Origin of the sequence: Pseudonocardia sp. (genome assembly GCF_025465255.1) — a bacterium.
Taxonomy (GTDB): domain Bacteria; phylum Actinomycetota; class Actinomycetes; order Mycobacteriales; family Pseudonocardiaceae; genus Pseudonocardia.
On sequence record NZ_JAODNI010000075.1, the window covers coordinates 1 to 57671 of the forward strand.

At 72.8% G+C, this 57671-nt stretch carries 53 protein-coding genes and 1 pseudogene (1 of these 54 running past the window's edge); 18 read left to right on the forward strand and 36 right to left on the reverse strand.

The features are described from left to right. From JWP64_RS07625 to JWP64_RS07645, 5 genes and pseudogenes are all read left to right on the forward strand, one after another. Positions 1–212: pseudogene (locus JWP64_RS07625) on the forward strand (DUF917 family protein); the annotation flags it as partial. Between the two features lie 297 nt (positions 213–509). Further along, complete coding sequence (locus JWP64_RS07630; RefSeq protein WP_297493889.1) at positions 510–1172, forward strand: helix-turn-helix domain-containing protein; 663 nt, start codon at positions 510–512, stop codon at positions 1170–1172. Positions 1173–1266: 94 nt separating this feature from the next. Next, the gene (locus JWP64_RS07635; RefSeq protein ID WP_297494020.1) at positions 1267–2439 is read left to right on the forward strand and encodes a cytochrome P450; all 1173 of its coding nucleotides are present in this window, start codon (positions 1267–1269) and stop codon (positions 2437–2439) included. Positions 2440–2480: 41 nt separating this feature from the next. After that, on the forward strand, positions 2481–2681 hold the full coding sequence (locus JWP64_RS07640; RefSeq protein ID WP_297493891.1) for a ferredoxin: 201 nt from the start codon (positions 2481–2483) through the stop codon (positions 2679–2681). Between the two features lie 115 nt (positions 2682–2796). After that, on the forward strand, positions 2797–3297 hold the full coding sequence (locus JWP64_RS07645) for a hemerythrin domain-containing protein (protein ID WP_297493893.1): 501 nt from the start codon (positions 2797–2799) through the stop codon (positions 3295–3297). A gap of 380 nt (positions 3298–3677) precedes the next feature. Here the strand turns inward: JWP64_RS07645 and JWP64_RS07650 are convergent, their stop codons facing one another. The 12 genes from JWP64_RS07650 to JWP64_RS07705 all read right to left on the reverse strand — a co-directional run bounded on the left by JWP64_RS07650 (position 3678) and on the right by JWP64_RS07705 (position 18863). Then, a complete protein-coding gene (locus JWP64_RS07650) occupies positions 3678–4532 on the reverse strand; it encodes a fumarylacetoacetate hydrolase family protein (protein ID WP_297493894.1) in 855 nt (284 codons plus the stop codon). A 55-nt stretch (positions 4533–4587) separates the two neighbouring features. Beyond that, on the reverse strand, positions 4588–5028 hold the full coding sequence (locus tag JWP64_RS07655; protein WP_297493896.1) for a RidA family protein: 441 nt from the start codon (positions 5026–5028) through the stop codon (positions 4588–4590). Next, entirely contained in the window at positions 5025–6248 is a 1224-nt protein-coding gene (locus JWP64_RS07660; RefSeq protein WP_297493898.1) for a VWA domain-containing protein, read from the reverse strand. The genes JWP64_RS07655 and JWP64_RS07660 overlap by 4 nt, the downstream gene beginning before the upstream one ends. Continuing rightward, positions 6245–7120, reverse strand: a complete 876-nt coding sequence (locus JWP64_RS07665) for a MoxR family ATPase (protein ID WP_366889556.1) — start codon at positions 7118–7120, stop codon at positions 6245–6247. Before JWP64_RS07665 ends, JWP64_RS07660 begins: the two co-directional genes overlap by 4 nt. 25 nt (positions 7121–7145) lie before the next feature. After that, entirely contained in the window at positions 7146–7718 is a 573-nt protein-coding gene (locus JWP64_RS07670) for a (2Fe-2S)-binding protein (protein WP_297493902.1), read from the reverse strand. After that, a complete protein-coding gene (locus tag JWP64_RS07675; protein ID WP_297493904.1) occupies positions 7718–8575 on the reverse strand; it encodes an FAD binding domain-containing protein in 858 nt (285 codons plus the stop codon). Before JWP64_RS07675 ends, JWP64_RS07670 begins: the two co-directional genes overlap by 1 nt. Next, a complete protein-coding gene (locus tag JWP64_RS07680; RefSeq protein WP_297493906.1) occupies positions 8576–11095 on the reverse strand; it encodes a xanthine dehydrogenase family protein molybdopterin-binding subunit in 2520 nt (839 codons plus the stop codon). It abuts the gene before it with no gap. Positions 11096–11126: 31 nt separating this feature from the next. Then, on the reverse strand, positions 11127–11528 hold the full coding sequence (locus tag JWP64_RS07685) for a hypothetical protein (protein ID WP_297493908.1): 402 nt from the start codon (positions 11526–11528) through the stop codon (positions 11127–11129). A 13-nt stretch (positions 11529–11541) separates the two neighbouring features. Then, the gene (locus JWP64_RS07690; RefSeq protein WP_297493909.1) at positions 11542–12672 is read right to left on the reverse strand and encodes an NAD(P)/FAD-dependent oxidoreductase; all 1131 of its coding nucleotides are present in this window, start codon (positions 12670–12672) and stop codon (positions 11542–11544) included. Positions 12673–12713: 41 nt separating this feature from the next. Beyond that, positions 12714–14108, reverse strand: a complete 1395-nt coding sequence (locus tag JWP64_RS07695) for an amino acid permease (protein WP_297493911.1) — start codon at positions 14106–14108, stop codon at positions 12714–12716. A gap of 77 nt (positions 14109–14185) precedes the next feature. Beyond that, entirely contained in the window at positions 14186–15613 is a 1428-nt protein-coding gene (locus tag JWP64_RS07700) for an amidohydrolase family protein (protein WP_297493913.1), read from the reverse strand. 199 nt (positions 15614–15812) lie between these two features. Then, on the reverse strand, positions 15813–18863 hold the full coding sequence (locus JWP64_RS07705; protein WP_297493915.1) for a BTAD domain-containing putative transcriptional regulator: 3051 nt from the start codon (positions 18861–18863) through the stop codon (positions 15813–15815). Between the two features lie 162 nt (positions 18864–19025). Between JWP64_RS07705 and JWP64_RS07710 the strand changes: the two genes are divergently transcribed. From JWP64_RS07710 to JWP64_RS07735, 6 genes are all read left to right on the forward strand, one after another. Beyond that, entirely contained in the window at positions 19026–19760 is a 735-nt protein-coding gene (locus JWP64_RS07710; RefSeq protein ID WP_297493917.1) for an alpha/beta fold hydrolase, read from the forward strand. Between the two features lie 180 nt (positions 19761–19940). Continuing rightward, positions 19941–21359 (forward strand): DUF1116 domain-containing protein, encoded by a 1419-nt coding sequence (locus JWP64_RS07715; protein ID WP_297493918.1) that lies wholly within the window; start codon positions 19941–19943, stop codon positions 21357–21359. A 27-nt stretch (positions 21360–21386) separates the two neighbouring features. Further along, complete coding sequence (locus JWP64_RS07720; RefSeq protein ID WP_297493920.1) at positions 21387–22100, forward strand: DUF2877 domain-containing protein; 714 nt, start codon at positions 21387–21389, stop codon at positions 22098–22100. A 14-nt stretch (positions 22101–22114) separates the two neighbouring features. Then, entirely contained in the window at positions 22115–22783 is a 669-nt protein-coding gene (nthB, locus tag JWP64_RS07725) for a nitrile hydratase subunit beta (protein ID WP_297493922.1), read from the forward strand. Further along, on the forward strand, positions 22780–23391 hold the full coding sequence (gene nthA / locus JWP64_RS07730; protein WP_297493924.1) for a nitrile hydratase subunit alpha: 612 nt from the start codon (positions 22780–22782) through the stop codon (positions 23389–23391). The genes nthB and nthA overlap by 4 nt, the downstream gene beginning before the upstream one ends. Beyond that, on the forward strand, positions 23388–23771 hold the full coding sequence (locus JWP64_RS07735; RefSeq protein WP_297493926.1) for a nitrile hydratase accessory protein: 384 nt from the start codon (positions 23388–23390) through the stop codon (positions 23769–23771). The genes nthA and JWP64_RS07735 overlap by 4 nt, the downstream gene beginning before the upstream one ends. A 75-nt stretch (positions 23772–23846) precedes the next feature. Here the strand turns inward: JWP64_RS07735 and JWP64_RS07740 are convergent, their stop codons facing one another. The 3 genes from JWP64_RS07740 to JWP64_RS07750 are packed head-to-tail and all read right to left on the reverse strand — an operon-like array spanning position 23847 to position 27594. Further along, the gene (locus JWP64_RS07740) at positions 23847–25034 is read right to left on the reverse strand and encodes an MSMEG_0565 family glycosyltransferase (RefSeq protein WP_297493928.1); all 1188 of its coding nucleotides are present in this window, start codon (positions 25032–25034) and stop codon (positions 23847–23849) included. After that, positions 25031–26575 (reverse strand): protein FdrA, encoded by a 1545-nt coding sequence (locus JWP64_RS07745; protein WP_297493930.1) that lies wholly within the window; start codon positions 26573–26575, stop codon positions 25031–25033. Before JWP64_RS07745 ends, JWP64_RS07740 begins: the two co-directional genes overlap by 4 nt. Continuing rightward, positions 26572–27594 carry a carbamate kinase gene (locus JWP64_RS07750; protein WP_297493932.1) on the reverse strand — a complete coding sequence of 341 codons (1023 nt, stop codon included), beginning with the start codon at positions 27592–27594 and terminating at the stop codon, positions 26572–26574. The genes JWP64_RS07745 and JWP64_RS07750 overlap by 4 nt, the downstream gene beginning before the upstream one ends. Positions 27595–27719: 125 nt before the next feature. Between JWP64_RS07750 and JWP64_RS07755 the strand changes: the two genes are divergently transcribed. Then, a complete protein-coding gene (locus tag JWP64_RS07755; protein WP_297493934.1) occupies positions 27720–30929 on the forward strand; it encodes an AAA family ATPase in 3210 nt (1069 codons plus the stop codon). A gap of 12 nt (positions 30930–30941) precedes the next feature. On the opposite strand, the gene JWP64_RS07760 is transcribed toward JWP64_RS07755, so the two are convergent. The 4 genes from JWP64_RS07760 to JWP64_RS07775 all read right to left on the reverse strand — a co-directional run bounded on the left by JWP64_RS07760 (position 30942) and on the right by JWP64_RS07775 (position 33994). Further along, positions 30942–31742 (reverse strand): MSMEG_0567/Sll0786 family nitrogen starvation N-acetyltransferase, encoded by an 801-nt coding sequence (locus JWP64_RS07760; protein ID WP_297493936.1) that lies wholly within the window; start codon positions 31740–31742, stop codon positions 30942–30944. A gap of 80 nt (positions 31743–31822) precedes the next feature. Beyond that, complete coding sequence (locus JWP64_RS07765) at positions 31823–32308, reverse strand: MSMEG_0572/Sll0783 family nitrogen starvation response protein (RefSeq protein ID WP_297493938.1); 486 nt, start codon at positions 32306–32308, stop codon at positions 31823–31825. A gap of 38 nt (positions 32309–32346) precedes the next feature. Next, a complete protein-coding gene (locus JWP64_RS07770; protein ID WP_297493941.1) occupies positions 32347–32619 on the reverse strand; it encodes a hypothetical protein in 273 nt (90 codons plus the stop codon). Positions 32620–32623: 4 nt separating this feature from the next. Beyond that, positions 32624–33994, reverse strand: a complete 1371-nt coding sequence (locus tag JWP64_RS07775; RefSeq protein ID WP_297493943.1) for an FAD-dependent oxidoreductase — start codon at positions 33992–33994, stop codon at positions 32624–32626. Between the two features lie 165 nt (positions 33995–34159). Between JWP64_RS07775 and JWP64_RS07780 the strand changes: the two genes are divergently transcribed. Next, positions 34160–34723: a helix-turn-helix domain-containing protein gene (locus JWP64_RS07780; protein WP_297493945.1), complete on the forward strand. Its 564-nt coding sequence runs from the start codon at positions 34160–34162 to the stop codon at positions 34721–34723. Here JWP64_RS07780 and argH read toward each other — a convergent pair. The 6 genes from argH to JWP64_RS07810 are packed head-to-tail and all read right to left on the reverse strand — an operon-like array spanning position 34704 to position 40695. Continuing rightward, positions 34704–36251: an argininosuccinate lyase gene (argH, locus tag JWP64_RS07785; protein ID WP_297493948.1), complete on the reverse strand. Its 1548-nt coding sequence runs from the start codon at positions 36249–36251 to the stop codon at positions 34704–34706. The genes JWP64_RS07780 and argH overlap by 20 nt on opposite strands. Beyond that, the gene (locus JWP64_RS07790; protein ID WP_297493950.1) at positions 36248–37243 is read right to left on the reverse strand and encodes a pyridoxal-phosphate dependent enzyme; all 996 of its coding nucleotides are present in this window, start codon (positions 37241–37243) and stop codon (positions 36248–36250) included. Before JWP64_RS07790 ends, argH begins: the two co-directional genes overlap by 4 nt. Further along, a complete protein-coding gene (locus tag JWP64_RS07795; RefSeq protein WP_297493952.1) occupies positions 37240–38598 on the reverse strand; it encodes an adenylosuccinate lyase family protein in 1359 nt (452 codons plus the stop codon). Before JWP64_RS07795 ends, JWP64_RS07790 begins: the two co-directional genes overlap by 4 nt. After that, on the reverse strand, positions 38583–39509 hold the full coding sequence (locus JWP64_RS07800; RefSeq protein WP_297493954.1) for a hypothetical protein: 927 nt from the start codon (positions 39507–39509) through the stop codon (positions 38583–38585). The genes JWP64_RS07795 and JWP64_RS07800 overlap by 16 nt, the downstream gene beginning before the upstream one ends. Then, entirely contained in the window at positions 39509–40288 is a 780-nt protein-coding gene (locus JWP64_RS07805; RefSeq protein WP_297493955.1) for a phosphosulfolactate synthase, read from the reverse strand. The genes JWP64_RS07800 and JWP64_RS07805 overlap by 1 nt, the downstream gene beginning before the upstream one ends. A 56-nt stretch (positions 40289–40344) precedes the next feature. Then, entirely contained in the window at positions 40345–40695 is a 351-nt protein-coding gene (locus JWP64_RS07810; RefSeq protein WP_297493957.1) for a hypothetical protein, read from the reverse strand. Between the two features lie 98 nt (positions 40696–40793). Here JWP64_RS07810 and JWP64_RS07815 point away from each other — a divergent pair, with 98 nt between their 5' ends. Continuing rightward, complete coding sequence (locus JWP64_RS07815; RefSeq protein WP_297493959.1) at positions 40794–41204, forward strand: OsmC family protein; 411 nt, start codon at positions 40794–40796, stop codon at positions 41202–41204. On the opposite strand, the gene larC is transcribed toward JWP64_RS07815, so the two are convergent. Genes larC through larE form a run of 3 tightly spaced genes read right to left on the reverse strand, consistent with a single transcriptional unit; the run spans position 41160 to position 43887 of the window. Continuing rightward, the gene (gene larC, locus JWP64_RS07820) at positions 41160–42347 is read right to left on the reverse strand and encodes a nickel pincer cofactor biosynthesis protein LarC (RefSeq protein ID WP_297493961.1); all 1188 of its coding nucleotides are present in this window, start codon (positions 42345–42347) and stop codon (positions 41160–41162) included. The genes JWP64_RS07815 and larC overlap by 45 nt on opposite strands. Continuing rightward, entirely contained in the window at positions 42344–43033 is a 690-nt protein-coding gene (larB, locus tag JWP64_RS07825) for a nickel pincer cofactor biosynthesis protein LarB (RefSeq protein WP_297493963.1), read from the reverse strand. The genes larC and larB overlap by 4 nt, the downstream gene beginning before the upstream one ends. After that, positions 43030–43887, reverse strand: coding sequence for an ATP-dependent sacrificial sulfur transferase LarE (gene larE, locus JWP64_RS07830; RefSeq protein WP_297493965.1), 858 nt, complete (start codon positions 43885–43887; stop codon positions 43030–43032). The genes larB and larE overlap by 4 nt, the downstream gene beginning before the upstream one ends. A gap of 477 nt (positions 43888–44364) precedes the next feature. Here larE and JWP64_RS07835 point away from each other — a divergent pair, with 477 nt between their 5' ends. From JWP64_RS07835 to JWP64_RS07845, 3 genes are all read left to right on the forward strand, one after another. Beyond that, positions 44365–44865, forward strand: coding sequence for an alpha/beta fold hydrolase (locus tag JWP64_RS07835; RefSeq protein ID WP_366889566.1), 501 nt, complete (start codon positions 44365–44367; stop codon positions 44863–44865). 203 nt (positions 44866–45068) lie between these two features. Beyond that, a complete protein-coding gene (locus tag JWP64_RS07840) occupies positions 45069–45806 on the forward strand; it encodes a GntR family transcriptional regulator (protein ID WP_297493967.1) in 738 nt (245 codons plus the stop codon). A 187-nt stretch (positions 45807–45993) separates the two neighbouring features. Beyond that, positions 45994–47391 (forward strand): FAD-linked oxidase C-terminal domain-containing protein, encoded by a 1398-nt coding sequence (locus JWP64_RS07845; RefSeq protein WP_297493969.1) that lies wholly within the window; start codon positions 45994–45996, stop codon positions 47389–47391. Between the two features lie 64 nt (positions 47392–47455). Here JWP64_RS07845 and JWP64_RS07850 read toward each other — a convergent pair whose 3' ends face one another. From JWP64_RS07850 to JWP64_RS07865, 4 genes are all read right to left on the reverse strand, one after another. Next, positions 47456–48895: an Nramp family divalent metal transporter gene (locus JWP64_RS07850; RefSeq protein ID WP_297493971.1), complete on the reverse strand. Its 1440-nt coding sequence runs from the start codon at positions 48893–48895 to the stop codon at positions 47456–47458. A gap of 71 nt (positions 48896–48966) precedes the next feature. Further along, positions 48967–49932 carry a sugar kinase gene (locus JWP64_RS07855; RefSeq protein WP_297493973.1) on the reverse strand — a complete coding sequence of 322 codons (966 nt, stop codon included), beginning with the start codon at positions 49930–49932 and terminating at the stop codon, positions 48967–48969. Continuing rightward, positions 49929–50555, reverse strand: coding sequence for a bifunctional 4-hydroxy-2-oxoglutarate aldolase/2-dehydro-3-deoxy-phosphogluconate aldolase (locus tag JWP64_RS07860; RefSeq protein WP_297493975.1), 627 nt, complete (start codon positions 50553–50555; stop codon positions 49929–49931). Before JWP64_RS07860 ends, JWP64_RS07855 begins: the two co-directional genes overlap by 4 nt. A gap of 38 nt (positions 50556–50593) precedes the next feature. After that, entirely contained in the window at positions 50594–51406 is an 813-nt protein-coding gene (locus tag JWP64_RS07865) for an IclR family transcriptional regulator (RefSeq protein WP_297493977.1), read from the reverse strand. Between the two features lie 155 nt (positions 51407–51561). Between JWP64_RS07865 and JWP64_RS07870 the strand changes: the two genes are divergently transcribed. Continuing rightward, positions 51562–51990 (forward strand): LysR family transcriptional regulator substrate-binding protein, encoded by a 429-nt coding sequence (locus tag JWP64_RS07870; RefSeq protein WP_297493979.1) that lies wholly within the window; start codon positions 51562–51564, stop codon positions 51988–51990. Positions 51991–52015: 25 nt separating this feature from the next. Here the strand turns inward: JWP64_RS07870 and JWP64_RS07875 are convergent, their stop codons facing one another. The 4 genes in view from JWP64_RS07875 to pdxA are tightly spaced (at most 47 nt apart) and all read right to left on the reverse strand, a layout consistent with a single transcriptional unit that may run on beyond the window. Next, positions 52016–53812, reverse strand: coding sequence for an IlvD/Edd family dehydratase (locus tag JWP64_RS07875; protein WP_297493981.1), 1797 nt, complete (start codon positions 53810–53812; stop codon positions 52016–52018). A 47-nt stretch (positions 53813–53859) separates the two neighbouring features. Beyond that, positions 53860–55389 (reverse strand): UxaA family hydrolase, encoded by a 1530-nt coding sequence (locus JWP64_RS07880; protein ID WP_297493983.1) that lies wholly within the window; start codon positions 55387–55389, stop codon positions 53860–53862. Positions 55390–55435: 46 nt separating this feature from the next. After that, positions 55436–56758, reverse strand: a complete 1323-nt coding sequence (locus tag JWP64_RS07885; RefSeq protein WP_297493985.1) for a hypothetical protein — start codon at positions 56756–56758, stop codon at positions 55436–55438. Positions 56759–56771: 13 nt separating this feature from the next. Continuing rightward, positions 56772–57671, reverse strand: the 3' portion of a protein-coding gene (gene pdxA / locus JWP64_RS07890) for a 4-hydroxythreonine-4-phosphate dehydrogenase PdxA (protein ID WP_297493987.1). Its footprint extends 102 nt past the window's final position; the window shows 900 of its 1002 coding nt (coding positions 103–1002); its start codon lies off the right edge, out of view; its stop codon occupies positions 56772–56774.

The window sequence follows — 57671 nt, forward strand, 5'->3', positions numbered from 1 at the left end:
CCTCGGTCCCGGACCTGATCATGGTCCTGGACTCCGAGACCGGCCAGCCCATCACCACCGAGGACCTCCGCTACGGCTTCCGGGTCACGGTGGCCGCCGCACCGTGCGATCCGCGGTGGCGGACCCCCGCCGGGCTCGAGATCGTCGGGCCGCGCTACTTCGGGTACGACTTCGACTTCGTCCCGATCGAGGAGCGGTTCCCCGTACGGTGACCGCACCGCCGTGATCCCCGCCCGCCTCCGCGGGTGCCTCGAGCGCCTTCGCACCGGGGATCGGGTACTGCAGGGGCCATCCCCGTCGACTCGGCTCACGACATCCTCCTGAACGTTGATCTCCGTCGGAAGCGCACAGTTAAATCAATCGATTGACTCAAGTGGGGGTGGGCCGGTTTACTGTCCGCCGCAGGGACGGCTCGACGCAGGAGGACCATGAGGCGACCGGAGGGATCCGATCCGGCGTTCGCGTCGTCGAACGCGCCCGACGTCCCGGGGGGCCGGGGCGGAAGCTCCGTGCGGCTCACGCGGAAGCAGGCGACACAGGAGCTCATCCTCGACACGGCCGAGCGGCTCTTCGCCGAGCACGGCATGTTCGCCGTGTCGAACCGACAGATCGGCGAGGCGGCAGGCCAGGGCAACACCGCGGTCGTCGGTTACCACTTCGGCTCCAAGGCGGACCTCGTGCGTGCCTTGGTGCGCAGGCACACCGCGGAGGTCGAGCGGGGCCGCGAGGCGATGCTGGCGGAGGTCGGCGGCTCCGCCGAGGTCCGCGACTGGGTCGCCTGTCTCGTCCGCCCGACCACTGATCACCTTGCGGCACTGGGCACACCGACCTGGTTCGCCCGGTTCGGCGCGCAGGTGATGACGGACCCGGGCCTGCGGGAGATCATGGTGTCGGAGTCCCTCGCGTCGCCGTCCCTGCAGCAGACCCTCGACGGGCTCAACCGCTGCCTGCCCTCCCTGCCGCTGGACGTCCACCTCGAACGCGGTGACATCGGCCGCCACCTCATCGTGCACATGTGCGCCGAACGCGAGCGCGCCCTCGCCAGGGATGCGCCGACTCCCCGCGCGACCTGGCAGGAGGCCGCCTCGGGACTGATCGACGCCCTCGTGGGCATGTGGCTGGCCCCCGTGTCCCCGGTCGAGGGGTCCCGCACCGCGGAGGAACCGGCCTGACCCGCCCGACCCGATCCCGACGACGAAGGATTACCCCTTGACCACCACCGTGGACCGGACCGGACACGACCCCGCCGACGTCTCGTCCTACCCGATGTCCAGGAACGGGAAGTGCCCGTTCGACCCGCCCCCGGAGCTCTACGCCCACCAGGAGCAGGGCCCGCTCGCCAAGGTGCGCATCTGGGACGGCAGCACGCCCTGGCTGGTGACCCGCTACGCCGACCAGCGGGCGCTGCTGGCCGACCCCCGGGTCAGCGCCGACGTCGCCCGTCCCGGCTACCCCAGCCCCGCCCCGATCCCCAAGGGGGGTTCGGCGATCAGCTTCATCCTGATGGACGACCCCGAGCACGCCCGCCTGCGCCGGATGGTCACCGCGCCCTTCGCGATCAGGCGCGTCGAGGCGATGCGCCCGACCGTCCAGAAGATCGTCGACGACCTGATCGACGACATGCTGGCCGGACCGAGACCGGTCGACCTCGTCGAGGCCTTCGCGCTGCCCGTGCCCTCCCTGGTCATCTGCGCCCTGCTCGGCGTGCCCTACACCGACCACGACTTCTTCCAGGCCAACAGCAAGATCATCATCAAGCGCGACGCCCGCCCCGAGGACCGCCAGGCCGCCCTCGGCAGGCTGGTCGGCTACCTCGACCAGCTCGTCGGCACCAAGATGACCGAGCCCGGAGACGACCTGCTCTCCCGGTTGGCCGCACGCGTCGGGTCCGGCGAGCTGTCCAGGATGGACGCCGCGCAGATGGGCGTGCTGCTGTTGATCGCGGGCCACGAGACCACCGCCAACATGATCGCGCTCGGCACGCTTGCCCTGCTCGAACATCCCGACCAGCTCACCCGGCTCCGCGCGGCCGACGACCGCGCACTCGTCTCCGGCGCCGTCGAGGAGCTGCTGCGCTACCTGCACATCACGCACAACGGGCGACGCCGTGTGGCGCTGGAGGACATCGAGCTCGACGGCCAGGTCATCCGGGCCGGCGACGGCATCGTGTTCCCGAACGACATCGGCAACCGTGACCCCGAGGCGTTCCCCCACCCGGACACGCTCGACATCGGACGCGACGCCCGCCACCACATCGCCTTCGGCTTCGGCGTTCACCAGTGCCTGGGCCAGTCCCTGGCGCGGATGGAACTCCAGGTCGTCTACGGCACGCTCTACCGGCGGATCCCCACCCTGGCGCTCGCCGCCCCGCTGGAGGAGATCCCGTTCAAGCACGACGGATCCGTCTACGGCGTGCACGAACTCCCGGTCACCTGGTGACCGCAGCACACCGACCAGCACACCCGATCACGGAGGAACTCATGAAGGTCACCCTCGACCAGGACAGGTGCGTCGGCTCAGGCCAGTGCGTCGTCGCTGCTCCGGACGTGTTCCACCAGCGGGAGGAGGACGGAATCGCGGTGCTCCTGGAGGAGAGCCCGGCGGCCGAGCTCGCCGCCGACGTCCAGCACGCCGCGACGGTCTGCCCGGCGTTGGCCATCGCCGTGGAAGGACACCGCTGACTGTCATCCTGCCGAGGGAGGGCGTGATCCGACACCCGTTCGGATGCTCATGCGATTAGCTATCCCCTGGGATGGGCATGCTCCCGGTGACCACAGGCCACCTCGAGGGAGACCAATGTCCACCGACGCGATCGTGCTGCTCAAGGATGATCACAAGCAGATCCGCAAGCTCTTCCGCGACTTCGAGAATGCCGGCGAGAACGCGCTGAAGACGAAGGGCCGCCTCGTCGAGGCGATCATCGAATCCCTCACGGTGCACACCTACCTCGAGAACGAGTGCATGTACCCGGAGGTCAGGAAGAGGGTCCCGGAGTTGGAGGACGACGTGCTCGAGTCCTACGAGGAGCACCACGTCGCCGACGTCCTGTGTGTCGAGCTCGCCGCGATGAAGCCCGACGACGAGCGCTTCGACGCCAAGACCACGGTGCTGATCGAGAACGTCAGCCATCACATCGAGGAGGAGGAGGACGAGTGGTTCCCGCAGGTACGGGAAGCCCTCGGACGCAAGGAGCTCCAGGAGATCGGCGCCCGGATGCTGGAGATGCGCAAGGACGCGCCGCGCCGGCCCTCGCAGCCGAGCGCGCTCAAGAAGACCGTCGACGCGGTCCTCGCCTGACCACACCCCCGGACAACGCGAGCTGACGACCTGGCGGAGCTGGTGGTCCTGGCCACGACGGCGGGCCCGGCACGAGATCGTCCACGCCGCGCGGCCGGACACCTGCTGGCCTCCCTCTCGCCGACCTGCTCAGCCAGGCGTACGGAGATCCTGCTCCGCCGCTGCGCGCTGTCCCGCCCGGACGCGGGCGGGATGGCGATCGCGATCGACAGGGCGCGCCGCGCATTCGGCTGGGCTCCGAAGCGCTCGCGGCGGGACCCCCTGCCCGCCTGAGGTTCCACGATCTCCGCCGGCCCCTCGAGCACGGCGATGATCTCCCCGTCGAGGTTGTGCAGCGCGACTGCGCCCGGCCTCGGAAGCATCGCCCCACGGCCCCCCGGTCAGGGCGCCACGAAGCGGTGGCGCATCTCGCCGATCCCGGTGCACCAGGTGACGAGCTCGTCGCCGGCCTGCAGGAACCGGGGCGGCGTCCTCCCCATCCCGACCCCGTCCGGGGTGCCGGTGAAGATGGCGTCGCCGGGCAGGAGCGTGACGATCGCCGAGAGCTTCGCGATCAGCGTCGGGATCGGGAAGATCATGTCCCGGGTCCGGCCCTTCTGCACGCTCTCCCCGTTGACCAGGCAGCCGAGCTCCAGGTCGAAGGGGTCCAGGCCGGCGGCGCGAAGCTCGTCGAGCGTCACCAGGCTCGGCCCGACGGGGGAGAACCCGGGGTAGGACTTGCCCAGCCCGAACTGCGCGGGCGGGGCGGCGAACTGGGTGACCCGGTCGGAGATGTCCTGGCCCAGGCTCAGCCCCGCGATGTGGTCCCACGCGTCGGCCTCGGCGATGTCGTGGCCGCCGACGCCGACGACGGCGACCAGCTCGACCTCCCAGTCCACGTCGCCCGGCGAGAGCGTGATGTCCCCGCGAGGACCGGTGAAGCTGGACGCGTACTTGGTGAAGACGAGCGGCTCGGTGGGCAGGTCGAAGCCGGACTCGTCGGCGTGGTCGCGGTAGTTCAGGCCGATCGCGAACACCTGGGGCGGCCGCGGCACCACCGCGTCGAACTCCTCGTCGGCGACCGGGACGGCACTGTCGAGCGGCGCCGTCGCGGCCCACTCGCCGAACTCCGCCCAGCGGGCGTAGACCGCCTGCGGGTCGGGACCGAACCGGCCGCCGCTGGCCGCCTCCACGTCGACGGCCTTCCCGTCGGGGGCCAGCAGGACGAGCCGGCCGGCGGCATTGGCGATACGCAAGGTGTTTCCTCCGTGACGAAAGGGACTTCTCGGACGATCGCGGGTGTCGCGATCACTACCCGAGATCGTGACGCGGTTCGCCTGCCGGTATCCCGACCACCGCTTCGATCTCCACCAGGAGTCCGGGCACGACGAGCGCCCCCACCTGGATCAGCGTGCTCGCGGGGCGCGCCGGACCGAAGAACTCCTTGCGCACCTCGTTCACGGCGTGCCGGTCCGCGGCGTCGAGCAGGAAGACGGTCACCTTCAACACGTCGGCGAACGACGCCCCGGCCTGGGCGAAGACTGCGCCCAGGAGCTCGTGGACCCGGCGGGCCTGGGCCGCGACGTCACCGGGGCCGACGATCTCGCCGTTCTCGTCCAGGGCGACCATCCCGGAGACGAAGAGCAGGTCCCCGAAGCGGACGGCGTCGGTGTAGTGGGACAGCGCGGGCGGCATCCCGGGGAGGCTGAGCTCCTCGCGGAGGGGTCGGGCGGAGCTGGCGGAGCTGGTCATGCGGGGATCCTCCGAGGGGTCGGGGTGCGTTCGAGATGGTCGATCAGGGCCCGCAGCGCAGGCGGTCCGGAGAGGTCGAGGTGGTCGTCGACCAGGGGCAGCGCCGCGCGGAGGCCGCGGACCTCGGGCGCGTATCCGGTCGCCGCGGCGTGCGGGTCGCACCAGACGACCCGGGAGACCGCGCGCCGGAGCCTGCGCATCTGGGCGACGAGGAGCTCGGGCTCGTCGACGTCCCACCCGTCACTGAGCACGAGGGCGACGGTGTCCCGGGTCAGCCGCGGCTCCACGGCGTCGAGGAACCGGCGCAGGCAGTGGCCGATCCGGGTGCCGCCGGCCAGCGCGCTGTCCTGGGCCCGGAGCCAGCGCAGCGCGGCGCTCCGGGGCAGGCCGCGGAACACGTCGCCCACGAGTGTCAGCTCGACGTTGAAGACGCCGATCTCCACCACCTTCGCGTGCCGGGCCAGAGCGTGGGCGAAGGTCAGGAACAGCGGCGTCACGTGCGCCATCGACGAGCTGACGTCGCACAGCACGACCAGCCGGGCCCGTCGCGGCGTCGGCGCCGACCGCAGCAGGACGAGCAGCTCGGCGCCCGTCCGGAGGTTGTGCCGCAGGCTCGACCGCAGGTCGACGAGGTCGCCGGCGGCCGCGGTGCGGCGGCGCCGGCCGGGCGCGCGGGCCAGGGCCGCCGCGAACCGCCGGGCGAGGGCGTCGACCTGCCGGCCGTCGATCTCGTCGACCGGCACCGGGCCGCCGTGGTGCCGTCCGTACGACGCGCGCGGGGTGGGGCGGTCCCGGGCGCGCGGCGCTGCCTCGTCGAGGCCGGATCCGTCCCGGCTCGCGTCCGCAGTGGTGCCGTCGGCGGCGGGCGCCGGTGACGCGTCGGCAGCGGTGACCGGCGGCTGGACCTCGGCCGCGTTCCAGAACACCGGGAAGACCAGGTCGAACAGGCGGCGACCGGGCCGGTCCGAGGCGAGGGTGCAGCCCAGGGCGTCCCGGACGTCCGCGGCCCGGTCGAGCGGCACGACGCCGAGGGCCCGCACGGCGCGGGCGACCGCACCGCCGGGAACGGTCGCCCCGCAGTCGCGGAGCAGGCCGGCGAAGACCGCGACGTCCTGGGCGGGACGACCGGTGCGCCGCGCCCGGGCCTCCCGGGCCCGCGCGAGGTGTGCGGTGCGGACGCCACCGCGGTCGACGGGGCGCCGGAGATCACCGGCGCTCATGCGACGCCCGCCTCGCGGAGCACCCGCCGCCCGTCGGACCCCCGGAAGCGTTCGAGGTCGTCGCCGTCCTTGAGCAGGCAGCCCAGCGTCTCGTCGACCAGCCCGTCGTCCAGCACGCCGCCGACGAGGGTCAGCGCGCGGATCCAGTCGACGGTCTCGGAGATGCCGGGTGCCTTGCGGTACTCCCCCGCCCGCAGGCGCCCGACCAGCTCGCACGCCCGGCGGACGAGGTCCTCCGCCGAGCCGGGCAGCCGCGCCTCGACGATCTCGATCTCCCGCTGCAGGTCGGGATAGGGCAGCCAGTGGTAGAGGCATCGACGGCGGAGCGCGTCGGACAGCGGGCGGGTGCGGTTCGCGGTCAGGACGATCCGAGGCCTGCGCGTCGCGGTGATCGTCCCCAGCTCGGGCACGGTGACCTGGAACTGGGCCAGCAGCTCGAGCAGCAGGGCCTCGAACTCCTCGTCGGCACGGTCGAGCTCGTCGACGAGGAGCACGACCGGCCGGTCGTCGTCGGTGGGACTGATCGCCTCCAGCAGCGGCCGGCGCAGCAGGAACTCCTCGGAGAAGATCGTCCGCTGCAGCTCCTCCCCCACCGTGCCACGCGCCTCGGCCACCCGGATCGCGAGCAGCTGGCGCGCGTAGTCCCACTCGTAGAGGGCGTGGTGCGCTGCCAGGCCCTCGTAGCACTGGAGCCGGACGAGCCGGGCGCCCGTGGCCTCCGCGAGGGCTTCGGCCACGGACGTCTTGCCCACCCCTGGCTCGCCCTCCAGCAGCACCGGGAGCTCCAGGGCGCCCGCCAGGTGGAGCACCATCCCGAGCGGCCGGTCGGCGACGTAGCCGGTCGCCGCCAGCGCCGACACGAGTTCCGCCACGGGATCGGCACCGCCCGGCCCCGGATCAGTCATCGGTCGTGGTCGCCCCGGCACCCCGCATCACCTCGGCGGCCTCCATCGCGGCGTCGACGATGTGCTGGTAACCGGTGCACCGGCAGAGGTTGCCCGCGATCGCCTTCCGGACGTCGTCCCGGCACGGCGCCGGGTTCTCCTCCAGGTAGTCCTTGAGCACCATGACCATCCCGGGCGTGCAGAAGCCGCACTGCAGCGCGTGGCACCGGTGGAAGGCCGCCTGCAACGGGTGGAGGTCCTCGACGCTGCTGCGGATCGCGTCGAGCGGCTCGTACACGCCGGCGAGGGTCTGCGTCGTCACCTGCTGCACGGGCCCCAGCTTCTGCGGCGACAGCCCCTCGATCGTGGTGACCTCGGCGCCGTTCACCTGCACGGCGAGGACGTTGCAGGACTTGACGACATCCCCGTCGACCTCGATCGCACAGCACCCGCAACGCGCCTCCATGCAGCCGTTGTGGGTGCCGGTGAGGCCGGCGGTGTCCCGCACGAACTCCAGCAGCAGGGTCCGCTCGTCGATCTCGGCGGTGACCTCGCGGCCGTTGACGGTCAGCGTGACCTTCTGCATCAGACAGTCCTCACGTCGGACAGGGCCCGGTCGACCGCGCGGCGGACGAGCGAGCGGATCAGCTCGTGTCGGTACCGGACCGCTTCGCCGCCGGTGGTGCCGCCCGGCAGCACCTCGTCGGCAGCCCGCGTCCCGACCTCGGCGGCGGACGCGCCCTCGGCCAGCAGGGCAGCCGCGACCGGGGCGGTGACGGGGACGGGTGTCGCGCCGCCGACGGCCAGCCGGGTCTCGGCCACCGTGCCGTCCGGCCCCTGCCGCAGCGCGCAGGTGACCGAGACGATCGCGGCGTCGAACACGCGGTGGCGGAACTTCTCGAACGCCACCGTGTCCCAGGCTGCGAGCGGGGGCAGGACGACGGCGGTGAGGATCTCGTCCGGGCCGAGCGCTGTCACCCCCGCGCCCTCGGCGAAGTCCTCGGCGGCCACGGCCCGGTCCCCGGACGCGCCGCTGACCCGCAGCCCCGCGCCCACCCCGATCGCGAACGCCGGCATGTCGTACCGCGGGTCCGCGGTGCAGAGGGCCCCACCGATCGTGCCCCGGTTCCGCACGGGGCGGTCCGCGAGATCACCGGCGACCTCGGCCAGTACCCCGTGCCAGCCCGCCAGCGATGCCCGGGCCAGCACCGCGTACGTGGTGGCCGCACCGACGACCAGGGAGCCGTCGTCGGCGGTCCGGACGCCGGTGAGCTCGTCGATCCCGGACAGTGACACCAGGTGGGTCGGCCGCGCGCTGCGGTCCTTGAGCGCCAGCAGCAGGCTCTGCCCGCCGGCGATCGCCCGCGCGTCCGGGGCGTGCTCGCGGAGCATCGCGACGGCGCCCGCCGTGGTGTCCGGCGCGAGCCAGGTGAAAGGCTTCATCTAGTCCGTGTCCTCCTCTGCGTCCCAGTCGAAGTCGAAGTCGAAGTCCCCGCCGTCGGCGGCGGTGGGCCTCGGCCACTCCTCGGGCGTGCGGGGCCCCGTGAAGTCCGGCATGTCGTCCGGGTAGCGGATCGTGGCGACGCCTCGCCGCTCCTTCTCACGCAGGGCGATCAGCATGCGCTGCGGCGTGATCGGCAGGATGGTGAACCGGACGCCGGTCGCGTTGAACACGGCGTTGCCGATCGCGGCCGGAACGGGTCCGGTCCCGGACTCCCCGGCGCCCTTCTGTCCGCCCGGGATGGTCGTCGACGGCGCGGGGATCTCGTAGATCTTCGTCAGCTCTGGGACGTCCGGTGCCGTCACCGCGAGGTAGTCCTTGAACGAGGCGTTGAGCTGGTGGCCGTCCTCGTCATAGACGTAGTCCTCGCTCAGCGCCATCCCGAGCCCCATCAGGAACCCGCCCTGGTGCTGTCCCTCGACGATCAGCGGGTTGATCACGGTGCCCGTGTCGTGGACCATCGCGTAGTCCACGACGGTGATCTGTCCGGTGTCCGGGTCGACCCGGACGTGCGCGGCGTGCGCGGCTCCGGAGTAGGTCACGCTGAGGTTGCCCGAGCCGTTCGACGCCTCCCGCTCGGTCGGGGTGTCGTACGTCGCGACCGTCTCGAGGGTCGGCTCGAAGCCCGGCGGGAGCTGATGGGTGCGGTAGGCCGCGGTCGCGGCGATGATCTCGAGGTGGATGCCGCTGTCCGGCAGTCCCTTGACGTACACGCGGTCGTTCCCGGCGTCGAGGTCCTCGGGGCCGACCTCCAGCACGTGTGCGGCGATCGCGAGGACCTTGTCCCGCAGGCGTTCGGTCGCGAGCCGGCAGGCGGTGCCGAGGACCGCGGCGCCGCGGCTGGCGTAGGTGCCGAGCCCGAACGGGGCGGTCATGCTGTCCGGCGGCGCCAGGCTGATCTTCTCGATGCCGACGCCGAGCCCGTCGGCGACGATCTGGGACAGCATCGTTGCGTGGCTCTGCCCGTGCGAGACGTCGCTGGAGTAGATCGTGACCGTGCCGTCGGTCTCCAGCCGCAGCCGCACGGCGGACAGGTCGGTGTCCAGCGAGGGGTGCCGGCAGCTCGTGTACTTCATGGACACGGCCAGCCCGAGACCCTCGTACGGCACCGGCGCGGCCCGCTTGGCAGTCCAGCCGATCGCGTCCGCGCTGGCCAGCAGGCACTGCTTGATCGACGTCGAGTCGATGATGTGCCCCATCGGGGTCCGGAACGGGAACTCCTCCGGATCGACGACGTTGCGGGCTCGGACGGCGAGCGGGTCGAGCCCGAGCTCCCGCGCGGCCATGTCGACGAGCTGCTCCTTGGCCCAGATGACCTGCGGGATCCCGAAGCCGCGCAACGGGCCGCCGGGCGCGGTGGTCGTGTGCACGATGTCGGAGTCGACGTGGATGTTCGGGATCGGGTACGGCAACATGCCGACGTTGGTGCCGATGTGCACCACCTGGTTGCCCCACACCGACATCGCGCCGGTGTTGTGCACGACGTAGTCCCGGTACCCGGTGATGTCGCCGTCGGCGGTCATGGCGAGCTCGGCGTAGCGGACCTGGGCGTTGCGGGTGGTGCCGACGCGGAAGATCTCCCCGCGGCCGAGCACCAGCTTCACCGGCCGGCCGAGGCGCATCGAGAACAGCGAGGCGATGACCTCGTGCCCGAAGATCTGCGCCTTCGAGCCGAAGCCCGCACCGACCTCCGGGACGATCACCCGGACCTTGGTGCGCGGGATCTGCAGCACGTCCGCGAGCACGTCGCGCACCATGTAGATCGACTGGGTGGACGAGTAGAGCGTCAGGACGCCGGTGAAGGAGTCGTAGCTGGCCACACAGCCGTGCGGGTCGAGCGCGGCGCCGGCCTGCTTGTTCGTGGCGAAGCGCTGCCGGACGACGACGGCCGCCTCCCGCTCGGCGGCCTCGAAGTCGCCGATGCGGACCTTGTAGCGGTCGAAGATGTTGCCGTCCCCGAACTCGTAGACGATCCCCTCCTGGACGAGCGGGGAGTCCGGGCGCAGCGCGACCTCCGGATCGACCACGGCCGGGAGCGGCTCCAGGTCGACGGCGACGGCCTCGCACCCGTCCAGGGCCTGGTATGCGGTCTCGGCGACGACCGCCGCGAGCTCCTGGCCCTCGTAGAGCACCTTGTCGGTGGCGAACGGGAAGTGGTCGCCGACCAGGAGGTCCTGCATGAGGTCGCCCCAGGGCTTGACCTTGCCGACGAGCTCCGCGCCCGCCAGCACGTCGAGCACGCCGGGCAGTTCGCGCGCCGGCTCGGTGTCGACGGAGCGGACCCGGGCGTGCGCGAGGCTGCTTCGCAGGACCTTCGCGTGGACCATCCCGGGGAGCGCGATGTCGTCGATGAACCGCGCGGTGCCGGTGAGCAGCGCAAGGTCCTCCTTGCGCGGCACCGACGTCCCGACGAGGCGTCTCGGCGCGGTGCCGGTCGTGGAACGGGGTGGTGCTTCGGTCACTGTCGTGCCTCCTGGAAGGGCGAGGACATGATCACCAGGTCAGGAACGAGATCGCGGCGAGGAGCCTGCGTCGTTCCACCTCGTTGCCGCGGATCTTGATCCGGCCCGAGATCGACTCGATGGCCGACGTGGTCTCGTCGTAGTAGATGCGCTGCATCGTGTCCGCGAGCATCACCGTGAGGATCCGCGGCCGCTCGGGCAGGCCGATGGAGACCTTCTGCACCACCCCGTCGTCGATCAGCACGGTGAAGTCCTGTTTGAGGTCGGGCATCCGGACGACGAGCGGCCAGTTCCGCCACTGCGCGACGGCGGCGACGGTGTCCTTGTTCCCGTTCCACTTCTTCGCGTAGTACTCGTCGAGCACGTCGCGCATGTAGTCCGGCGTGATCGCCTCTGGGCGCGGAAGGTACTGCGTATTTGCGGGGTCGGTCATCGAAACCTCCTGCTCAGCGGGCGCCGACGGGCCGGTGCCGCGCCGCTCTGTTCAGCTGCCGGTCGACCCACGGGATCCGGGTGACCGCCTCCAGGACCTGGCTGCGCCGGTGGGCGAAACGGTCGGGCCAGGCGCTGGCGGCCCGGCCGTAGAGGTCGGTCCAGCGCTGGATGTGGTCGGTGAGCGGCCGCTCCTTGCGCTCCCATCTGGTCAGGGCAGTGGCCACGTCGGACTCGCGCTCCAGATACTCGGCGAGCGCGAGGGTGTTCTGGAACGTCAGGTTGGCACCCTGCCCGAGGTTCGGCGGCTGCCCGTGTGCGGCGTCACCGACGACCGCGGCCACGCCGCTCGACCACGCCCGGGTGGTGACCCGCATGGCGCGGTCCCAGCGCCCGGTGTCCTCGATCCGCTCGACGATGCCGCCGAGGGTCGGGAACGACTCGAGCCATGTCTCCTTGTCGACCGGCACCCGGCGGCCCGCCTCGTCGTCGACCGGGCAGCACAGGCAGACGTAGTTGACGTCGTCGGTGCAGGGGTCGTAGAGGAGCCGCCGGGACCCGCTCCAGTACTCCGTGATCTCGGTGGCCGGGTCGCCGTCCCGCCGCGGGATCAGCAGCCGGGTGTATCCCTCGTCGAGGTAGTCGACCCGGCGGGTCAGCAGGAGGGTCTCCCTCAGCCGGGAGAAGACGCCGTCGGCCGCGACGACCAGATCGGCCTTCCGGACGGTGCCGTCCTCGAGCTCGAGCTCGCCGTGCTTCGTCGCCCCGACGGCGGTGGAGCTCAGCTCGATGTCGACCTCGAGCTCCTCCACGCGGGCGATGAGCGCGTCGTAGAGGTCCGCGCGCGGCGGGAGCATCAGCCGGTCCCCGGATCCGAAGGAGCGGTGCATCAGTGGCCGCCCCTCCGGATCCCGTGCGACCAGGGTCTCGATCCGCTTGGCCCGCTTGGTCGCCGCCTGCTCGACACCCAGCGCGTCGAGCGAGCGGAGGCCGTTCTCCCACAACCAGATACCGGCGCCGAACATGCGCAGGCTGTCCGAACGCTCATGGACGCGAACGCTCCATCCGTGCTGTGCGAGCGCGATCGCCGCTGCCAACCCGCCGAGTCCGGCGCCGGCGATCTCCGCGTGCCTGGGCTTGCCCATGGGCGGTCCTTTCGAGGTCGTACCGAGGAAGGTGTCCGGTTCTAGAGACGAGCCGCCGAGGTGCGCCGGCGAAGGATCTGCTCGCGGTAGAAGGCGCCCCGCTTGGTCCGCGGGACGACGAACATGTCGTAGACGACGACGATCACGACGAGAGCGACCCAGGTGAGCGCGGCCGTCCAGTCCGTCATCGCGATCGCGACGCCGATGACCGCGGTGAAGACCAGCAGGAACACCGCCAGCGGGGTGCCGAACCTCGACACGATCGGCCGGTCGAGGTCCTTGCGCCGCTTCATCAGCAGGTAGAGGAGCGCGACGACGAAGTAGAGGGTGGTCGACCAGGTCGACAGGACGTGCGAGACGAAGGCGAAGTCCGACCAGTACGCGCCGATCAGGGCGAACAGGCCCAGGATGACGATCGCGACCCACGGCACCGAGCGGCGCGAGTAGCGGCCGACGGCGCGGGGCAGCGCGCCCTGCTGGCTGTACAGGGCGAGGATCTTGCCCATGCCCATGAAGTAGACGGACAGCGTGGTGTAGGTGGCGATGAGCATGGCGAACAGCGCCAGGTAGAAGAGCGGGTTCTGACCGAACTTCGCCTCGACGACGCCGATGGTGGGGACCGGCATCACGAGCAGCGCGGCGACCGGCAGGCTGCCCAGCACGCCGAGGGCCAGCGGGATCTGCCGGATCCAGAGCTGCCAGGCCGCCGACATCAGCCCGACGTCTCGGGAGCGCCCGAAGTCCTTCCACTCGTCCACGAGGACCTGCTGGACCTCCATGATCCCGGCCATGATCCCCAGCCAGAGGCCGGTGACGGTGAAGAACGTCATGAAGGTGACCGGCGTGGGCGACGGCCAGTTCAGGTCCCACGCCTCCGTGTTCGCGATGAGCGCGATCACGGCGACGGCCAGCACGATGTCCGCGGCGAGGGTGATCACGACCAGGACCGACTGCACCTTGCCGGTGATCTGGTGGCCTAGCAGGTTCAGCGCGATGACCGGCACGAGCACGACGTAGGGCCAGACCGCGGCCGGCACGGCCGGGAACAACAGCGCCAGCAGCTCGTCGGCGATGAGCAGCTCGAGCCACATGAACGCGCCGTACACCGGTGCGTAGAGGATCAGGTAGCTGGTGCCGAGCGGGAACACCCCTGCTTCGCGGGCGTAGGACTGCAGCGAGCCGGGTTCGGGCACCGCGGTGATCATCTCGCGGTAGAGCCACCACGCGGTGTGGATGACGATGGCCCCGCCGACGAACCCGAGGATCGACCACAGGATCCCGTAGGACGCCGCGATGAAGACGATCCAGGCCCAGCCGGCCGTGAAGAGCATCTCGCCGGTGCCGATGGCCGAGACGTCGAACCAGGACAAGGGCTTCTCGTCGACGAGCTCGATGTCGTCGAGATCGTCCTCGGACAGGTCGTCACTGGTGGACATTGGGCGTGCCTCTCTCGTGCGTCTTACGACAGGGGGGACGAGCGGGGTACGGACGCGCTCCGGCGGAACGCGGCGGATCAGAAGGTGCCCGCGGAACGTTCCCGCCGGCGCATGTCGGAGACGAGGTCCTGGGCCTGCTCCGGCTCGAAGTCGAACGGGTCGCCCGGCGGCAGGTCCCGCGGGTCGGCGCCGTGCACGACGTCGTAGGTGAGGTCGGTGACCGAGTAGCCGATGCCCCGCTCGTGCGGCCACGAGCGGGCGATCGCCTCCTCGTCGAACTCGACGACGGCGCCGCCGGAGACGACCGTCTCGATGGCGTCGCGGCGCTGCAGGACGGTGATGTCCGCGACGGGGTCGCCGTTCACGACGATCAGATCGGCGATCATCCCGGGCGCGACGGTTCCGATCCTCCCGTCGAGCCCGAGCATGCGGGCCCCGTTGGCGGTCCCGGCCTGGATGGCCTCCAGCGAGGTGAGCCCGGCGTAGGTCATGAGCAGGTCGAGCTCGCGGGCGTGCCACACGCCATAGGGAGTGAGCGAGAACCCGCTGTCGGTACCGAGGACCATCGGCACACCGGCGGCGTGCGCGCGGTGCAGCGTGTCCGCGGACCTCTCGAGCATCCGTTTCATCCCGTCCCGGAGAGGGACGGGCGAGCCCACGAGGTGCCCCCAGTCGCCGGCGTTGGCGAGCAGCAGCAGGGTGGGGACCAGCGGGATCCCCGACTCCGCGAGGTGGGCGACCGTCTCGTCGCTCATGATGTTGCCGTGCATGATCCAGTCCACCCCGGCCGTGACCGCGGCGTCGACCTCCGCGGAGCCGCGGGCGTGGATGGTGATCTTCTTACCGAGCTGGTGCGCCAGATCGGCCAGCACGGTCATCTCGTGGGTGGTGAACGCCTGGAAGTCGCCGTAGGGGCTGTCCGCCAGCTTGATCAGGTCCACCCCGTTCTTCACCTGGTGGCGGACCTCGTCGATCATGTCGTCGAGCCGGTTGTGGACGATGCCGATGGAGCCCTCGGGAACACCGACGGAGTCGGGGTACCAGTCGGTGAGGCCGTTGCTCGTGGAGAGGTAGCGCCCGGCGGAGGTCATCCGCGGGCCCTGGACGATGCCGTCAGCGATCGCGTCGCGCAGGGCGACGCCGATGTAGTAGCTGCCGCCCGGCTGGGAGATGCCGGTGACGCCGGAGCGCAGCACCTTCTGGGCGTGGAACGCCGCCTTGAGGGTGCGGGCCTCGGGGCTCGTGTAGAGGTCGATCTCCTCCTCTGAGCGCGACTCCCCGTAGGTCATGTGGCAGTGGGCGTCGATCAGTCCGGGCATCACGGTGCGTCCGGTTGCGTCGAGCTCGCGCAGCGTCTCCCCCCGCGGCACCAGATCACGGGTGACGTGGTTGCCGACGGCGTGGATCAGTCCGTCGCGGACGAGCACCGACGCGCCCATCACGGGCGGGTTGCCCGCGCCGTCGACGACGGTGCCGCCTTCGATCAGCAACCAGTTGGACGGCATACGCGGTGCTCCTCGGTGCGGCCCGCGGCCCGGATGGCCGCAGGTGGTGCCGAGAACGGTGGCCTGCGAGGCCGAATGGCGGAAGAGAGGGCGTGAACGCTTCCGAAACGGGAAGCGAAATCCGCGCCGGGATGAGCAGGGAAAAGCTGTTTCGGGCCGGTTGCGGAAACGTGTCCGCGCTTGCCGAAACGCGGCCGCGTCACCGTCGCAGGTCCCTGAGCAGCCCACACGTCGTGGCCGACGGCTCGGCGCCGAACTCGCGCAGCGCCCGTTCACAGGACCGGTAGGCGGCGAGCACCCGATCGGAGTCGCCCCGGGCGTGAGCGAGGCGCATCTGCAGCCGCCAGGCCGCCTCCCGGGCCGGATCGGCTCGCAGCACCGCGGACAGGAGTTCCTCCGCGCGCCTCAGCGCCCCGGTCGCGAACGCGGCCTCGGCCGCCTCGTACCGGACGTCCTTCAGGATCTCCACGAGCTGCAGGCGGCGCTCGTCGGCCCAGGCCGAGCGGATCCCGGGCAGGTACTCGCCGCGGTCGGCGATCTCCAGCGCGTCAAGGAGCAGGCGCAGCCGGTCCTCGCCCCGCAGCGACGTCGCCTGCCCGAGCAGCGCGACCACCCTCTTCGACTCGCTGGTGACGCGCACCTTCGGCGCGAGCCGCACCAGCCCGGGCCCGGGCTCGGTCTCGAGCACGTCCGGCGCCGCCTTGCGCAGGTGCAGGATCGCCTGCCGCAGGTACGACGACGCGGAGTCGTCCCGGCGGCCCTCGAAGAGGGCGTCGAGCAGACGGGGCCGCGTGACGTGGTCCCGCTCGGGCCGGTTGGCGAGGAACGCCAGCAGCTCGACGCTCTTGGCGAGCCGCGGCTTCGTCTCCCGGCCGTTGAGGGTGACGGCGGTGCGCCCGAACTCGGTGACGTGCACCGCGGCACCGATCACGTCGCCCAGCCCGCCGACCCTGCTGATCAGCGAGCGGCCGAGCTCGTGCCAGGGTGAGTCGGCGGTGACCTCCAGGTCGAGGCGCCGCGCCAGCACGTCGGGGAACTCGGCGAGCGCCTGGAGCAGGAAGTGGGGCGAGCCCTGGCCCCGCGCCGCCTCCAGCGCGAGGTCCGCGGCGGCGTCGGCGGCGTCCTCCTCGCCGGTGCGCCACTCGGCCTCCGACAGGTAGACCGCCGCCGAAGGCAGGTGGAGCAGCCGGCCTCCGTGCCGCATACCGGAGACCGCCCGCCGCAGTCGTTCCACCGCGCCGGCGGGGTCGCCCTCGGCGAGGTGGACCAGGCCGTCGAGCATCGCGAGGTTCTCCGCCACCAGCGCGTAGGCCCGGCCCAGCGGATGCGCGGCGACGGAGCGGAGCGCGCGGCGTGCGGCCGTCGTGTCCTTGCGGAGGCGCACCTCGAACTCCGCCTCGATGAGCCTGCTGTAGACGTCGAACAGCGCCGAGCCCGTCGCGGCGATCTGCGCCCGCCCCTCGCGCAGCAGGCGCCACGCCGCGTCGGGCTCGCCGATCTCGCTCATCAACCGGGGCCCGACGAGCGCCTGCAGCCAGACGCTGTGGTCGGCCCCGTCGCCGTCGACCAGCCGGTGGTACAGCTCGAACGCCTCGGCGGTGCGCCCGGTCGCGAGCAGCCCGCTGACCATCCACGACTCGGCGGCCCGGACGGCCCAGGGCGAGGACGGTCGCGTGGTCATCTCGCCGAGCCGGCCGAGGTCGAAGTGCGCGCGCATGACGAGGGCGTCCATCGGTCCCCCGGTGAGGGTGCCGAGCGCGGGGTCCACGTCGTCGGCGGCGCTCCGCTCGGTGTCCACCAGCAGCATCGCGTAGCGAGCGGCGTCGAGGTCCGGTCCCGGCAGGCCGGAGTCCACCACGGCCTGCATGTCCGCCGGACGGCCGGCGTGCAGGTAGCACCAGGCCATCAGGCCCGCGGCCCGGCCCGAGGTCTTGGCCAGCTCGTCGCGGTGGCCCGCGTCGTGCAGCCGGTCCGCGAGCCGCACGCCGGCGGCGAAGTCCTCGCGGACCACCGCCAGCATCAGCTCCGCCCCCGCCAGCTCCACGTGGTGTTCGCGGCGGACCGGCGCCAGGCGGGCGAGCCAGCGCTCGGCCATCGCGAAGTCCGTCCGCTCGATGATGCGCTCGAGCACGGGCTGCACGACCCCCATCGCCTCGTCGAGGCACTCGGCGGCGAGGAACTCCTCGACGGCCTCCTCGTCGTGCCCGGCGGCGAGCTGCAGCCTCGCGTGCACCTGCCGGAGCCGGCGTACCTCCGCGTCGCCCCGGCGGGAGAGCCTGCGCAGCAGGAACTCGCGGAACCGGGGATGGCAGCGCATCCGGGTGCCGCCGCCGTCCCAGCTCACCGGCAACCGCATTCCCCGCAACGAGTGCATGCGGGACGAGGCCGCGGAGAGTCCCAGTGCCTCCGCCGCCGGCGCGGTCACCTCCTGCAGCACGGCGGTCGTGACGAGGAAGTCCCGGTCCGCCTCGCCGAGCTGGTCGAGGATCTGCGTGGCGAGGTAGCCGTGCAGCGGATCGGCCTCGCCACCGAGCCCGATCACGTGGTCCGTCGAGCGCCAGGCCTCGAAGAGGACGCCCGTGAGCCATCCGCCGGTCTCGATGAGCGCCTCGACCGGATCGACGTCCGAACGCCCGGTGCGGGCGAGCGCGTCGGTGGCCTCCTGGACGGTCAGTGCCAGGTCCTCCTCCCCGACCGCGGCCGCCCACGGGCCGAACCCGAAACCGGTGCCGAACGACAGCTCGACCCTGCTGAGCAGCACCAGCCGGGCGGACGCGGGCAGGTACCGGGCGAAGGAGCCCACCACGGCCAGCGCCGCCGGGGACTCCGCGAGCCGCTCGGCGTCGTCGAGGACCACGAGGACGTCGCTGCCCTCCACCGCCTCGGCGAGCAGCCCCGCCACCTCCGGATGGGCGAGGTTCGCGGCCAGCGCGCCGCCGGCCACGCCGCGCACCGCGGGGACCTGCCGGGCGAGAGCGGCTTCCAGGTAGACGAGGAGCCGACCGGTCGCGACGTCCGTGGTGTCGAGGTCCAGCCACACCAGGGGGCGGTCGAGACGCTCGGCGGTCTGCAGCACCGCGGTGGTCTTCCCGGCCCCGGCCGAGGCGTAGACGAAGACGGTGCGGTGCTGCTCGACGAGCCGGGCAAGCAACGCCTCGACCCGAGGCCTACGCGTCACCGTGCCGTCGAGAGGGGGTGGGGTGATCTTGCGCTGAATGATCCAGTCAGGGTTCGCCGGCCTCTCGGTCACCCGCCGCTCCCCTCGTTTCGCCACCGTTCACGCAGTCTGCCGTCGGCGTGCGTCGACCGGGTTACGTTTCACCTCCCCGAGACGACGGAGGCGCATGTGCCCAGCACGACGGTTGGCGCAGTATCTGTTCACCACGAGGAAAGCGGAAGTGGCCCCGCCGTCGTGTGGATCCCCGGGACCGGTCTGCACGGGACCAGTTGGGCGCCGCAGACCGGGCATTTCGTCGGCCGCTACCGCTGCCTGACCGTCGACCTCCGTGGCGCGGGCAGCACCGGCCCGCTCGACGCGCTGACCGTGGCCGATCTCGCCGCGGACGTCGCAGGCTGGATGGACGCCGCGGACGTCGGTCCGGCTGTGGTCGTGGGGCTCAGCCTCGGGTCCGCGGTGGCGCAGGAACTCGCGCTCGCCCGACCCGACCTGGTCCGCGCTCTCGGCCTCGTCGCCACCTGGTCCTCGACCGCCCGGGAGCACCACATCCGGCGGCACTTCGAGTCCCGTCTCTACGCGCTGGAGAAGGGACCACTGGACGTCTTCGCCCAGTTCGCGTTCTGGATGTCGGCCCCGGCCGTCGTCGATCGGGAACCCGACCTGCAGGCACGGGTGGAGGCGCTGCTGGCCGAGCACACCTCGCGGAACCCCGAGGGGACCGCCGCGCACTTCCGCGCCGACCTCGCCCACGAGACCCGCGACCGGCTCGGCACCCTGACCTGCCCGACCCTGGTCGTGCACGGGGACCAGGACCTCATCACGCTGCCCTGGTACAACCGTGACGTGGCCGCGGCGATCCCCGGCGCCCGGCTGGAGACGATCGCCGACGCCGGGCACCTCTCGTGGTTGGAACGGCCCGCAGAGCTGAACGCCCTGCTGGAGCCGTTCATCGTCGAACATTCGGCATGACGACGCGTTCCCGACGATCACGTCGAACAGGTACGCGGCGATCGGCTCGGGCATCGGGGGCGCCGGCCCCGCGCCGGGAGCAGGCATCGCGCAACTCGTGCGCCGCGCCGGGCGTGACTCGGACCGCCGTATCGGATAGTGTTTCGTAATTCATTATCCGATACGACGGAGGTCGACGGAATGCCCCGACTGGTCCTGCCGGAGACGGTGGAGGTCGTCAACGTCGGCCTCCCCATGTTCGCCGACGCCGTGCGAACGCAGGGCCGCCCCGTGCAGCAGGTCGACTGGCGGATCCCCGCGAACGGCGACCCGGCCGCGATCCGCGCCCTGACCGTCCTCCACGCCGACGCCGCCGCCGGGATCGACGAGGCCAACGCCGAGGTGGTGCGGCGGCTCGACGAGGGGGTCCCCAGGCTCGTCGGGGTGTCGACCGTAGGCGAGGCGGTCCCCGGGTACGAGGACCGCACGATCCTGCACTGCGGGCCGCCGCTGCCCTACCCCGAGGTGTGCGACCCGCTGCGGCGCTCGATGCGCGCGGCGGTCGTCGCCGAAGGATGGGCCGCGGACGTCGCGGCCGCCGAGCGGCTCCTACGCTCCGGCGAGGTTCGGCTGGACGCGGCCAACCACCACGACACCGTGGTACCGATGGCCAGCGCGGTGGGGCCTTCCCAGCCGGTGATCGTCGTGGAGAACGCCGAGGGCGGCACCCGCGCCTACTCCTCGCTCAACCAGGGCCCGGGCGAGGTGGCCTGGTTCGGCCGCGACACCGACGCCGCGATCACCCGGCTGCGCTTCCTCGCGGACACCGCGGGTCCGGCCGTGGCGTCGATCCTGGAGGCGGCCGGCCCCCTCGACATCCTCGCCGTCGCTGCGCAGGGCATCACCATGGGCGACGACCTGCACATGCGCACGCAGGCCGCCACGAACCTGCTGACCCGCACCTGGCTGCCGCACATCGCCGCCCTGCCCGACGCCGCCCGGGTCCCGTTCGCGCAGTACCTGGCGGGCAACCACCTCTTCTTCCTCAACCTCGCGATGGCCGCGGCGAAGTCCCTGCAGCTGCATGCCGAGCAGGTCGAGGGCTCGAGCATCGTCACCACGATGTCCCGCAACGGCACCACTTTCGGGATCAAGTTGGCCGGCGCGCCGGACTGGTACCTCACCGAGGCGCCGCCCATCGGCGAGGCGCTCTACTACTCCGGTTTCGGACCGGAGACCAGTGCGCGCGACATCGGCGACAGCGCGGTGCTGGAGCTGACCGGGATGGGCGGACCGGCCGCGGGTGGTTCCGCGGCCGTCGCCGCCTTCCTCGGCGGGACGATGGCGGACGCCGCCGCCGCGACCGAGGGTTTCCGCGCGGTCTGCGCCGGGACGAGCAGCCGGTTCACACTGCCGCCCATGGGGTTCGCGGGCACGCCGTTGGGGGTCGACGTCCGGAAGGTCGTGGAGCTCGGCATCACCCCGAAGGTGACCACCGGGATCCTGCACGTCGACGCGGGCACCGGGCAGGTGGGCGCCGGCGTCGCGACCGCACCGATCGAGTGCTTCAGCGACGCCCTCGTGGCCCTCGCCGGGCGGATCCGCCCGTCGGCCCGCTGAGCCGCCGGGATCCGGGGAGCCGGGCCGGTGCGCACTGTGGACGTCGGCCTCGGCGCCCGGCAGGTGTTGGCCACCCCGGGCGTCGGACGGGTCGTGGGCGTGCACCGGAAGGCGCTCTACCTGGAGTTCCCGGCCGGTCTGTGCGCGGTGACGTCGCGTGCGGCCCCGCCCGGGCCGCTCCACCTCCGCTGCACCGTCCTCCCACCGGCCCGGTGCGGTCACCCCGTCCGCAGCGACGGCCGGGTGCTCCGGGGCGAGACCTGGGCGCTGGGCCTGGCCGCACCCGGCTGGACCGGGCGGCTTCCACCGCCGGCCGCGCTGGGCGAGGTCTCCACGCCGCGGGAGATCGCCGCGGTCGTGCCTGTGCTCGGCGGCCGGGGCCCCGGCCTGACCCCCGAGGGCGACGACCTGTTGGCGGGCCTGATCCTCGTCGCGCGAGCGGGCGGCGGCCCCGCCGTCGAGGCGGAGCTCCTCGCGCTCGCCCGCTCGGTGCCCACCAATACGATCGCCTCGGCGTTCCTGCTCTGGGCCGCACGGGGCCAGTGCATCGGACCGGCGCACGACGTCCTCGGCGACCTCGCCGGAACCCGGCAGGACCCGGGTTCGGCGTCCCGGCTGGCCGCCGTCGGCAGCAGCTCGGGCGCCGCACTGCTCACCGGCCTGCGCCTCGCGGCGTCTGCAGGAGCAGACGGCCTCTCGCGCATTCTTAGTACTATCAGATACGATCGTCTCCTATCATAAATGGGGGTGGTGGCGTGGACGGGATCGCCGATCTGGGCGGCGAGGACGGCTGGGGTCCGGTGAGCCGGCCGGCGCCGGACGAGCCCGTGTTCGCCGAGTCGTGGGAGGGGCGCGCGTTCGCCCTGACCCTGCTCACGATGGGGCGGGTGTCCGGCCGGAACCTCGACGCGTTCCGGCACGCGCTCGAACGACTCGACCGGCCCGCCTACCTCGACGACGGCTACTACGGCCGCTGGCTCAACGCCGCCGAGCTGATGCTGACCGACAGCGCGATCCTGGCCCCGGGCGCCGTGGACGCCCGCGCGCGACGCCTGCGGGGCGAGGACGTGAGCGAGCCCGAGACCCCCGAGCCCGCCAAGCCGGACTACTCCCCGACCGCCGCAGGCTCGCTGCGCACCGTCGAGGAGGCGCCGGCCTTCGCCGTCGGGGACGTCGTCCGCGCCAAGGACGTCTCGCCCGCCGGGCACACCAAGCTGCCCCGCTACGTGCGGGGGCACTCCGGGGTCGTCGAGATCATCCAGCCGGCGCACCTGCTGCCGGACACCCATGCCCACTTCCTGGGCGAGAACCCCCAACACGTCTACTCCGTGCGCTTCGACTCCCACGAGCTGTGGGGCGCGGACGCCGAGACCTTCGGCCTGACCATCGAACTGTTCGAGAGCTACCTGGAGCCCGCCCCGTGACCACCTCCGGATCCGACGTCGAGACCGCCCCGCGCCCGTCGCCCTCGCTGCGCACCGAGGCACTCGAGCAGCTGCTCACCGAGCGGGGGCTGGTGGACCCGTCCGTCATGGACAAGTTCATCGCCAACTACGAGACGAACGTGGGCCCGCTCAACGGCGCGAAGGTCGTCGCCAAGGCGTGGACCGATCCCGAGTACCGGAAGCGCCTGCTCGACGAGGGCACGAGCGCGATCAAGGAGCTCGGGTTCGCCGGCCCCCAGGGCGAGCACATCGTGGTCGTCGAGAACACGCCCACCCTCCACAACGTCACCGTGTGCACGCTGTGCTCGTGCTACCCGTGGCCGGTGCTGGGACTGCCGCCGTCGTGGTACAAGGATCCGGCCTACCGGGCCCGGGTCGTGCGTGAGCCGCGCGCCGTCCTCGCCGAGATGGGTCTCGACCTGGCGGACGACGTCGAGATCGTCGTCCGGGACTCGAGCAGCGAGGTCCGCTGGCTCGTGCTGCCCGAGCGCCCGGCGGGCACGGAGGACCTGACCGAGGAGGAACTGGTCCCGCTGATCACGCGGGACGCGCTGGTGGGGGTGGCGAAGGTGCAGGCGCCGGCATGACGACGACCGCACCGCTGGCGATCGACGGCCCGGCCGCGCCGCCCCGGTCCAACGGCGAGCTGGTCTTCGCGGAGCCGTGGGAGGGCCGCGCCTTCGGCATGGCCGTCTCCCTGCACGACGCCGGGGCGTTCGCCTGGGAGCGGTTCCAGGCAGCACTGATCCGACGCATCGCGGCCTGGGAGGCAGGCCATCCCGAGGGCGAGTGCTGGAGCTATTACACGCAGTGGCTCGCCGCCCTGGAGGACGTCCTGACCGCGGACGGCACCGTCGCGGAGGGGGAGGTCGCCGCCCGCGCCCACGCGCTGGCCGAGCGGCCCGCGGGGTACGACCACGAGGACCACGACGACCACGCGGGGCACGGGCACGGCCACGGACACTGATCCGCCTCGACGAGAAGGCCGCCGGTGGGTTCCCACCGGCGGCCTTCTCCGTTGCTCAGAACGTCGTCAGGGGATTCAGAGGGCCGGCGCCGTTCGCCGCACTCCCGCGTAGACCGCCTGGTGCCGGGCGGCGCTGGCCTCCCATGTGTAGCGCGGCAGGATCTCGCGGCCGCCCGCCACGAGCCGCGCCCGCAGCGGCTCGTCGGTGACCATCCGTCGCATCGCGGCCGCCAGGGCCACCTCGTCGGCCACTGCCGGGAGCAGCGCGCTCCGCCCGTCCGTCAGGTACTCCCGGAACACGGGGAGGTCCGAGGCCACGACGGGCAGACCGACGGCGAGCGCCTCCAGCACGACGAGGCCCCAGCCCTCCTTCACGGAGGGGAACGACAGCGCGTCCGCGGCGTGGTACCAGCCGGCCAGCTCGGCGTCGCTCACCGTGCCGAGCTGGACGACGTCCTCGCCCAGGGTCAGCCCCAGGCCCGGCAGCGCGGCCAGCGCCGCGTCCCGGTAGGCGGTGTAGTCCTGAAAGGAGTGCCCGCCGACGATCGCGAGCACCGGGTCGAGCCCCTCGGCCTTGAGCCTGCCCAACGCCCGGAAGGCGTGCAGCGTGCCCTTGCGCGGCTCGATCCCGCCGACGGCGAGCAGCACGAACCGCCCGCGTGCAGCGTCCGGCCCGGCCCCGATCCGCTCCCGCAGCGCGAGCCGCGCCGCTTCGGCGGGGGCGGGGAACCGGGTGAGATCGACGCCGTTGGGGACCACCTCGGCGGTACGGCCGTACTCGTCGCGCAGGATCCCGCGCCACTGCTCGCTCACCACGAGCACGACGTCCGGTTCGCGGATGGCGGCGCGCTGACAGTCGACCAGTGCGCGGGTCGTGAAGTCGTCGACGTGGTGGACGGTGCGCACCACCGTCACCGGGCGGCCCGCGTCGCGGACCCGGGCCGCGGCACGGGCGGCGATGCAGTCCTGGGCGTGCAGCACGTCCACCCGCCCGGGCAGCTCCGCCAGCCCGGCCTCGAGCGTGTCGATCGCGGCGAAGACCCGCTCGTCGAGCGTGGTGCCGGTCTTCGTCGGCCCCGGGAGGACGGTGTGCGGCACGTCCGTCGGCCGGAACAGGGCCGCCGACGGATCGCCGAGCGCGACGAGGTGTACCGGATGTCCCTGCCGGTGCAGCGCCTCGGCCAGGCCGAGGGTGTGCACGAACCCGCCGCGCGGCTTCGTCGAGTGCGTGACGAGAACGACCCGCGCGGCGTCGGGAGTCACAGCGACACCGAGGTCAGCTCGGGCTTCCGCAGCGCGATCGCCGCTGCGGCCAACGAGGCCCGCGCCGCCGTCTCGGTGACGACGCAGCCCGCGTCGGCGAAGCCGCGCCGCTGCCGCTCGTACCCCTGCGGATCCCCGTCGGTGCCGAGGACGTAGACCACCACCGCCGGACCGCCGTCCTCGGTGATCGCGGCGCAGACCGGGGCCAGCTCGGAGGAGGGGTCCGCGTGGGCACCGTGCCCCAGCACCACGTCGAGGACGATCACGGCGACCGACGGGTCCGCGGCCTGCTCGCGGAGCAGCTCGATCCGGGCCTCTGCGTCGATCATCGGGTGCGGTCGGCCATTCGTGTACTCCTCCTCCCCCAGGTCGAGGCAGGTGTGCGCGCCGTCCGGGGCGGGCAGGCCCAGCCCGGAGCGGAGCGGGGTGTTGGAGTGCACCGGGCCGAGCACGTCCGCGAGCACGACCAGGGACTCGTAGCAGAGCGTCCCGCCGGAGAAGAGGCCGCGGACGAGCGTGCGTTCCGGCCCCAGGGATCCGGCGGCGTCGCGCACCAGGGCCGCGAGGCCCGCGGCCGGGTCCGGCGCCTGCTTCCCCATCGCGGCGACGGCGGCCACCGCCCCGGCCTCCAGGGTCCGCGTCACCACGACCCCGTCCGGGGCCACGAAGTCCTCCGCCACCCCGATCAGCGCGGCGACCAGCGGCTTACCGGCGGCCGCCTCGACGACCGCGCGGGCCACGTCGGCGTCCGGTGGCTTGGAGACCAGCAGGATCACGTCCGTGTCGGCGTCCTCGACGAGCCCGCGTACCGCGGAGCGGGCCATCCGGCCGCCGACGGCGGCGGTCAGGTCGCGGCCGCCGAGCCCGATCACGTGGGAGACGCCGACGCCCCACCGGTCGAGCAGCGCAGCCGCCTCCTGGGCCCCGGTACCGGCCGCCGCGACGACGGCGACCCGCCCGCGGCCGACGACGTTCGCGAAGCCCAGGCAGGTGTGTCCCAGCATCGCCGTCCCGGCACCCGGGCCCATCACCAGCCGGCCGAGCCGGTTCGCCCGGTCCTTCAGCTCGATCTCGGTCTGCACCGACACGTTGTCGCTGAACAGCAGCACGTCCAGACCGGCGCTCAGTGCCTTGTGCGCCTCGAGGCCGGCATGGTCGCCGGGGACGGAGATCACGGCGACGTTCGACCCAGGCTGCCTGGCGACGGCCTCGCCGAGGGTGCGCGGCGAGCGCTCGCGGGCGTCCTCGCCGCCGGCCCCGTCGCCGCGGCCGGTGAACATCGCCTGCTCGCCCGCCTCGCGCGCGGCGTCCGCGGACTCCGCGGACTCCGCCCGCACGGCCACGAACAGGTCGTTCGGACCCGCCCCGTCGACCTCGGCGAGAGCGAAGCCCTGGGCCCCGAGCTCCTCGAGGTTGGCCGGCGTCGCCATCGCCGCGGCGGCCCAGTCCACGCCGTCCGAGGCCCGCAGCGCGCGGGTCCCGGAGAGCTGGACGACGGAGTCGACGTAGGTGTCGGGATACAGCCGAAGAGAGTGGATCACGAGACGGCTCCTGACCGGTTGACGGCCGCGGACTGCCGCGGCGACGACGAGACACCTGCTTCGCACGGCACGGCCGGCGAGCGGCGGAGCCGGGTCCCCGCCGGCGCGCTGCCGCCCGCGAGGGACGTCACCATCAGTTCGACGTCCGTGATCACGGCGGTGGAGCCGCCGTCGCGGACGAACCGGACCGCCGACCGGACCTTCGGCCCCATGCTCCCCGCGGGGAACTGGCCGTCGTCCGCGTAGGCCTGCATTTCGTCCGCGGTGACGTCGCCGAGCGGCCGCGCGGACGGGGTGCCGTAGTCGACCATCACCTGGGCGATGTCGGTGACCAGGACGAGTGCGTCCGCGCCGAGCGAGGTCGCGAGCCGCTGGGCGGCGAGATCCTTGTCGATGACCGCGTCGACCCCGCACAGTGCGGGGCCGTCCTCGACCACGGGCACCCCGCCGCCCCCGGCAGCGATCACGATCGCGCCGCCGTCGACGAGCGAGCGGATCGACTCCAGCTCGACGATCCGGCCGGGTTCCGGGGACGGCACGAGACGCCGGAACCCGCGGCCGGAGTCCTCACCGACGTGCCAGCCGCGCTCGTCGGCGAGCTGTCGCGCCACCGACTCCTCGAGGAAGGGTCCGATCGGCTTGCAGGGATCGATGAACGCGGGATCGGCGCGGTCCACCACGACGTGCGTCACGACGGACACGACCGCCGGCAGCCGACCTCGGCCCGCCTCGTGCATCGCCAGGACCAGCAGGCAGCCGAGCTGGCCCTCCGTCATCGCGTTGAGCCAGAACAACGGGAGCTCGGGCACCCGGCCCGCCCCCTCCTCCTGCTGGATCGCGAGGTTCCCGACCTGGGGGCCGTTCCCGTGGACGAGCACGACGCCCCAGCCCGCATCGCGCAGCCGGCAGACGGCGGCCGCCATGGCGCGGGCGTTCGACATCTGCTCCAGGTGGGTCCCGGCCTGGCCGTTGCGGATGAGTGCGTTGCCACCGAGGGCGACGACGGCGGTCCTGGTCACGGACACCTACCTCCGGGAAAATTCATGATGCGATACAAGAATTAACTATAGTAGACAACCATGGACCTCGACGACAGTGCCGGGACCACCTCACGGGAGCACCCCGACCGGCTAGAGTCCGGCAGGTGAGAACGGCCCTGCGGGTACGTCTGCTCGGCCCCCTCGACGTGGAGGGCCCCCTGCTCGCCCCGGTGCCACCGGGCAAGGCGCAGCGTGTCCTCGCCGTGCTCGCCGAGCGGTGCGGAGAGTTCGTCCCCACCGCTGACCTGGTCGACGCCCTCTGGGAGGTCGATCCCCCCGAGGGCGCCGCCCGGAATGTCGCCGCGCTCGTCAGCCGGTTGCGCCGGGCTCTGGGCCGGGATGCCATCGATGGTTCCGCCGCGGGCTACAGGCTGGTGCCCGAGCTCGTCGACGTCGACGTGCGGGAGGCGGTCGATCTCCTCGAGACCGCCGAGTTCGAGCTCGCCCGCGGCCACTTCGGCATCGCGTCCGCCGGGGCCGAACAGGCCGCGAAGCTGCTGGACGCGGGCACCCCGCTCGCCGGCGAGCGCGACGACACCTGGGTCCGGGGCCTGCGGGACTCCGTCGACCGGTACCTGCGGCGCGCGCGGATCTGCTGGAGCTCCGCCGCGCTGGAGCTGCGCGCGGACGACATCGCCGCCGAGGTCGCCGCCGCGGCGCTGCGGGAGGACCCGCTCGACGAGGAGGCCTGCCGGCTCGCGATGCTCGGCCACCAGCGGGCCGGCCGTTCCGCGGCTGCGCTCGTGGTCTACCGGACGCTGAGGACGGCGCTCGCCGAGCATCTCGGCAGCGACCCGTCGCCCCGCACCCAGTCCGTGTTCCTGTCCGTGATGCGCGCGGAGACCGCGGCACCCGCCGCGGAGCGGCTGCCCAGTGGCGCCGTCACCACCGCCGAGACCGAGGCCGGGACCGCCCCGGGCGCACCGCTCGTCGGCCGGGAGACCGAGCTGGCCACCCTGCGCGGCCGGTGGGCCGCGGCGGTCGCGGGCACGCCCTCGATGACCGTGATCACCGGCGAGATCGGCATGGGCCGCACCACCCTCGTCGACGCGTTCGCCGCCGAACCGCGCCGGACCGGCGGGCTCGTCGTCCGGGTGGGGTGCTTCGAAGCCGAGCGCACGCTGTACCTGCAGCCGCTGGTCGAGGCCGTCCGTTCGGTCGTCGACCGGCTCGCGGCGACGAACGTGCGCGAGCTGGCCGGCACCCGGCTCGGCACGCTCACCGCGTTGCTGCCGGAACTGGGGGACGTGGTCGGCCCGGTCGCGTACGAACCGGCGGGGCCGGAGCTCGAGCACCGGCGCAGCCTCGACGCGCTCGGCGGGTTCCTGGTCCGGCTGAGCGGCCGTCGCCCGCTGCTGCTGGTGATCGAGGACCTCGAGCACGCCGGCCAGCAGACGATCGAGGGCCTGCACCTGCTCGCCGGTCATTGGCAGGGCAGCCGGATCATGGTGCTGCTCACCGAACGCAGTTCGGAGGACCCGCTGGTCACGGCGCCGCTGCGGGACAGCGTCGAGTGGCTCGCACTGGGTCCCTTGGGTCCGGACGCCGTGGCCGAGCTCGTCGACCGGGCCGGTACCGGCCAGGACCCGGAACAGCTGTACGCCTGGACGGGAGGGTCCCCGCTCTTCCTGACCGAGCTGCTCCGGCACCCGGGCCTGGGCGGCGGGGGCGATCATCCCGCGGTCCCGCCGTCGCTGCGCGAGGCCGTGGCGGAGCGGATCGCGCACGCCGGTCCGGAGGTCTCGCTCCTGCTGGGCCACGGCGCCGTCCTCGGGACCACGTTCGCCCTGGAGGACGTGTCCGCGCTCAGCGGGATCGGGGTGGAGGAGGCCGAGGAGGGCGCCAGCCGGGCGCTGCGGGCGGGGCTGCTCGGCGCGCAGGGGGAGTACTTCCGCTTCGCGAACGACATCGTCCGCCAGGTCGCCTACGAGGCCGTTCCGGAGCCGGTACGGATCAGCAGACACCGCCGGATCGCCGCGCTCTGGGAGGGACGGCCGGAGGCGGCCGCCCGACATCTCGTGTCCGCGGGGGACATGCGCGGCGCGGCGGCGGCCTGGCTGGCCGCCGCCGACGCCGCCCATCTCGCGTTCGCGCACACGGACGCCGTGCACGTGCTCGGCCTCGCCGTCGAGACGGCCCGGGCCGGCCGGGACGAGCAGCAGATCGCCACCGCGCTGTTGCGCCGCGGCCAGGCGTTCTCGGACCTGGGCCGCTACGACGAGGCCCGGGCGGACCACGAGGCGACGCTCACCCTCGCTCGGGACGTCGGGGACTTCGAACTGGAGGCGCGGGCCCTGGAGCAGCTGGGCTGGACCGCGCTCTACGCGCGGGACGCGCTCGTCGCCGTGGATTTCGCCGAGCAGGCCACCGAGCTCGCGGAGTCCGCCGCCGCGGCGCCCGGTGCGCTGCCCACCGCCACCCTGCTGCTGGGCCGGGTCCGGCACTGGGACGGGGACTACGCGGGCGCGGGCCACGCCTACGAACGAGTCCTGTCCACCGATCCCGGGGACACGACGACCGCACTCGCACTCGCCTACCGCGGCGCGCTGCTGCAGCACCAGGACCGGTTCGCGGAGGCCCGCAGCCTGCTCGCCCGGGCGGTGGTGCTGTGCCGGCGCACCGCCGAGTTCCGGCCGCTGCTGCAGACCCTGTTCTTCACCGCCCTCGCCCGCGGGGACTCCGGGGACCTCGCCGGGGCGTTGCGCGCTCTCGACGCCGCTCGCCGGCTGATCGACGCGGAGAAGATCGAGTTCTACCGTGCCGGGATCGAGACCACGACGTCCTGGCTGTGGCAGGAGCTCGGCCAGGTGCACCGGGCCCGGGAGCACGCGGAGCGGGGCGTGGAGCTGGCTCGCAAGGGCGGTGGAGCGCTGGAACTGGAACAGGAGCTGCACGCGCAGCTCGCGCTGGCGGACTGCGACCTCATGCTGGGCCGCCCGGACGACGCGGCGGCGGCCGTCGAGGAGGCGGCCCCGATGCTGGACCAGTCGCTGCCCTTCCGGCCGCGGGCCGCGATGCGGCTGCTGGAGATGCGGGCACGCTGGGAGCCGGACGTGGCGGAGGCACTGCTGGACGAGGCGCGCCGGTTCTCCTCCCCGAAATACCAGGCTCTGGCGTTGAGCCACCTCGGTCGCCCCGAGGAGGCGGCCCGGATGGCCGCGTCGATCGGGTCGGACCTCGTGGTGGCGCAGGTGGGTACGCACGCCGACCGGCGCCGGGCCCTGAACCGGATGGCGGCGTCCCTGCCCGCCGAGATCCGGGAGGGGTTCGTCGCGAACGGACGGCTGGCCGTCCGGCTCGACCCGGGCCACTGAGCCGGCGGCGGCTCAGGCTCCGGCGGTGAGCGGGATGTCCATCAGCACGTGCGGGTGCCCGACGTAGGAGACGGACTCCTGGACGACGCTCCAGCCGAGCCTGCGGAAGAAGCGCTCGTTCACGGGCTGGACGTAGGCGATCATGCGACTTCCACCTCGCGCGCCGGCGGTCGCGACGGCGAAGCGGACGAGCTCGGCGCCGACGTGGCCGGTGCGGTGCTCCGCGAGCACGGCGAGCCGGTCGCCCTGCCAGTCCCCCGTCCTGTCCTCGGGTCCGTGGAGCGGGTAGAGACGGACGCACCCGGCCGGCTCGCCGCCGACCGTGGCGAGGACGTGGAGCGTGGCCGGAGCGGTGTCCCGGGCGTCCACGTCGGCGCCGTCGAAGACGCCCTGCTCCTGGACGAAGACCTGGCCACGGACGGCGTGGTGCGCCGCGCGCTCCGGTCCTTCGTGGACGATCCGGCACCCGTCCGGTGCCGGCGTCCGCTCCACGGGTTCGGGCGGGAGCTCGCGTTCGCGGATCTCGCAGGCGACCCCGACGAGGAGGGCCGCCGGGACCGAGCGGGAGCCCTTGATCCGGTGCGACGCCAGGAAGTCGACGGGATCGGCGACCGCGAGGGCGAGCCCGGTCCGTCCGGCGGCCGAGGATCGCAGGGCGGCGGTGAGTTCGCCGATCACCCGCACGGCGTCGGTGTAGCCGTCGGGATCGCACATCAGCGCGGGGAAGAGCGACTCGGCGGAGCCCCGCCACCGCGGCGACCGGACGGGCGGCGGGCCAGGGTCCGGTTCCTGGGTCTCGGCGACGAGCTCCATCGGGACTCCTCGGTCGGAGTGGTACGGGAGACGGGGCGGGGCGGGGCGGGCGTGCCCCACCCCGCCTCGAGGTGGACGCGTCAGAGCGTCCAGGTCTGCATGACGAGCGCGCCTTCGCGACGGGCCGTGAGCGTGCAGTCCAGGACGTCGAGCGGGTGGATGGCCTGGACGCCCTCGATCAGGTCCGTCTCGCGCATGCCGTAGAGCGCGGCCATGGCGAAGCGGCAGGCCAGGACCTTCCCGCCCTCCTTCATGAAGGTCTGCAGCTGGTTGTTGTAGGCCATGTGCCCGGGGAAGGCCTCGGCGCCGACGGTCGGGAATCCGCGGGTGGCCGAGGCCATCTGCACGCCGGGGCCGTAGAGCACGAGCGTGGTGTCGAAGCCCTTCCGGTTGATCCGGGTGCAGGTGAGCATGTTGACCAGGCCGACCGAGCCCTCGTAGGGCACGGTGTGCATGAAGATGTAGGCCTTCTCGCCCTCGTTGGCCTGGATGTCGTCGTACTTCTTGTCCTCGTAGTCGACGATCGCGTCGCCCGTGTTCGCGCGCTCACCGATGATTTGAGCCACGTGGCCCTCCTTGTTTCAGTGGTGGTGACGGTCGAGGGTCAGACGGCCGGGCCCTGGGAGCGCGGCGGCGGTGCCCACGTCTTGCGGTGGCTGCCGGGCATGGCCTTCATGATCCGGCTGCGCACCGGCCACGGCAGGACGCCGTAGACCGGCGCGAAGACCCGGCGCCAGAAGATCTCCACGAGACCCTTCGGCGGGCGCGGACCCGGCGTGCCGTCACGCCGCGCGAGCTTCTCGTGCGCGGCGATCAGCAGGTGGTGCTCGGAGTTGCGGCGGAGCCAGCCGAAGAACCCGGCGGACGAGGAGGCCATCGGGTCAGCCCTTCGTCTTCGCGGCCTCGGCGACCCCGTTGGTCGCGGCCACCACGATCGGCTCGTTGAGCGCGCCGATCGCGGGCGAGTAGACGTTCTCCATGGTCGAGAGGTCGTGGAGCGTCATGCCGAACCGGATCGCCTGGGCGAGGAAGTCCGCGCGCTCCTTGATGCCCTCGCCGCCGCCGATCATCTGGGCGCCGATGAGCCGCAGCGTGCCGGGCTCGGCGAGCAGCTTGACCTTCACCTTCTTGACGCCCGGGTAGTAGCGCGCCCGCGAGATGCCCTCGGCCACCCCGAGCACGTACGGGATGCCCAGCGCGGTGGCTGTGGCCTCGCCGAACGACGCCCCGCCGATGACCCACTTGCCGGCCGGCGTGCCCCACGGGACGTAGACGGCCCGGTAGGCGCGGTCCCCGCCACCGGCGTTCGTCCCGGCGGTCTTGCCCTGGGCGTAGGCGTGCGATCCGGTCAGCCCCTGCAGCGGGGTGCGGGTCAGGCCGTGCGGGATCTCGACGGCGTCGCCCGCGGCCCAGACGTTCGGGGCCGAGGTGGCCATCCGCTCGTCGACGATGATCCCGCCGGTGGAGCCGAGCTTCAGCCCGGCCGCGGCGGCGAGGGTGTTGTTGGGCGTCTTGTGCGTGGCGACGACGACGAGCTCCGCGGCGATCTCGCCGGTGGACGTCGCCACGGCCCGGACCTGACCGTCCGCGTCACCGAGGAACGCCTCGAGCGTCGTGTTGAAGTGCAGGTGCACCCCGAGCTCGCGCCAGGACTCCTCGACGGGCGCCATGATGTCCTGGTCCGCCATCATCGCGAGCGCGTACGGGTTGGGGTCGATCAGGTGCGTCTCGACGCCCCGGTGGGCGAGCGCCGTGACCATCTCCAGACCCAGCGGCCCCGCCTCGACGACGACCGCCCGCTTCGTCTCCTCGATGACCTTGTCCCACTCCGCGGCCCGGCGGATGTTCTTGACGTAGTAGAGGCCACCGAGGTCCCCTCCGGGGACGCCCGGGTCGGCGTAGTCGAACCCGGTGGCGATGATCAGGTTGTCGTAGCCGACCGTGCCCTCGCCCGTGACCGTGACGGTCCGGGCGCCGGTGTCGATCGCCGTCACCTCGGTCTCGTACCGGACGTCGATCCCGGCGTCGACGTACGCCTGCTTGCCGGCCAGGATCAGCTTGTCAAAGCTCTCGATCTCCCCGCCGTGCACGTAGGGGATCCCGCACGGGCTGTAGGCGACGTCCTCGAACTGCGTGTAGACGACGACGTCGGCATCCGGGTCGGAGGCCTTGACCCCGCCGGCCGACCCGAGCCCCGCGGCTCCGCCTCCGATGACGACTGTCCTACGTCGTCCTGTCGACCGTGCTGACACGTCGGAGCCCTCTTCCCGGTCTAGGCTGGGTCGACCCAGTCCACGTTTACTATCCGATATTGATTTTTACCATACTCAACGGGCCTGTCCTGTCAAACACCTGAGGAGACCGTGATGCCCACTTCCGCCCGCTCGTCCGCCACCTCTCCGGGCGGAGGAGCCCCCGTGGAGACGCGGGACGGGACGCAGGCGGGCTGGGAGCTCGTGGTCGACGCCATCGGACCCAAGGTCCGGGCGCTCCGCCGCGAACGCGGACTCACGCTGCAGCAGCTCGCGCACGCCGCGGACGTGTCGGCGGCGTCCGTGCACAAGGTGGAGCGGGGAGACATGGTCCCGACGGTCACCACCCTGCTCAAGATCGCCGGAGCGCTCGAGGTGCCGATCCGGCATTTCGTGGAGGACTCCGACGCCGGCCCGCTGGGTGTCCGCACCCGCTGGCGTGGCGTGGACTCGGCCGAGCCGGTGACCCTCACGGGGCCGGCCGAGCGTTTCCGCAGCACCGGCACCGTTCTGTGTCTCGAACCCGGCGCCGAGCACCGGCCTGCGCGGCGGCCCGGGGAGTGCCTGCTCGTCGTGCTGGCCGGGAGCGTCTCCGTGGTGGTCGCGGACGAGACCCACGACCTCGGCGCCAGCGAGGCCCTGCACTTCCCCACCCGCCACGACCACCGCTTCACCAACGGCGGGCGAACGGTCGCCGAGCTGATCACCGTCACGGTCCCGGAGCCGTGACACCGGCGGCAGCCACCCTCGAGACCGCGTCGCGCGCCCTGTCCAGCAGGGCCTGCTCGGAACGGTCGAAGGCCTCGCTGCGGGCGAGGGCCTCGTCCGCCAGCGCGCGGAGCGTGCCCCGTAGGTCCGTGACCATGGCTGCCAGTGCCTCCGGGGCCGCCCCGCCCTCGGCCCGCCGGGAGGCGACGATCTGCCGCGGGTCCAGGATGTCGGCCAGGTCCGTCCCTGCGAGCCCCCAGGTCCGGCCGGTGTGGGCGAGCGCCGCCTCGTCGATCATCGCGCCGGTGATCGCGGTGCCGGGGACGCCGCCCCGGCTGGCCGCCCGGACGGTGTTGCCCACGACGACGTACGCCGTCCGGTAGTCCACACCCAGCCGCTGCACGAGGTGCTCGGCCAGATCCGTGGCCTGGGTGTAGCCCCGGTCCAGCTCCTCCCGCATCCGGTCCGGGTTGACCCGGAGGGTCCGCGTCAGCCCGGCCATCAGCCGGGTGATCTGCAGGCTCAGGTCCAGCGCCCGCGGCACCTCGCCGTAGGCGAAGATGAGGTTGTCGCTGCGCGCGGACGGGCTCTTCGTCACCGCGAGGAAGCCGGTGAGCCGCCCGATGACCACCCCCGACGCCCCACGCACGATCGCCAGCGCGTACGGGTTGCGCTTCTGTGGCATCAGGATGCTGGAGCGGCTGTAGGCGTCCGCGAGATCCACGAAGTCGAACTCGCTGGAGGAGAAGATCTCCAGGTCCTCCGCCAGCTTCGAGAAGTTCGACAGCAGGCTCGCCACCGTGGCCAGGATGTGGATCAGCCCGTCGACCTGCCACATCGCGTCCCGGGTGTGCGGGATGACGCCGTCGAACCCCAGCGCCGCGGCGATCGGGTCCCGGTCCTCCAGCAGCCGCGTGCCGTTGACGCAGCCCGCGCCGCCGGGGCTGGTGTTCAGCCGGTCGAGCTCGTCGAGCAGCCGTCGGGCGTCGCGCACGGTGGAGTAGACGAACGAGAGCAGGTAGTGCCCGAACGTCGACGGCTGAGCCTGCTGCAGGTAGGTCTGGTCCGGCAGGAGCGTGGCCGCGTGCTCCTCGGCCCGGTCGACCGCGTCCGAGGCGAATCCGACGGCCTCCTCGACCAACTCGGTCAGCTGGCGGCGCAGGTGCAGGCGCAGCGCCACCCGCGCCGCCTCCCGCCGCGGCCGGCCCGCGTGCAGCCACCCCGCGACGTCCCCGATGCGGGAGACGAAGTAACGCTCGCGTGAGTTGTACGGCTCGCCGTAGGTCGGGTCGTAGTCGAAGTCCTCCGCAGGGATCTCGACGACGTCGAGCAGCAGCGCGAGCAGCGCACGCTCGGCCTCGGGCGGCACGATCCCGCGGCGGGCGAGATCGAGCACGTGCGCGACATCCGCCAGGTTCAGCCCGCGGTGCAGGAAGCCCGCGTCCGCGTTCTCCAGGGCGAAGCCGGACTCGATCAGCTCCTGTGCGGGGCCGGTCTGCGGGAAACCCTCCGACCGCCGGCGGCGTCCCGTTCCGGTACTGCCCGTCATGGACGTTCCTCTCCTGTGGGCGACCCGGCCGTGACCGAGGTGGCGAGCAGCGAGGTCGCGGCCGGGATCTGGCCGCCGGTGTGCCACCACACGACCGGCCCGTCGGGGTGCTCGAGCGCGAGGTCGACCGCCACCGCGAACGCCTCGGCCCCGTAGGTCGAGTCGAGCAGGTAGCCCTCGGTGTGCAGCGCGAGCCGGGCTCGGTCCCGCTCCAGTTGCGAGACCGTGCCGAAGCCCGCACCCCGTCCGTCGACCAGCCGGAGCTGCCCCGGCCGCGGTGCCGGGCCACCGAGCAGCTCCGCACAGCGCCCGGCGAGGTCGAGGACGTGCCGGCCCACGTCGTCGAGGGGGCGGCTCACCGAGACCCCCACGACGGGTACCTCCGGCATCACCGAGGCGAGCCCGGCGAGCAGCCCGGCGACGCTGCCACCGGAGCCGACGGGAAGAACGATCGCCGCCGGCCGGACGGCCGGCGCACCGAGCTGCTCGGCGAGTTCCGCGGCCGCGGTCGCGAACCCGACGGCGCCGAGGTCCGTCGAGCCGCCCCGGGGCACCGCGTACGGCCGCCGGCCCTCTCCGGCCAGCACGGCGGCACGCTTCTCCACCAACTCGTCGACGGCCGCACGGTCCGTCCCGCCGGTCGGGCGCAACCGGGCCCCCGCCGCGACGGCGAGGGCCAGGTTCGGCGCACCGGCCGGATCTCCCCACACCACCAGCTCGCAGTCGAGCCCGGCGGCCCGTGCCCCGAGCGCGGCGGCCGGACAGAAGTTCGAGCCGGGGCCACCGCCGGTGACCAGGACGTCCGCGCCCTGCGCGCGCGCCGCGCCCAGCAGGTACTCGAGCGGCCGGGTCTTGTTGCCCGCCGCACCGAAGCCGATCAGGTCGTCCCGCTTCACCAGCAGCGGACCACAGCCCAGGGCGCGCTCCAGCCGTGGTGCGCCTACCAGCGGTGTCGGGAGGACGGCCAGAGGGAATCGGGGCAGATCCGTCATGCCCAGTCCTCGGACTCCGCGGCGCGGGCGGCGTGCGCCCGCGCCAACACGGTGTCCACCATCCCGGCCGCCGCGTCCACCGCGGCACCGGTCCCCCACCGCAGGACGTCCTCGGCGGTCGCCAGCCCACGCGCCGCCAGCGCCTCGGCCAGATCCGGCGAACCTTCGTCCCGGAGGATCTCGTGCAGTGCCTGCTGGGCGCGGTGCTTGCCGATCCGCGCGGCGAGCCCGGCGAGCACGCGCTCCGACGCCAGCGCCGGACCGAACCGGTCGACCGTGCGGGCCATCGCCTCGGGCCGGACCTCCAGCCCGTCGAGCAGACCCCGGCCGAGCTGCAACGCGACCAGCGTGAGCTGGCAGACCTCGGGCAGCGCGATCCACTCGGCCTTCCAGGCCCGCCCGTCTCGCTCGTGCCCGGCGACCATGCCCTCGACCAGTACCGCCGATGACGAGCGGGCCAGCCGGGCCAGGGTGTCGAGATGCTCGCTGCCCTCCGGGTTCCGCTTGTGCGGCATGGTGATGCTGCTGACCGCGCCGGGCGGGGCGGCCTCCGCGAGCTCGCCGATCTCGGGCCGCGCCAGTTCGTAGACCTCCGTGCCGATCCGCGCCAGCGTGCCGCAGGCCATCGCGAGCACCGTTGCGAACTCCGCGATCCGGTCCCGCGAGGTGAGCCAGGAGATGCCCGGGTCCCCGAGCCCCACCTCGGCACAGAACCGGCGGCGCAGCTCGGGCCCGTCGGCACCGAAGAACGCCAGCGCGCCGACTGCGCCCCCGAGCTGGCCGACGAGCCAGCGTTCCCGGCCGTCGCGGAGCCGGTCGAGGTGGCGGCGCACCTCGTCCGCCCAGCTCGCGACCTTGAACCCGAAGGTGATCGGCGCGCCGGGCTGGCCGTGCGTGCGGCCGGCCATCACCGTGCCGCGGTGCTCCGCGGCGAGCTCCAGCAGCCGCGCCTCACAGGCGCGCAGGTCCCGCCACACGATCCGGCCGACGTCGCGCATCACGAGGCCGAACCAGGTGTCCGTCACGTCCTGCACCGTCGCGCCCACGTAGACGTGCTCGCGCACCTCCTCCGGCAGCACCCGGAGCAGCCCCCGGATCAGCCCGAGGGTGGAGTGCGAGGTGACCCGGGTCTGCTCCGCCACGTAGTCCAGGTCGAGGGCCTCGGCGCGGGCGCCGGCGGTGATGGCGTCCGCAGACTCAGCAGGCACGATGCCGAGTGCGGCCTGCGCCCGGGCGAGGGCGGCCAGGACGTCGAGCCAGGACTGGATCATGGCGTGCTCGTCGAAGAGCGCGGCGGACTCGGTGGTCCCCCATAGGTGGGAGTAGAGACCGGAGGAGCTCAGACGGGTTGCCACACGGGCTCCTCCTGCGCGACCAGCCGGGCGAGCGCCTCCCGGATGTGGTCGAGCGACGAGCCCCACGGCACGCACACCCACCCGTCGCCGGCGTCCACGTGCTCCTCCTGCAGGCAGCACTTGGTGAGGGTGAGGTCGGCCGGTCGGCCGCCGGCGAGCACCGCCTGTTTGGGGCAGAAGTCCACCCGCGGCGGGTCCTCGCCGTAGAACCAGTGATGGATCATGCGGGACCGCTCGCAGCCCAGCAGCGTCCAGTCCGCACGTTCGGGGTGTTCGTCCAGGTAGGACACCGTTGACCCCGGCACCTCGCCCCCGGCCCCCCGGCACGGCAGCAGGTAGTGCGCCCCCGGCGGGTTCCCGGACAACTCGGCCAGGTCCGCGAGCCGGGTCAGCTCCGGCACCACCTCGATCGGCGGCAGGGTCTCCGTGACGGCGATGATCCGACGGACCTGGTCGGCCAGCTTGGCCGGCTCGGGCGGCACCACCTCGCGGACGACGAGGCGCAACGGCCGCGGGTCCACGATGAAGTTGACGTGCTCGTACCGACCCTGGACCACCACCGCGTGGGAGCGGGGCGCACGCTCCCGGGCCACCGCGGCGAGCACCGACGGGATGCCGGTGTCCGCCTCGGGCTCGACCACATAGGTGCACCGCTCGGGCCCGGCCAACAGTTCGACGCCGACGACCGGCGAGAACAGCTCCGTGTCCGATGCGCGGGTGACGTGCACCAACGCGGTCGGGCCGGGGACGGCGGGATCCCGGCGGCAGACGACGAACCGGGTGCGCCGGTAGGCGTCCCGGCCGAGCAGGTGCCCGCGCAGCCCCTCCTCGTCCAGCGGGACGTCCGCGGGGATCGTCGCGACGGAGACGCCGCGATACCGGTTCGGGACGAGGTTGGGTCCGGACCTCATCACGCCGTCTCGGCCGTGTCCCGCCGCGTCGCCACGGCGGTGTCCGAGCGGAGGCCGAGCCGAAGCGTCTCCACCGACAGCACGTCGGCCAACGCGACGTTGCCGAGGTTGACCTCCGGACCGAACCGGCGGATGAACCAGGCCTGCTGGCTCGCCATCGGCGCCTCGAACACCACGCGCTCCACACCGACGGCCGCGACCACGGCCTCGACGACGTCCGCGCGGACGCGCCCGGTGTGGTCGAACGTCCCGACGGTGCCGCTCTGCCGCCCCTCCGTGACGACGAGCGAAGCACCCGCGTCGAGGTCCGCGAGGCATTCGCCGGGCCAGTACCGGGCCGCGTTCTGCTCCCCCGGCGCCTTCTCGCCGACCTCGGCGAGGACCGTGAAGTCCCGGGCTGCCCGCCGGATCAGCTCGCGCTTCTCCTGCGGCGTCATCGCGACGGTGCCGCGGGACACCTCGACCCGGTCGAATCCCGAGTCGCGGGCCCAGGCCAGGCATTCCCCGGCCCGGCCCTGGGCCCACGCGATCTCGAGCAGGGTGCCCCCGAGACAGACGGCGATCTCGTGGCCGGTGACGAGCGCGAGCTTGGTGGCGAGGGTGGCGTCGACGTAGGCCGTGCCCCACCCGATCTTCCAGATGTCGATGTGCGCTGCAGCGGAGTCCAGCAGGTCCGTGACGACCACGGGCCCGGCGCCCGGATCGATCACATGGGTCAGCCCCACCGCTCGAGGCTTGGCCCCGCGGTCCGGCAGATCGAGGAAGTCGGGTTCCGGCACGACACCACCCTAGATCGTAAAGTAGATATTCCTCTACTATCGGAAACGTGAGGGTGTCACCGGCGGACCAACTCGGCGATCGCGCCCGCCTCGCGCCTCGCCGGCGGTGGGCCGGCTGCGCCACGCCCGACGATGTCGACGGCGAGACCGAACACCATCTCGGCGCGCTCGGGGCGGCTCCACACGTGGCGCTCGGCGAACGTCAGCCACTCGGCCGGCCCGACGACCGGGATCCCGGAGTAGTCCAGTTCGTGCCAGGTCACGGCGAGCTCGATCAGGGCGAGCATCTCGTCCGGATCGGTGTCAACGGTGAGCAGCCGGCGGTGGTGCTCCGCGGACACCGACGCGGACGGGCAGGTGTCACGGCAGGTCAGCAGGTGCAGCGGGGGCGGGGCCATGGTCGTCATCGACAGCTCCCTCGGACAGACGAACAGGTGATCCAGCGCACTATTGCGCCTCCCGGTTGCACAGCCGTTGCACCGGACGAACCAGCAGGGAGAACGGTATGGGAGCAACGGAGAACAGCGTGCAGGCCCGATGGGACGGCGGCCTCCGGGCCGTCGTGTCGGCGGGCGGCTTCGAGATCGAGGCGGACGAGCCGGCGTCCGCGGGCGGCGGCGGGACCGGACCACAGCCCACGGAACTGTTGCTGGCGGCGATCGCGTCGTGCTTCACGCTCGCGCTGGCCTACACCGCGCGCAAGCGCGATGTGGTGCTGTCCGGCCTCGAGGTGGACGTCACGGGACACTACGACGGCCCACGGTTCGACGCCTTCCGGATCACGGTGCACGCTGCGGAGCCCCGGGACGAAGCGCTGACCGAGCTGATCACCGCGGCGCAACGGGTCTGCTACGTCACCAGGACGCTCGCGTCACCGCCGGAGGTCGAGATCGTCGTCGGGGCTCGGACCGGCTGAACCGGCGGCGCGCCGGGCGCGCTCGGCCACCTCCCGCAGCGGGAGCCTCAGCGCGTCGGCTGCGGCCGCCAGGTCGTCGTGCTCGGGTTTGCCGCCCCACGGGCCCCACTTCATCCGCACCGGGTGCCCGTCGACCTCCACCGTGGACGTCCTCCGGGGCAGCGCGAGCCGGTCGACGGGGCTGCGGCGCAGCCCGAGACTCCCGGTCTCGGCGAGGACCAGCCGTTCGCACTCGGCGACGCGCTCCGGCGCCACGAGGACGTGCACGGTGTGCGCGGGCCGGGACTTCTTCATCACGATCGGGGTGATCCAGGCGTCCGCGGCGCCGGCGGCCAGCAGCCGGTCGAGCAGGTGGCCGAGGGTCTCGCCGGTGACGTCGTCCACGTTGGTCTCCAGCAGGACCATGGGAACGGAGGTTCCCGCCTCCGCGCCGCGCCCGAGCAGGGCCTGCAGCACGTTCGGCCGCCCGGGGACGTCCCGGCCGCCCGCGCCGTACCCGACCCCGCCGAGCGTCATGGCCGGAACGGGACCGAACCGCGCTCCGGCGGCGAGCAGCAGCGCCGCACCGGTCGGCGTGACGGTTTCCCCGGGGGCGCCGCTCGGCTCGATCGGCGCACCGGCCGAGGCCAGCAGGGCCGCCGTGGCGGGTGCCGGCAGCGGGAGGACACCGTGGCTCCCGGAGATCGTCCCCGCGCCGATCGCCAGCGGTCCGCAGTGCACCTCGCGGACGCCGAGCAGATGCAGCGCCGCCGCCACCCCGACCGTGTCCACGACGGTGTCCGTGCCGCCGATCTCGTGCAGATGGACGTCCGCCGCCGGGACGCCGTGCAGCCGGCCCTCGACCTCGGCGATCGCGCGGACGGCCCGGGTGGCCAGCGCGGCGACCGGTGTGGGCCGGGCGCGTCCGACCATCTCCAGCAGCGCCGTTGCGGACCGTTCCGTGGCCGTGTCCGTGACGCGGACCCGTGCCCGCGCGGCGGTCAGCGCACCGCGGGACACCTGCTCGACGTCGAGCGCCCAGCCCGTGAGCCCGGTGTCGCCGACCGCCTCCCGGACCCCCTCGACGGGCGCACCGAGGTCGAACAGGGCGCCGAGGAACATGTCTCCGGAGATCCCGCTGAAAGGGTTGAGCCACAGGATCATCGAGCGACCGTCCCGGCGATCCGCCGCGCCGCCATGGCCGCTCCGAAGCCCGAGTCGATGTTCACGACGGTGATCCCGGCCGAGCACGACGACAGCATGGTCAGAAGCGGGGTGATCCCCTCGAAGCTGGCGCCGTACCCGACCGACGTGGGCACGGCGATCACCGGGCAGGCGACGAGGCCCGCGACCACGCTGGGCAGCGCGCCCTCCATCCCGGCGACACAGATCAGCGCGTCCGCGGCGGCCAGCTCCGATCGGACCGCGAGCAACCGGTGCAGGCCGGCGACCCCGACGTCGGAGATCCGGTGGACCGCCAGCCCCAGCGCCGTCGCCACGGCGCCGGCCTCGGCTGCCACCGGTGCGTCGGAAGTGCCGGCGGTGACCACGACGAGGCGGAACGTCCCCGTGTGTGCGGGCCGCCAGACCAGCAGCCGAGCTTCCGCGTCGTACCGCCCGTCGGGGACCTGCGCCGCGACGGCCGCCGCGTCGCCGGGCTCGATCCTGGTGACCAGCACGGGTCCGGTGTTCGCGGCCAGCAGGCTCCGGACGACTCCCACCACGTGTTCGACCGTCTTGCCCGGCCCGTAGACGACCTCGGGGACGCCGAGCCGCTCCTCGCGGCCGACGTCGGGCCGGGCGTACCCGAGGTCGTCGAACCCCGGACCCGTCCCGTTCGTGCCGGTCACCTCGCTGCGGGAACGGGTGCCGCGGGGACCGGGGGCAGGCCGAGCAGCACGTTCATCCGGCCACTCCGGAAGCCCTGGAGGTCCAGCGCGCAGAAGTCGAACCCTGCGCCGCGGACCGCCCCGTCGATCTCGGCTCCGAGCGCCGTCGCGCGGGCGAGGTCCTCCGACGGCAGTTCGACCCGGGCCACGGTGCCGGCCGCGTGCGCGCGCACGCGGCACACCGGGAAGCCGAGGCGGTGCAGCGCCGCCTCCGCGGACTCGATGCGCGCCAAGGCCTCCGGGGTCACCGGATCTCCGTAGGCGATCCGGGAGGACAGACAGGCGGCAGCCGGTTTGTCCGAGGTGACGAGTCCCAGCGCGCGGCTGATCCGCCGGACGTCGGTTTTGCTCAGCCCCACGTCGACCATCGGCATGATCGCGCCCCGCTCCGCCGCGGCTCGCTGCCCGGGGCGATGGTCGCCGAGATCGTCCGTGTTCGTGCCGAGGGCGACGACGGCCCCGGAGAGCGTGACCATCGGGGCCAGCGCGTCGAACAGCGCACTCTTGCAGTGAAAGCAGCGGTCGCCCCGGTTCGCGACGTAGTCCGGCCGGTCCAGCTCGTCCGTGCAGACCTCGATGTGCGCGAGGCCCCGCTGCCGCGTGAACGCGCGCGCCGCAGCCCGCTCGGCGACCGGCAGGCTCGCCGAGACCGCGGTGACCGCCACCGCCCGCTCGCCGAGGACCTCGCCCGCGACCGCCGCCAGCAGAGCCGAATCCGCTCCGCCCGAGAAAGCGACGATCACCTTGTTCTCCTGGGCGATCCGGGCACGCAGGCCGTTCACCAGCAGGTCCACAGGACGTTCGTTGTCCGGCATGCCACTCCCTCGATCGGCGTTCACCATAGTGAATTCGCGGCGGACGGAGTATCTCGTATCCACCGGCCGGTCCCGGGTAGGCCGCGATCGCCCCTACGCATCCAGGAGGGGACGCCTTACCCGCCACGCTCGTTGTTGCGGGCCCGGGGTTGCAGACTGCCCGGGTGTCCACCGCCGTGCGCGTCCTCGCCGGGCTGACCCTGCTCGCCGTCCTGCTCCTCACCCTGGCCTGGACCTTCCAGCGGCGGCTGGTCTACCTGCCCTCCGGGCCGCCCGCGGCCGCACCGGCACAGGTGTTCCCCGGCGGGTCCGCCGCGCTCCTGCACACCGAGGACGGGCTCGACCTGACAGCGTGGCACGCCCCCGCCCCCGCCACCGCACCCGCGACCGGCGCCACGGTGTTGGTGCTGCCCGGCAACGCGGGCAACCGGGCCGCGCGGGTCCCACTCGCGCGCCCTCACCGCCGCGGGCCTCGACGTGCTCCTGCTCGACTACCGGGGCTACGGCGGCAACCCCGGTACGCCGACGGAGGAGGGGCTGGCTGCCGACGCCCGCGCGGCCCACCACCACCTCACCGCCGAGCGGGGCGTGGACCCGCGGAGGCTGGTGCTGCTCGGGGAGAGCCTCGGCGCCGCTGTCGCGACCCGGCTCGCCCTCGAACGGCCGGTGGGCGCCCTGGTGCTGCGCAGCCCGTTCACCTCCCTCGCCGACGTCGCCGCGACCCACTATCCGTACCTGCCGGTGCGAGCCCTGCTGCGGGACCGCTTCCCGATCGAGGACACCGTCGGCTCGGTGCCCGCGCCGGTGATCGTCGTGGCCGGCGGCGCAGACGAGATCGTGCCGCCGGCCCGCAGCCGCGCGGTCGCCGCTGCGGCAGGAGCGCCCTATGTGGAGGTCCCCGGCGCCCGACACAACGACCCCGACCTCGGCCATGGGCCGGCGGTCGTCGACGCGGCAGCGCGGGCCGGGACCGGTTGACCCGGAGCTCCCGGCCCCGCGACCCCGACCGACTCCGCGGTGGCGACGTTCGCCTGCCGGCCTCCACCGGTGACAGTGCCCGAGGACGAGCTGAAACGGAGAGAAATCCTATAGGATCCGGTGCAAGTGGCGGTGATCGGAGTGCGGGCGGCGCCGACCAAGGGGTGCGGACCGTCGGCGGCCGAACGCGGGGAGGACGGGCGATGAGGGGCCCTGCGAGCGGATCGACGCACGGCGCAGACCGGGGCCCGGCCACGGTGGCCCGACTGCCTCGCCGGCCGATACTCGCCGACGACGTCCACGAGGCCGTCAAGACGCTGATCATGGACCACTCCATCGAACCCGGCGCCCGGGTCTCGATCGACGGGCTGGCCCGGCAGCTGGGGGTCTCCCCCACGCCGGTGCGGGAGGCGCTGGCCCGGCTTGAATCCGCCGAGCTCGTGGTCAAGGAGCCGCTGCGCGGGTACCGGACGACGGCGCTGCTCACGCTCCCGCAGCTCGACGACCTCTACGCGTTCCGGCTGCTCATCGAGCCGTGGGCGGCGGGCCGCGCCGCGGAACGGGCCGACCCCGCCGGCCGGGAGCGGCTCGCGGCGGAGATGAACTCCTGCGACGCCCCGGACTCGGACAGCTATGACGCCTACAAAGCCCTCGCTGCGCACGACACCCGCTTCCACCTTCTGGTGGCCGAGCTCGCCGGCAGCGATCAGGTACGGCAGGCGTTCGAACGGACGCACTGCCACCTGCACATCTTCCGGCTCTACTACGACCGCGGCATCGGCCCGAAGACCCTCGCCGAGCACCGGCGGGTCACCGCGGCGATCCTGGCCGGGGACGCCGCGGCCGCGGAGCGGGCGATGCGCGAGCACCTCGAGCTCGCCTACCACGAGCGGTTGCGCCCGCTCTACCGCGAGCGCGCGATCGAAGGGGGACAGCCGTGACGAAATTGCGGCGCCTCGTCGTCGCCCGCCACGCGGTCGGCCCGCCGGGCGGTGGAGCCGAGATCCATGAGTCGTCGCGGGCCCGTTCCCGGCACCCGGACGGCCCTGCTTGGAGGAGACGCCATGAGTGATGACCTCGACGGTGATTTCAGCGGTGCCGCGGCACTGGTGACGGGAGGGGCTCGCCGTGGCTGACCCCACGCCCGACCGGACCGTGCTCTCCGAGCTCGCCGCGGGCCTTCACACAGACGCCGTGCTCACCGACCCGGCGAGCACCGAGGCCTACCGCCACGACGAGGCCGCCTTCTGCGCGTCCGGATCGCCGCTGGCGGTGGTGCGGCCGACGTCCACCGAAGAGGTGCAGCACGTGCTGCGGGTGGCTTCCGCGCATCGGGTGCCGGTGGTGCCGCAGGGCGCGCGGTCCGGGCTCTCCGGCGCGGCCAACGCGATCGAGGGCGGCATCGTGCTGTCGCTGACCCGGATGGACCGCATCCTCGACATCGACCCGGTCGACCAGGTCGCCGTGGTCGAACCCGGCGTGCTCAACGCCGTGCTGTCGCGCGCCGTGCTGGAACAGGGCCTGTACTACCCGCCGGACCCGTCGTCCTGGGAGCTGTCCACGATCGGCGGCAACCTGGCGACCAACGCGGGCGGGCTGTGCTGCGTGAAGTACGGCGTCACCGCGGACTTCGTCCGCGGCCTCGAGGTGGTCACCGCGAGCGGGGAACTGCTGCGCACCGGGCGCCGCACGGCCAAGGGCGTGGCCGGCTACGACCTGACCCGGCTGCTCGTGGGGTCCGAGGGCACCCTCGGCGTCATCACGAAGGCGACGCTGGGGCTGCGCCCCGCCCCGGAGGCCGCCCTGACGATCGCCGCGGCGTTCGGCTCCGTCGCCGACGCGCTCACCGCCGTCACCCGGATCATGGCAGCCGGGCTGCAGCCGTCGATGTGTGAGTTCCTCGACGGCCTCACGGTGCGAGCCATCCAGGACTACCGGGACATGGGGCTGCCGGCCGGCGTGCAGGCGCTCGTGCTGGCCCAGTCCGACCGGGGCCCGCGGGCCGCCGACGACGTCGCGGCGATGGGCCGGATCTGCGCCGACGCCGGCGCCCTGGACGTGGCCGTCGCCTCGGACGCCACCGAGTCGGCGATGCTCATGGAGGCCCGCCGACTGGTGCACTTCGCGATCGAGAAGCTCGGCGCCACCCTCGTGGACGACGTGGCCGTCCCACGCTCCCGGCTGATCGAGCTGCTCGACGGGATCGAGGCGATCGCCGCGGAGCACCGCGTGCTGGTCTCGTGCCCCGGACATGTCGGAGACGGCAACATGCATCCCACGGTGATCTTCGACCGCGGCGACCCCGCCGCCGTCGAGCGGGCGCACCGGGCCTTCGACGCGATCATGGAGCTCGGCCTGGCACTGGACGGAACGATCACCGGCGAGCACGGGGTGGGCGTCCTCAAGCGCGACTGGCTCGCCACCGAGCTGGGCGAACTGAGCACCCGGATCCACCGCGACATCAAGGCCGTCTTCGACCCGCTGGGCATCCTCAACCCGGGAAAGGTCCTGACCCAGCAGCGCTGACGCGGCCACGGGCGCCGGACAACCGCCCCCCGCAGGTGGCGGCGGGGGGCGGTCGGGGCCGCGGTCAGCCGAGCAGTTTGCCGATCTGCTGCTGCACGGTGAGCACGGCGAGGACCCCGAAGAGCAGGAACGACCAGATCAGGGCAGCGGCCCTGAACCCACCGATGCGGATGGGCTTCGGCAGCATCTTGCGGTTGATCGCGATCAGCAGCCCCGAGTAGATGAACATCATCGTCCCGCCGGTGCAGGCGGAGATGATCGCCAGCGCCAGGGGCTGGGAGAAGCCGACCGAGATGACGAGGATCCCGATGATCACCAGGCCCCACACGAGGCCTGCGTAGAGCTTGCTCTCCGAGGCGTCGGGGAAGTACATGGTCTTCAGCACGTCGGCGGCCAGGCGGCTGGTGTAGTCGACGATGCCCAGCGCCGCCGTGAACAGCGCCACCGCACCGATTATCCAGAAGAAGTAGCCGAACCAGGTGCCCACGCTGCCCATCAGGACCCGCCCCTCCACCTGGAGGAACGAGATGTCGTTGGTCACGGACTCGTTGCCGAAGACCGTCGCGTAGGCCAGCAGCGACATGAACACGATCGACACGAACGAGATCAGCACGAACGTGAGCAGCTGCTCCCTGTTCGCGAAGCGCCACCATCCCCGCCAGTGCGTGAGGTTCTGTTCCGTCGGCGGGAAGACGAACCCGACCCGGCCCCGGGCCTCCGCCTCGCCCGTCAGCGGCGAGACAATCTTCGGGAGGTAGTGGCCCATGCCGAAGCCCTTGTCCCGGATCCAGTTGCTCTGCACCAGGTTCTGACCACCGCCGGCACCGGCGAACGCCAGTGCGCCCATCAGCAGGGCGAACCCGAGCTCGGCGACGGGGAACCCGGGCCGGGTGACGATCTGCGGCGTGTCCGCCCAGGCCGGGCCGATCGCGACGAGCGCACCGACGACGATCAACAACACGATCGCGGCCACCTTGACCATCTGGGCCTTCTCGAGCGCGTTGTAGACGATCGGGGCCAGCGTGAGGATGAGCCCGACCACGACGAGGATCACCACGGCGATGACCGCGGCGTTCCCGCCGAACGCATAGGTGACCAGCGTGGCGGAGCTGGTCGCCCAGGCCGGCCAGATGTTGGCGAAGTAGGCCAGGATCGCGAACACCAGGCCCCAGTGCTTCCACAGCCGGCTGAAGCCGGTGACGGCCGTCTCCCCGGTGGCCAGGGTGTAGCGCTCGATCTCCATGTTCAGGAAGTACTGGGTGATCAGGCCGAGCAGCGCCGCCCAGACGAAGGTCAGGCCGACCTGGGACGCGATGTAGGGGAAGAGGATGAACTCCCCGCTGGCCAGGCCCACGCCGGCGGCGACGATGCCGGGCCCGACGTAGCGCCACTGACGGAGCGGCGGTGAGGGCAGGTCACGGACCTGGGGTCGAGGCAGGTACTTCGCCGGGAAGTTCTGCGAGGGATCGGAGGAGACCGCGTCGTTGCGATCCGTACTGGTCATCGGAGTGCCTCTCTTGGGAGTTGGAGGAGGCCGGGGCCGAACGGCGCCGGCGCCGCGGTTGCCCGTGGTCCTCAGCGCTGGACGTTCTCCTCCGCGACGAGCAGGGACATCTCATGTGGTCGGGGGGAGGCCTCCCAATCGCCGGGGACGGTGACCGCGAACGCTCCGGTCAGCGCCGCGGTGGACAGGCGCTCGTGGGCATCGCGGCCGGTGAGCCGGGAAGCGAGGTAGCCCGCGACGAAGGCGTCGCCTGCTCCGACGGTGTCCACCGCGTCCACCGGCACGGCGGGCACGTCGATCTCAGCGCCGTCGATTCGGGCGGTGGCGCCGTGGCGGCCCCGCTTCACCACGACCTCGGTCGGGCCGAGCTCACCGAGAGCCACGGCGAGCTCCTCGGACGTGGCCCCGGCAGGGTCCTGGATCCCGAGTGCGATCCGCGCCTCGTCGTCGCCCGCGAACAGCATGTCCGCGCCCGCGGCCAGCTCCCGGAACACGGGCGCCGCGGTGGCGGCTTCCCAGAGCCGGGAACGGAAGTTGAGGTCGACCGACACCGGCACGCCTGCCGCCCGGGCCCGCCGCATCGCCTCCCGGACCGCGGCGGCCGGCCCGGGTCCGAGCGCCGGGGTGATCCCGGTCAGATGCAGGACCCCGGCCTGCTCGATGACATCGTCGGGCAGGTCCTCCGGACACAGATGCGAACCTGCGCTGCCGTGCCGGTAGTAGGACACGAGCGATGCGGTCGCGGTGCGGCGCTCGCGCAGCATCAGCGCGGTGGGTGCAGCGTCCCGCCGGACCAGGCAGTGCACCCGCTCGGCCATCAGGTGGCGTTCGATCAGGTCGCCGACCGAGTCGCGGCCCAGGCGGCCGATCCAGGTTGCCGGCACCCCGAGCCGGGACACGCCGATGGCGACGTTCGACTCCGCTCCGCCCATGCTCAGCCGCATCCCACGAATCAACGGGAGCGGCCCGACGTCCTCGGCGACGAGCAGTCCGAGCGTCTCCCCGAGGGTGACCAGCCCGCCGGCGGCCACGCTCACCGCTGCCCTGCCGCCGCGGCACACACGGCCCGCGCTCGGACCGCCAGGGCGGACAGATCGCCGTCGGGGGCCAGCGCGTCACCGATCAGGGGGCCACCCAGACCGACGGCGTGGGCACCCGCGTCCAACCAGGACCCCACCGTGTCGATGCCGATCCCGCCGGTGGGCACCAGCGGGATGTCGGGCAGCGGGGCCCGCACCGCCTTGAGGTGACCGGGTCCGAGCGACCCGGCGGGGAACAGCTTCACCGCGCTCGCTCCCGCGCTCCACGCGGTGTGGATCTCGGTCGGGGTCAGCGCTCCGGGGTAGCTCGCGATCCCGCGGCGGAGGGCTGCCTCGATGACCGGTACGGCCACCGTCGGTGAGACGACGAAGCAGGCGCCGGCGTCGGCTGCGCGGTGGACGTCGTCCGCGGTGAGCACGGTGCCCATCCCGAGCTCGATGCCGTCGGGCATCCGGGCCGCGAGGCGTTCGACGGTCTCCAGGGCCCCGCGGGTGGTCAGGGTCAGCTCGAGGCAGCGGATGCCGTTGTCCACCAGGGTCTCGACGACGGCTTCCGCGCGGGCGGCGTTCTCGCCGCGGAGGATGGCGACGACGCGGGTCGTCACCAGCTGCTCGCTCATGGGAACGCGAGGCGGCTCAAGGGTGGCGGGATGGTCGGTCACGGTGTGCGGTCCTCTCGATCGGGAGCCGGACGGACGGGGGCGCCGAGGCGTGCGGAGACGGCGCGGGCCGTCGCCATCGCACGTCTCCCGAGCACGTCGACCCGGTCGGTGGTCAGGCTGTAGTCGGGACCCACGACGCTGATCGCCGCGACCGGCCCGCCGGTGGCATCGACGACGACGGCAGCGACTCCTCGGATGTGCGCCTCGTTGGCGACGTCGTCCACGCCGAACCCGCGCCGGCGGGCGAGCTGGACTGCCGCGCGCAGAGCGGCAGCGGTCGTGGGGGTCTGCGGCGTGCGTGGAGTCATCCCGGCCGCGACGACGGCCTCGAACACGTCCTCGCCCGCCGCGGCGAGGTAGGCCAGCCCGCTGGCGGTGCTGTACATCGGCTGCCGGGCACCGACCCGCGACGCCATGCGCACGGGCCGTGGCGCCTCGACCTTGTCGACGTAGACCATCGACACCCCCTCCGGGACCAGCAGGTGCACGGTCTCGGCGGTCTCCTCGGCCAGTCCACGGAGGAGGTCGGCGGCGGTCGCCCGCAGGTCGAGCCCGTCGAGGTAGGTGCTGCCGAGGCGGGCGAGTGCCGCACCCAACCGGTGCCGGCCGGAGACCGGCTCGACCTCCACATAGCCGTACTCGAGCAGCGGCGCCATCAGCCGCAGCACGGTGCTCTTCGAGATCCCGGCGTCGGCGGCCAACTGGCTGAGCGTGCAACCGCCCTGACCGTGGTGCGCCGCGACGACGCCGATGAGGGCCAGGGCCCGGCGCAATGAGCTCGAAGAGTTGCGCGGTGCTGCGGACGGCACAGGTGCACCCCTTGCCACAGGATCTCGGACGGCTTCGGCCGGAATCGCCATTTTGCAATGCAGCACAGCGTTGTGCATTGGTACGGACGTCATAGTGCGCCGCATTCCCACCCGCCACAAGTGTCGACCGCCGCTCCACGGTCGCCGCGCAGCCCGTGCCGCTGTCGCTGTCCGAGCTGGTCGCGCACCCCCTCGTCACGATCGGCGGCTCGATCGGCCGCGATGTGCTGTACGACGCCCACGTGGCGCTCAAGCAGCTGGGGACGGCGACGCGGATCGCCTGGCAGACCGACCAGCCGCAGACGCTGGTGAACTTCGTGCGCGTCGGGCTCGGCGTCGGGATCACCAACGCCCTCGCCATGAGCGTGCCCGACACCGCCGGCGTGGTGGTCACCGAGGTCGGCACCCCCGCCGACGGCCGGACGGCCGCGGTGTTCTGGAATCCGCATCGCGACACGCCGCGGGCCGCGCACGCGCTGCTGGAGGCGATCCTCGCCACGCCGCCCCCGCGAGGCACGGTGCCGTGCCGCAGGTCGCATCAGCATCACGCCCGACCGGGTAGCCCCCACCGGTCAGAGGGTTAGCCAGCGCGAGTCGGGTGCGCGGCCTTCAGTGGTTGTCGCGCGGCAACCCCATGCTCTGCGCCACGCGCTGGTAGGCCACGGCGGGCTTCAGCACCATGCCGCCGCTCAGCTGGTCGACCATGGAGCGCTGGATCTCCTGCCACGGGGTCTGCGACGGGGGCACCGGGTAGCCACCGGCCTCGTCGAGCTTTCGCCTGCGCTCCGCGAGCTCCTCCTCGGGCACAAGGACGTCGGCGGTGCCGGCCACGAGGTCGATGCGGACCGTGTCGCCGGTCTGCAACAACGCCAGCCCGCCGCCCGCGGCGGCCTCCGGGGAGGCGTTGAGGATCGACGGCGAGCCCGACGTGCCGGACTGGCGGCCGTCGCCGATGCACGGCAGCGTGTGCACGCCGCGCTTGATCAGCTCCGCCGGGGGCTGCATGTTCACCACCTCCGCCGCGCCCGGGTAGCCGAGCGGACCGGTGCCGCGGACGAACAGCAGGCAGTCCTCGTCGATCTTCAGGTCGGGGTCCTCGATGCGGGAGTGGTAGTCCTCCGGCCCGTCGAAGACGATCGCCCGGCCTTCGAGCACGTCGGGGTGCTCCGGGTCGGAGAGGTAGCGCTCGCGGAACTCCGCAGAGATCACGCTGGTCTTCATGATCGCGCAGTCGAACAGGTTACCGCTCAGCACGAGGAAGCCGGCGTCGCCGACCAGTGCGTCGTCGAAGGTCCGGATCACGTCGCGGTCGGTGGCGACCGTGCTGCGGCAGTTCTCGCCGATCGTCCGGCCGTTCACCGTGGGCGCGTCCTCACGGATGAGACCGTGCGCCATCAGCTCGTTCACCACGCCGGGCACCCCGCCCGCTCGGTGGAACTCCTCGCCGAGGTACTTGCCGGCCGGCTGCAGGTCGACGATCAGCGGGACGGTGAGCCCGATGGTCTCCCAGTCCTCCATCTCCAGCGGCACGCCGGCGTGCCGCGCGATCGCGGTGATGTGGATGGGGGCGTTGGTCGAGCCGCCGATCGCGGAGTTGACCACGATCGCGTTCTCGAACGCCTCGCGGGTGAGGATGTCGGACGGCTTGAGGTCCTCGTGCACCATCTCGACGATCCGCCTGCCGGTCCGGTACGCCATCCGCGCGCGGTCGCGGTGCGGCGCCGGGATCGCGGAGCAGCCGGGCAGGCTCATGCCGAGCGACTCGGCGAGGGCGTTCATCGTGGACGCGGTGCCCATCGTGTTGCAGTGCCCTGGCGACGGGGCCGAGGAGGCCACCATCTCCACGAAGGCGACCTCGTCGATCTCACCGGTGGCCAGCATCTCCCTGGCCTTCCAGACGATCGTGCCGGAGCCCGCGCGCTCGCCGTTGTACCAGCCGTTCAGCATCGGGCCGCCGGACAGCACGATCGCGGGGATGTTCACCGTGGCCGCCGCCATGAGGCAGGCCGGGGTGGTCTTGTCGCAGCCGGTGGTCAGCACAACGCCGTCGAGCGGGTAGCCGTAGAGCACCTCCACCAGGCCCAGGTAGGCGAGGTTGCGGTCGAGGGCGGCGGTGGGCCGCTTGCCGGTCTCCTGGATCGGGTGCACCGGGAACTCGACGGCGATGCCGCCCATCTCCCGGATGCCCTCGCGCACGCGGTCGGCCAGCACGAGGTGGTGGCGGTTGCACGGGGAGAGGTCCGAGCCCGTCTGCGCGATCCCGATGATCGGTCTGCCGGACTGCAGCTCCTCCCTGGTCAGGCCCCAGTTCATGTACCGCTCGATGTACAGGGCGGTCATCCCCGGGTTCTCCGGGTTGTCGAACCACGCCTGGCTGCGGAGTCGGCGCGGCTGGTCGCCGGTCATGCGGGGGCCTCCGATCGGTCTGTCCCGGGGTGAGCGCAGCCGAGCACTCACATCACCGCCCCGAGCTGCCACGGCACGAACTCCTCCTGGCCGAAGCCCAGCTCCTCGCTGAGCGTCTTCCGGCCCGACGCGGTCTCGAGGATGAGCTGGAACAGGCGCTCCCCCACCTCCTGCACGGAGGCGCCGCCACCGAGGATCACGCCGCAGTCGAGGTCCATGTCCCCGGACATCCGCTCGTACATCTCGGTGTTGGTGGCCAGCTTGAGGCTGGGTGTGGGCTTGCAGCCGAGCACCGAGCCGCGGCCGGTGGTGAAGCACATGACCGTGGCGCCGCCGGCCACGATCCCGGTGACGGAGACCGGGTCGTAGCCGGGTGTGTCCATGAAGGTGAAGCCCTTGGCCGTGACCTTCTCGGCGTAGCCGTAGACGCCGGTCAGGTTCGTGGTGCCGCCCTTGGCCACGGCACCGAGCGACTTCTCCAGGATCGTCGTCAGACCGCCCGCCTTGTTGCCGGGCGAGGGGTTGTTGTCCATCGACCCGTGGTTGTCGGCCGTGTACCTCTCCCACCACTTGATCCGCTCGACGAGCCGGTCGGCCACCTCGCGGCTCACGGCGCGGCGGGTGAGCAGGTGCTCGGCCCCGTAGATCTCCGGCGTCTCCCCGAGGACGGCGGTGCCGCCGTGGCACACCAGCAGGTCGACGGCGGCGCCCAGCGCCGGGTTCGCCGTGATGCCGGAGTAGGCGTCCGAGCCGCCGCAGTTCAGGCCGAGCACGAGCTCGCCCGCCGGGACCGTCGTGCGGCTCACCTCGTCGGCCGGCGGCAGCATCGCCCGGAGGGCCTCGACGCCCGCGCGGACGGTGGCGGCCGTGCCGCCCTGCTCCTGGATCGTCATCGTCCGCACGGGCGTGCCGGGGTGAAGGTTCCACTCGTCGGCGACGCCCGAGATCTGGTTGACCTCGCAGCCCAGCCCGAGCAGCAGGAACCCGGCGAAGTTGGGGTGCTCGGCGTAGCCGGTGAGCGTGCGCCGCAGCACGGCGAGACCCTCGCCGTCGCTCGCCATGCCGCACCCGGTGCCGTGAGTGAGGGCCACGACGCCGTCGACGTTCGGGAACTCGTCGAGCAGCCCGGGCCTGCGGAACTGGTCGGCGATCATCTTGGCCGCGGTGGCCGAGCAGTTCACCGAGGTGAGGATGCCGAGGTAGTTGCGGGTGGCCACCCGCCCGTCGGGCCGCACGATGCCCTGGAACGTGGCGCGCTCGGCCTCGGCCACCATCGGAGTCTCGGTGACGTCGGCGCCCACGGCGTAGTCGCGCTCGAACGCCTTGAACTCGACGTTGTGCGTGTGTACGTGGTCGCCCGGCTCGATGGGCTCCGTCGCGAACCCGATGATCTGGTTGTACTTGCGCACCGGCTCGCCGGTGGCGACGGGAGCGACGGCGACCTTGTGGCCCCTCGGCACCGCCCGGCGCACGGTGACCCCGCCCGCCGCCGTGCCCTCCTCGAGATCGCCGGAGGCGACCACCACGTTGTCGGCGGCGTGCAGGAGCACGCCGAGCTCCTCGACGGACGGTGCCATGCTGATCAGCTCTCCCCGGTGGTGGTCGGCGCAGTGCTCGGGTCGGTCAGTCCCACGGAAGGAGCCGCCCGTCGTCGTCGAAGGCCATCGGGACGGGGTCGCCGCTGATCTCCAGGTCCGGGTCGGCCAGCACCGCGTCGCGCAGCGACTCCGACACGAGCAGGTGCTCGAGGTCGAGGGTGTTGCGCATGCGGACCAGCGTGACGGCGTCGAGATCGGGCCGCCCGCAGGTCCGGACGGCGGCGGCGATCGCGCTGCGGTCCGTCGCCATCGCCATCGGGATCTGGGCCCGTTGCGGGCCCCCGAGCCCCGAGGTCATCGCGTTGATGTAGACGCTGCGCAGGTCGATCTTCTCGAGGAGCCGGAACGGGACGAAGTCGGCGAGACCCAGCCCCACCGCGTTGCCGTGGGAGGCGTCGCTGACGTCCAGCACGGCGATGTTGACGATGCGCGGACGGTCGAACTCGGCGCTGCCTCGGATCATCATGCGCCCGATCACGTTGGTGTCCATGCCGGCGCCGGAGAAGTTCTTGCCCATCGCGTCGATGACGGCGACGTCGATGTCGTCGAACGGCAGGGTGGCCATCCGCCGCTTGGAGTCGGCGAGCAGCGCGGTCTCCGCGGGCCCGCCGATGTCGTGGGCCTCGACGAGTTCGATCCGGGCCGCCCGGTCGTGGGCGTTCTCGACGATCGCGAGCCCGCCGAGCACCTTCCCCGTCCCGACGATGCGGTGGGCGACCTGCGGGATCCACACCCCCAGGTCGGCGGGGCCGAACCGGTGGATGCCCTCGGCGCCCCGCTGCTTGCCGAGCCCGATCGCGATGATCTTGGCGAGCCCGCTCTCGACCTCGCCGCTGAAGTCGGTGTGGGCCTTGACGCGGTTGACCGCGAGGATGCCGTCCGCCTTCGCGGCGTGGGCGTCGAGGTGTACCGCCGGCCCGCCGGGCACCCCGTCCAGCTCGACGGTCTCCATCGTCGCGTGGATCGGCATGCCGAGTGACTCCTCGGTCATGCCCAGGTCGGCGAGCAGCTGCACCTGCCCCTCCGCGGTGGCGCCGCCGTGCGAGCCCATCGCGGGCACGACGAACGGCTCGGCGCCCAGGGCGCGCAGCCACGCCCCGGCCGCGCGCACCACGGTGGGCTTGTCGTGGATGCCGCGGCTCCCGGCCGTGATCGCCACGCTCATGCCGGGTGTCACCCGGGCCCGGAGCGGCTCGAGCGCCTGCGCGGTGGCCGCGGCGACGTCCTCGACCTTCATGGGGTCGAAGCGCTGCCGGACGGGCAGCAGCCGCGGGAACGGGACGTCGAAGCTGAGCTCCCGCACCGCCTCGAAGGGGCCGAGGTCCTTGCTCACCATGTCTGCGCTCACCGCGTGCTCCCCCTCATGCGCGGGCGGCGGCGCGGGCCCGCGCCATCGCCGCCCCGACCGTGACGGCCTCGACCAGGCTGTCGGCGCTCGCCCGCCCCGTGCCCGCGATGTCGAACGCCGTGCCGTGGTCCACGCTCGTCCGGACGATCGGCAGCCCGATCGTGGCGTTGACGCCCGTCTCGAAGCCGAGGACCTTCACCGCGATGTGGCCCTGGTCGTGGTACATCGCGATCGCCACGTCGAAGTCGCCGGCGACGGCCCTGCCGAACAGCGTGTCGGCGGGCCACGGCCCGGAGGCCGCGATCCCCTCGGCCTTCGCCTGCTCGATGGCGGGCGCGATGACCTGCGCCTCCTCGTCGCCGAACAGGCCGCCCTCCCCCGCGTGGGGGTTGAGGCCGGCGACGCCGACGGACGGCGCCTCGATGCCCATGTGGCGCAGGGCGCGGTCGGCGAGCCGGATCGTCGTGAGGACGCGCTCGGTCGTCACGCGCTCGAGCATCGCCCGGATGCCGACGTGGGTGGTCACGTGCACGACCCGCAGCTTCAGCGCGGTGAGCATCATCGCGAAGTCCCTGGTGCCGGTGAGCTCCGCGAGGATCTCGGTGTGTCCGGGGTAGGGGTGCCCGGCGAGCGCGATGGCCTCCTTGTTCAGGGGCGCGGTGACGATGCCGTCGATATCGCCCGCGAGGGCCAGGTCGACCGCCCGCTCGACGCCCTCGAACGCGATCTGCCCCGCCTCGGCGGAGAGCCTCCCGATGGGCACGGCGACATCGGACGGCACCGTGAGCACGTCGAGCGTGCCGGGCTCGAAGCGCGCCTCCGCCGGCGAGGACACCTCGCGGAGCGCGGGAGCGTCCGGCACCACCGCGGCGGCGGAGCGCAGCGCGGCCAGGCTGCCGATCGCGACGAGCCG

Excerpts from the sequence above, each read along its gene's own strand:
- JWP64_RS07635 (WP_297494020.1), top strand. The coding sequence starts at position 1,267 with ATGTCCAGGAACGGGAAGTGCCCGTTCGACCCGCCCCCGGAGCTCTAC.
- JWP64_RS07640 (WP_297493891.1), top strand. The coding sequence starts at position 2,481 with ATGAAGGTCACCCTCGACCAGGACAGGTGCGTCGGCTCAGGCCAGTGC.
- JWP64_RS07645 (WP_297493893.1), top strand. The coding sequence starts at position 2,797 with ATGTCCACCGACGCGATCGTGCTGCTCAAGGATGATCACAAGCAGATC.
- JWP64_RS07655 (WP_297493896.1), bottom strand. The coding sequence starts at position 5,028 with ATGACCAGCTCCGCCAGCTCCGCCCGACCCCTCCGCGAGGAGCTCAGC.
- JWP64_RS07660 (WP_297493898.1), bottom strand. The coding sequence starts at position 6,248 with ATGAGCGCCGGTGATCTCCGGCGCCCCGTCGACCGCGGTGGCGTCCGC.
- JWP64_RS07670 (WP_297493902.1), bottom strand. The coding sequence starts at position 7,718 with ATGCAGAAGGTCACGCTGACCGTCAACGGCCGCGAGGTCACCGCCGAG.
- JWP64_RS07675 (WP_297493904.1), bottom strand. The coding sequence starts at position 8,575 with ATGAAGCCTTTCACCTGGCTCGCGCCGGACACCACGGCGGGCGCCGTC.
- JWP64_RS07685 (WP_297493908.1), bottom strand. The coding sequence starts at position 11,528 with ATGACCGACCCCGCAAATACGCAGTACCTTCCGCGCCCAGAGGCGATC.
- JWP64_RS07690 (WP_297493909.1), bottom strand. The coding sequence starts at position 12,672 with ATGGGCAAGCCCAGGCACGCGGAGATCGCCGGCGCCGGACTCGGCGGG.
- JWP64_RS07695 (WP_297493911.1), bottom strand. The coding sequence starts at position 14,108 with ATGTCCACCAGTGACGACCTGTCCGAGGACGATCTCGACGACATCGAG.
- JWP64_RS07700 (WP_297493913.1), bottom strand. The coding sequence starts at position 15,613 with ATGCCGTCCAACTGGTTGCTGATCGAAGGCGGCACCGTCGTCGACGGC.
- JWP64_RS07715 (WP_297493918.1), top strand. The coding sequence starts at position 19,941 with ATGCCCCGACTGGTCCTGCCGGAGACGGTGGAGGTCGTCAACGTCGGC.
- JWP64_RS07735 (WP_297493926.1), top strand. The coding sequence starts at position 23,388 with ATGACGACGACCGCACCGCTGGCGATCGACGGCCCGGCCGCGCCGCCC.
- JWP64_RS07760 (WP_297493936.1), bottom strand. The coding sequence starts at position 31,742 with ATGGAGCTCGTCGCCGAGACCCAGGAACCGGACCCTGGCCCGCCGCCC.
- JWP64_RS07770 (WP_297493941.1), bottom strand. The coding sequence starts at position 32,619 with ATGGCCTCCTCGTCCGCCGGGTTCTTCGGCTGGCTCCGCCGCAACTCC.
- argH (WP_297493948.1), bottom strand. The coding sequence starts at position 36,251 with ATGACGGGCAGTACCGGAACGGGACGCCGCCGGCGGTCGGAGGGTTTC.
- JWP64_RS07790 (WP_297493950.1), bottom strand. The coding sequence starts at position 37,243 with ATGACGGATCTGCCCCGATTCCCTCTGGCCGTCCTCCCGACACCGCTG.
- JWP64_RS07800 (WP_297493954.1), bottom strand. The coding sequence starts at position 39,509 with ATGAGGTCCGGACCCAACCTCGTCCCGAACCGGTATCGCGGCGTCTCC.
- JWP64_RS07810 (WP_297493957.1), bottom strand. The coding sequence starts at position 40,695 with ATGACGACCATGGCCCCGCCCCCGCTGCACCTGCTGACCTGCCGTGAC.
- JWP64_RS07815 (WP_297493959.1), top strand. The coding sequence starts at position 40,794 with ATGGGAGCAACGGAGAACAGCGTGCAGGCCCGATGGGACGGCGGCCTC.
- larC (WP_297493961.1), bottom strand. The coding sequence starts at position 42,347 with ATGATCCTGTGGCTCAACCCTTTCAGCGGGATCTCCGGAGACATGTTC.
- larE (WP_297493965.1), bottom strand. The coding sequence starts at position 43,887 with ATGCCGGACAACGAACGTCCTGTGGACCTGCTGGTGAACGGCCTGCGT.
- JWP64_RS07840 (WP_297493967.1), top strand. The coding sequence starts at position 45,069 with ATGAGGGGCCCTGCGAGCGGATCGACGCACGGCGCAGACCGGGGCCCG.
- JWP64_RS07850 (WP_297493971.1), bottom strand. The coding sequence starts at position 48,895 with ATGACCAGTACGGATCGCAACGACGCGGTCTCCTCCGATCCCTCGCAG.
- JWP64_RS07860 (WP_297493975.1), bottom strand. The coding sequence starts at position 50,555 with ATGAGCGAGCAGCTGGTGACGACCCGCGTCGTCGCCATCCTCCGCGGC.
- JWP64_RS07875 (WP_297493981.1), bottom strand. The coding sequence starts at position 53,812 with ATGACCGGCGACCAGCCGCGCCGACTCCGCAGCCAGGCGTGGTTCGAC.
- JWP64_RS07880 (WP_297493983.1), bottom strand. The coding sequence starts at position 55,389 with ATGGCACCGTCCGTCGAGGAGCTCGGCGTGCTCCTGCACGCCGCCGAC.